At 63.7% G+C, this 54414-nt stretch carries 65 protein-coding genes and 1 pseudogene (2 of these 66 running past the window's edge); 20 read left to right on the top strand and 46 right to left on the bottom strand.

The window, feature by feature from the left end; all coding sequences use genetic code 11:
* Nucleotides 1-570, top strand: the 3' portion of a protein-coding gene (locus JG739_RS13865; RefSeq protein WP_202366931.1) for an NAD(P)-dependent oxidoreductase. 372 nt of this gene lie to the left of the window's left edge; the window shows 570 of its 942 coding nt (coding positions 373-942); its start codon lies beyond the left edge, outside the window; the stop codon is at nucleotides 568-570.
* A gap of 168 nt (nucleotides 571-738) precedes the next feature.
* On the opposite strand, the gene JG739_RS13860 is transcribed toward JG739_RS13865, so the two are convergent.
* Both JG739_RS13860 and JG739_RS13855 read right to left on the bottom strand, forming a co-directional pair.
* On the bottom strand, nucleotides 739-1566 hold the full coding sequence (locus tag JG739_RS13860) for a FadR/GntR family transcriptional regulator (protein WP_202366930.1): 828 nt from the start codon (nucleotides 1564-1566) through the stop codon (nucleotides 739-741).
* A gap of 133 nt (nucleotides 1567-1699) precedes the next feature.
* On the bottom strand, nucleotides 1700-2689 hold the full coding sequence (locus JG739_RS13855; protein ID WP_202366929.1) for a sugar-binding protein: 990 nt from the start codon (nucleotides 2687-2689) through the stop codon (nucleotides 1700-1702).
* Nucleotides 2690-3114: 425 nt separating this feature from the next.
* Here JG739_RS13855 and JG739_RS13850 point away from each other — a divergent pair, with 425 nt between their 5' ends.
* The 11 genes from JG739_RS13850 to JG739_RS13800 all read left to right on the top strand — a co-directional run bounded on the left by JG739_RS13850 (nucleotide 3115) and on the right by JG739_RS13800 (nucleotide 13351).
* On the top strand, nucleotides 3115-3855 hold the full coding sequence (locus JG739_RS13850; protein WP_202366928.1) for an ATP-binding cassette domain-containing protein: 741 nt from the start codon (nucleotides 3115-3117) through the stop codon (nucleotides 3853-3855).
* Between the two features lie 41 nt (nucleotides 3856-3896).
* A complete protein-coding gene (locus JG739_RS13845) occupies nucleotides 3897-4895 on the top strand; it encodes an ABC transporter permease (RefSeq protein ID WP_202366927.1) in 999 nt (332 codons plus the stop codon).
* 175 nt (nucleotides 4896-5070) lie between these two features.
* Complete coding sequence (locus tag JG739_RS13840; RefSeq protein ID WP_202366926.1) at nucleotides 5071-5898, top strand: AraC family transcriptional regulator; 828 nt, start codon at nucleotides 5071-5073, stop codon at nucleotides 5896-5898.
* Nucleotides 5899-6017: 119 nt separating this feature from the next.
* Nucleotides 6018-6461, top strand: a complete 444-nt coding sequence (locus JG739_RS13835; protein ID WP_202366925.1) for an SRPBCC family protein — start codon at nucleotides 6018-6020, stop codon at nucleotides 6459-6461.
* A 15-nt stretch (nucleotides 6462-6476) separates the two neighbouring features.
* Nucleotides 6477-7271 (top strand): FAD binding domain-containing protein, encoded by a 795-nt coding sequence (locus JG739_RS13830; RefSeq protein WP_202366924.1) that lies wholly within the window; start codon nucleotides 6477-6479, stop codon nucleotides 7269-7271.
* A 36-nt stretch (nucleotides 7272-7307) separates the two neighbouring features.
* On the top strand, nucleotides 7308-7790 hold the full coding sequence (locus JG739_RS13825) for a (2Fe-2S)-binding protein (protein ID WP_202366923.1): 483 nt from the start codon (nucleotides 7308-7310) through the stop codon (nucleotides 7788-7790).
* 13 nt (nucleotides 7791-7803) lie between these two features.
* Nucleotides 7804-9171 (top strand): xanthine dehydrogenase family protein molybdopterin-binding subunit, encoded by a 1368-nt coding sequence (locus JG739_RS36035; RefSeq protein WP_202366922.1) that lies wholly within the window; start codon nucleotides 7804-7806, stop codon nucleotides 9169-9171.
* A 1-nt stretch (nucleotide 9172) separates the two neighbouring features.
* Nucleotides 9173-10177 carry a xanthine dehydrogenase family protein molybdopterin-binding subunit gene (locus JG739_RS36030; RefSeq protein ID WP_202366921.1) on the top strand — a complete coding sequence of 335 codons (1005 nt, stop codon included), beginning with the start codon at nucleotides 9173-9175 and terminating at the stop codon, nucleotides 10175-10177.
* 9 nt (nucleotides 10178-10186) lie between these two features.
* Nucleotides 10187-11083 (top strand): AAA family ATPase, encoded by an 897-nt coding sequence (locus tag JG739_RS13810; protein ID WP_202366920.1) that lies wholly within the window; start codon nucleotides 10187-10189, stop codon nucleotides 11081-11083.
* A 244-nt stretch (nucleotides 11084-11327) separates the two neighbouring features.
* Nucleotides 11328-12464, top strand: a complete 1137-nt coding sequence (locus JG739_RS13805) for a vWA domain-containing protein (protein ID WP_202366919.1) — start codon at nucleotides 11328-11330, stop codon at nucleotides 12462-12464.
* Nucleotides 12464-13351: an amidohydrolase family protein gene (locus tag JG739_RS13800; protein ID WP_202367459.1), complete on the top strand. Its 888-nt coding sequence runs from the start codon at nucleotides 12464-12466 to the stop codon at nucleotides 13349-13351. Before JG739_RS13805 ends, JG739_RS13800 begins: the two co-directional genes overlap by 1 nt.
* Nucleotides 13352-13354: 3 nt before the next feature.
* Here JG739_RS13800 and JG739_RS13795 read toward each other — a convergent pair whose 3' ends face one another.
* Together JG739_RS13795 and JG739_RS13790 are read right to left on the bottom strand one after the other, a co-directional pair.
* Nucleotides 13355-13780, bottom strand: a complete 426-nt coding sequence (locus JG739_RS13795) for a type II toxin-antitoxin system VapC family toxin (RefSeq protein WP_202366918.1) — start codon at nucleotides 13778-13780, stop codon at nucleotides 13355-13357.
* Nucleotides 13780-14040, bottom strand: a complete 261-nt coding sequence (locus JG739_RS13790; protein ID WP_202366917.1) for a FitA-like ribbon-helix-helix domain-containing protein — start codon at nucleotides 14038-14040, stop codon at nucleotides 13780-13782. The genes JG739_RS13795 and JG739_RS13790 overlap by 1 nt, the downstream gene beginning before the upstream one ends.
* Before the next feature lie 140 nt (nucleotides 14041-14180).
* Between JG739_RS13790 and JG739_RS13785 the strand changes: the two genes are divergently transcribed.
* On the top strand, nucleotides 14181-14429 hold the full coding sequence (locus JG739_RS13785; protein ID WP_202366916.1) for a hypothetical protein: 249 nt from the start codon (nucleotides 14181-14183) through the stop codon (nucleotides 14427-14429).
* On the opposite strand, the gene JG739_RS13780 is transcribed toward JG739_RS13785, so the two are convergent.
* The 14 genes from JG739_RS13780 to JG739_RS13715 all read right to left on the bottom strand — a co-directional run bounded on the left by JG739_RS13780 (nucleotide 14404) and on the right by JG739_RS13715 (nucleotide 28617).
* Nucleotides 14404-15204 (bottom strand): 3-methyl-2-oxobutanoate hydroxymethyltransferase, encoded by an 801-nt coding sequence (locus tag JG739_RS13780; protein ID WP_202366915.1) that lies wholly within the window; start codon nucleotides 15202-15204, stop codon nucleotides 14404-14406. The two genes, JG739_RS13785 and JG739_RS13780, sit on opposite strands and share 26 nt — an antisense overlap.
* A 113-nt stretch (nucleotides 15205-15317) precedes the next feature.
* Entirely contained in the window at nucleotides 15318-15629 is a 312-nt protein-coding gene (locus tag JG739_RS13775; protein WP_128180732.1) for a MocE family 2Fe-2S type ferredoxin, read from the bottom strand.
* A gap of 43 nt (nucleotides 15630-15672) precedes the next feature.
* Nucleotides 15673-16761 (bottom strand): fatty acid desaturase family protein, encoded by a 1089-nt coding sequence (locus JG739_RS13770; RefSeq protein WP_202366914.1) that lies wholly within the window; start codon nucleotides 16759-16761, stop codon nucleotides 15673-15675.
* Between the two features lie 91 nt (nucleotides 16762-16852).
* A complete protein-coding gene (locus tag JG739_RS13765) occupies nucleotides 16853-18034 on the bottom strand; it encodes an aldose 1-epimerase family protein (RefSeq protein WP_202366913.1) in 1182 nt (393 codons plus the stop codon).
* Nucleotides 18035-18050: 16 nt separating this feature from the next.
* Nucleotides 18051-18833 carry an ATP-binding cassette domain-containing protein gene (locus JG739_RS13760; protein ID WP_202367458.1) on the bottom strand — a complete coding sequence of 261 codons (783 nt, stop codon included), beginning with the start codon at nucleotides 18831-18833 and terminating at the stop codon, nucleotides 18051-18053.
* Nucleotides 18830-19849 carry an ABC transporter permease gene (locus JG739_RS13755; RefSeq protein ID WP_202366912.1) on the bottom strand — a complete coding sequence of 340 codons (1020 nt, stop codon included), beginning with the start codon at nucleotides 19847-19849 and terminating at the stop codon, nucleotides 18830-18832. Before JG739_RS13755 ends, JG739_RS13760 begins: the two co-directional genes overlap by 4 nt.
* A gap of 46 nt (nucleotides 19850-19895) precedes the next feature.
* Nucleotides 19896-20837 carry a sugar ABC transporter substrate-binding protein gene (locus tag JG739_RS13750; RefSeq protein WP_202366911.1) on the bottom strand — a complete coding sequence of 314 codons (942 nt, stop codon included), beginning with the start codon at nucleotides 20835-20837 and terminating at the stop codon, nucleotides 19896-19898.
* Nucleotides 20838-20872: 35 nt separating this feature from the next.
* Nucleotides 20873-21787 carry a sugar phosphate isomerase/epimerase family protein gene (locus JG739_RS13745; protein ID WP_202366910.1) on the bottom strand — a complete coding sequence of 305 codons (915 nt, stop codon included), beginning with the start codon at nucleotides 21785-21787 and terminating at the stop codon, nucleotides 20873-20875.
* 26 nt (nucleotides 21788-21813) lie between these two features.
* Nucleotides 21814-22926, bottom strand: coding sequence for a Gfo/Idh/MocA family protein (locus JG739_RS13740; protein ID WP_202366909.1), 1113 nt, complete (start codon nucleotides 22924-22926; stop codon nucleotides 21814-21816).
* A 35-nt stretch (nucleotides 22927-22961) separates the two neighbouring features.
* Nucleotides 22962-24023, bottom strand: coding sequence for an ABC transporter ATP-binding protein (locus JG739_RS13735; RefSeq protein WP_202366908.1), 1062 nt, complete (start codon nucleotides 24021-24023; stop codon nucleotides 22962-22964).
* A 4-nt stretch (nucleotides 24024-24027) separates the two neighbouring features.
* A complete protein-coding gene (locus JG739_RS13730) occupies nucleotides 24028-25113 on the bottom strand; it encodes an ABC transporter ATP-binding protein (RefSeq protein ID WP_202366907.1) in 1086 nt (361 codons plus the stop codon).
* The gene (locus JG739_RS13725) at nucleotides 25110-26069 is read right to left on the bottom strand and encodes a carbohydrate ABC transporter permease (RefSeq protein WP_202366906.1); all 960 of its coding nucleotides are present in this window, start codon (nucleotides 26067-26069) and stop codon (nucleotides 25110-25112) included. Before JG739_RS13725 ends, JG739_RS13730 begins: the two co-directional genes overlap by 4 nt.
* Nucleotides 26066-26926 carry a carbohydrate ABC transporter permease gene (locus JG739_RS13720; protein ID WP_202366905.1) on the bottom strand — a complete coding sequence of 287 codons (861 nt, stop codon included), beginning with the start codon at nucleotides 26924-26926 and terminating at the stop codon, nucleotides 26066-26068. Before JG739_RS13720 ends, JG739_RS13725 begins: the two co-directional genes overlap by 4 nt.
* A 77-nt stretch (nucleotides 26927-27003) precedes the next feature.
* Nucleotides 27004-28617: an extracellular solute-binding protein gene (locus tag JG739_RS13715; RefSeq protein WP_202366904.1), complete on the bottom strand. Its 1614-nt coding sequence runs from the start codon at nucleotides 28615-28617 to the stop codon at nucleotides 27004-27006.
* 425 nt (nucleotides 28618-29042) lie between these two features.
* Between JG739_RS13715 and JG739_RS13710 the strand changes: the two genes are divergently transcribed.
* Entirely contained in the window at nucleotides 29043-30074 is a 1032-nt protein-coding gene (locus JG739_RS13710) for a LacI family DNA-binding transcriptional regulator (RefSeq protein ID WP_202366903.1), read from the top strand.
* A gap of 103 nt (nucleotides 30075-30177) precedes the next feature.
* Here the strand turns inward: JG739_RS13710 and JG739_RS13705 are convergent, their stop codons facing one another.
* The 13 genes from JG739_RS13705 to JG739_RS13645 form a co-directional block, all read right to left on the bottom strand.
* Nucleotides 30178-30591 carry an aconitase X swivel domain-containing protein gene (locus JG739_RS13705; RefSeq protein WP_446720563.1) on the bottom strand — a complete coding sequence of 138 codons (414 nt, stop codon included), beginning with the start codon at nucleotides 30589-30591 and terminating at the stop codon, nucleotides 30178-30180.
* A 20-nt stretch (nucleotides 30592-30611) separates the two neighbouring features.
* Nucleotides 30612-31856 (bottom strand): aconitase X, encoded by a 1245-nt coding sequence (locus tag JG739_RS13700; protein ID WP_202366901.1) that lies wholly within the window; start codon nucleotides 31854-31856, stop codon nucleotides 30612-30614.
* Nucleotides 31857-31936: 80 nt separating this feature from the next.
* A complete protein-coding gene (locus JG739_RS13695; RefSeq protein ID WP_202366900.1) occupies nucleotides 31937-33004 on the bottom strand; it encodes an ABC transporter ATP-binding protein in 1068 nt (355 codons plus the stop codon).
* Nucleotides 33004-33792, bottom strand: coding sequence for an ABC transporter permease (locus JG739_RS13690; RefSeq protein WP_202366899.1), 789 nt, complete (start codon nucleotides 33790-33792; stop codon nucleotides 33004-33006). The genes JG739_RS13695 and JG739_RS13690 overlap by 1 nt, the downstream gene beginning before the upstream one ends.
* Entirely contained in the window at nucleotides 33792-34661 is an 870-nt protein-coding gene (locus tag JG739_RS13685; protein WP_202366898.1) for an ABC transporter permease, read from the bottom strand. Before JG739_RS13685 ends, JG739_RS13690 begins: the two co-directional genes overlap by 1 nt.
* A 25-nt stretch (nucleotides 34662-34686) precedes the next feature.
* The gene (locus JG739_RS13680) at nucleotides 34687-35742 is read right to left on the bottom strand and encodes an ABC transporter substrate-binding protein (RefSeq protein ID WP_202366897.1); all 1056 of its coding nucleotides are present in this window, start codon (nucleotides 35740-35742) and stop codon (nucleotides 34687-34689) included.
* Nucleotides 35743-35797: 55 nt separating this feature from the next.
* Nucleotides 35798-36766 (bottom strand): PfkB family carbohydrate kinase, encoded by a 969-nt coding sequence (locus tag JG739_RS13675; protein WP_202366896.1) that lies wholly within the window; start codon nucleotides 36764-36766, stop codon nucleotides 35798-35800.
* Entirely contained in the window at nucleotides 36763-37809 is a 1047-nt protein-coding gene (locus JG739_RS13670; protein WP_244749892.1) for an ADP-ribosylglycohydrolase family protein, read from the bottom strand. The genes JG739_RS13675 and JG739_RS13670 overlap by 4 nt, the downstream gene beginning before the upstream one ends.
* A 2-nt stretch (nucleotides 37810-37811) precedes the next feature.
* Nucleotides 37812-38531, bottom strand: coding sequence for a GntR family transcriptional regulator (locus JG739_RS13665; protein WP_202366895.1), 720 nt, complete (start codon nucleotides 38529-38531; stop codon nucleotides 37812-37814).
* Between the two features lie 55 nt (nucleotides 38532-38586).
* Entirely contained in the window at nucleotides 38587-38730 is a 144-nt protein-coding gene (locus tag JG739_RS13660; protein ID WP_202366894.1) for a hypothetical protein, read from the bottom strand.
* A 243-nt stretch (nucleotides 38731-38973) separates the two neighbouring features.
* Nucleotides 38974-39207 (bottom strand): DUF2934 domain-containing protein, encoded by a 234-nt coding sequence (locus JG739_RS13655; RefSeq protein ID WP_202366893.1) that lies wholly within the window; start codon nucleotides 39205-39207, stop codon nucleotides 38974-38976.
* Between the two features lie 37 nt (nucleotides 39208-39244).
* Nucleotides 39245-39514 carry a hypothetical protein gene (locus JG739_RS13650; RefSeq protein ID WP_244749891.1) on the bottom strand — a complete coding sequence of 90 codons (270 nt, stop codon included), beginning with the start codon at nucleotides 39512-39514 and terminating at the stop codon, nucleotides 39245-39247.
* Nucleotides 39515-39619: 105 nt separating this feature from the next.
* On the bottom strand, nucleotides 39620-39919 hold the full coding sequence (locus tag JG739_RS13645) for a DUF1236 domain-containing protein (protein WP_128175038.1): 300 nt from the start codon (nucleotides 39917-39919) through the stop codon (nucleotides 39620-39622).
* A gap of 344 nt (nucleotides 39920-40263) precedes the next feature.
* Here JG739_RS13645 and JG739_RS13640 point away from each other — a divergent pair, with 344 nt between their 5' ends.
* Nucleotides 40264-40407 (top strand): hypothetical protein, encoded by a 144-nt coding sequence (locus JG739_RS13640; RefSeq protein ID WP_202366892.1) that lies wholly within the window; start codon nucleotides 40264-40266, stop codon nucleotides 40405-40407.
* A gap of 469 nt (nucleotides 40408-40876) precedes the next feature.
* Here the strand turns inward: JG739_RS13640 and JG739_RS13635 are convergent, their stop codons facing one another.
* The 6 genes and pseudogenes from JG739_RS13635 to JG739_RS13610 all read right to left on the bottom strand — a co-directional run.
* Nucleotides 40877-41170 (bottom strand): hypothetical protein, encoded by a 294-nt coding sequence (locus tag JG739_RS13635; RefSeq protein WP_202366891.1) that lies wholly within the window; start codon nucleotides 41168-41170, stop codon nucleotides 40877-40879.
* Between the two features lie 211 nt (nucleotides 41171-41381).
* Nucleotides 41382-41723 carry a hypothetical protein gene (locus tag JG739_RS13630; RefSeq protein WP_202367456.1) on the bottom strand — a complete coding sequence of 114 codons (342 nt, stop codon included), beginning with the start codon at nucleotides 41721-41723 and terminating at the stop codon, nucleotides 41382-41384.
* Nucleotides 41702-41938: a hypothetical protein gene (locus JG739_RS13625; protein ID WP_202366890.1), complete on the bottom strand. Its 237-nt coding sequence runs from the start codon at nucleotides 41936-41938 to the stop codon at nucleotides 41702-41704. Before JG739_RS13625 ends, JG739_RS13630 begins: the two co-directional genes overlap by 22 nt.
* Entirely contained in the window at nucleotides 41923-42183 is a 261-nt protein-coding gene (locus JG739_RS13620) for a hypothetical protein (protein WP_202366889.1), read from the bottom strand. Before JG739_RS13620 ends, JG739_RS13625 begins: the two co-directional genes overlap by 16 nt.
* A 1-nt stretch (nucleotide 42184) precedes the next feature.
* Nucleotides 42185-42403: a hypothetical protein gene (locus tag JG739_RS13615; protein WP_202366888.1), complete on the bottom strand. Its 219-nt coding sequence runs from the start codon at nucleotides 42401-42403 to the stop codon at nucleotides 42185-42187.
* A gap of 361 nt (nucleotides 42404-42764) precedes the next feature.
* Nucleotides 42765-43040 (bottom strand): annotated as a pseudogene (locus JG739_RS13610) (N-acetylmuramidase domain-containing protein); the annotation flags it as partial.
* Nucleotides 43041-43138: 98 nt separating this feature from the next.
* On the opposite strand from JG739_RS13610, the gene JG739_RS13605 reads away from it, so the two are divergent.
* The 5 genes from JG739_RS13605 (at nucleotide 43139) to JG739_RS13585 (ending at nucleotide 45367) form a co-directional block, all read left to right on the top strand.
* Nucleotides 43139-43318 carry a hypothetical protein gene (locus tag JG739_RS13605; protein WP_202366887.1) on the top strand — a complete coding sequence of 60 codons (180 nt, stop codon included), beginning with the start codon at nucleotides 43139-43141 and terminating at the stop codon, nucleotides 43316-43318.
* Between the two features lie 115 nt (nucleotides 43319-43433).
* The gene (locus JG739_RS13600; RefSeq protein ID WP_202366886.1) at nucleotides 43434-43613 is read left to right on the top strand and encodes a hypothetical protein; all 180 of its coding nucleotides are present in this window, start codon (nucleotides 43434-43436) and stop codon (nucleotides 43611-43613) included.
* Between the two features lie 216 nt (nucleotides 43614-43829).
* Nucleotides 43830-44024, top strand: coding sequence for a hypothetical protein (locus JG739_RS13595; RefSeq protein WP_202366885.1), 195 nt, complete (start codon nucleotides 43830-43832; stop codon nucleotides 44022-44024).
* A 144-nt stretch (nucleotides 44025-44168) separates the two neighbouring features.
* Complete coding sequence (locus JG739_RS13590; RefSeq protein ID WP_023798595.1) at nucleotides 44169-44339, top strand: hypothetical protein; 171 nt, start codon at nucleotides 44169-44171, stop codon at nucleotides 44337-44339.
* A gap of 479 nt (nucleotides 44340-44818) precedes the next feature.
* Entirely contained in the window at nucleotides 44819-45367 is a 549-nt protein-coding gene (locus tag JG739_RS13585) for an acyltransferase (RefSeq protein WP_202366884.1), read from the top strand.
* Here the strand turns inward: JG739_RS13585 and JG739_RS35340 are convergent.
* The 9 genes from JG739_RS35340 to JG739_RS13545 form a co-directional block, all read right to left on the bottom strand.
* Nucleotides 45360-45737, bottom strand: coding sequence for a class I SAM-dependent methyltransferase (locus JG739_RS35340; RefSeq protein ID WP_244749890.1), 378 nt, complete (start codon nucleotides 45735-45737; stop codon nucleotides 45360-45362). The two genes, JG739_RS13585 and JG739_RS35340, sit on opposite strands and share 8 nt — an antisense overlap.
* Before the next feature lie 62 nt (nucleotides 45738-45799).
* The gene (locus JG739_RS35335) at nucleotides 45800-46072 is read right to left on the bottom strand and encodes an rRNA adenine N-6-methyltransferase family protein (protein ID WP_244749889.1); all 273 of its coding nucleotides are present in this window, start codon (nucleotides 46070-46072) and stop codon (nucleotides 45800-45802) included.
* Nucleotides 46073-46144: 72 nt separating this feature from the next.
* Nucleotides 46145-46327 (bottom strand): hypothetical protein, encoded by a 183-nt coding sequence (locus JG739_RS13575; protein ID WP_202366883.1) that lies wholly within the window; start codon nucleotides 46325-46327, stop codon nucleotides 46145-46147.
* 4 nt (nucleotides 46328-46331) lie between these two features.
* On the bottom strand, nucleotides 46332-48254 hold the full coding sequence (locus tag JG739_RS13570) for an SGNH/GDSL hydrolase family protein (RefSeq protein WP_202366882.1): 1923 nt from the start codon (nucleotides 48252-48254) through the stop codon (nucleotides 46332-46334).
* Nucleotides 48255-50053: 1799 nt separating this feature from the next.
* Complete coding sequence (locus tag JG739_RS13565) at nucleotides 50054-50443, bottom strand: hypothetical protein (RefSeq protein WP_244749888.1); 390 nt, start codon at nucleotides 50441-50443, stop codon at nucleotides 50054-50056.
* A gap of 294 nt (nucleotides 50444-50737) precedes the next feature.
* Entirely contained in the window at nucleotides 50738-51508 is a 771-nt protein-coding gene (locus JG739_RS13560; protein WP_202366881.1) for a hypothetical protein, read from the bottom strand.
* Nucleotides 51508-51999, bottom strand: a complete 492-nt coding sequence (locus JG739_RS13555; RefSeq protein WP_202366880.1) for a hypothetical protein — start codon at nucleotides 51997-51999, stop codon at nucleotides 51508-51510. Before JG739_RS13555 ends, JG739_RS13560 begins: the two co-directional genes overlap by 1 nt.
* 2 nt (nucleotides 52000-52001) lie before the next feature.
* A complete protein-coding gene (locus JG739_RS13550) occupies nucleotides 52002-52661 on the bottom strand; it encodes a hypothetical protein (RefSeq protein ID WP_202366879.1) in 660 nt (219 codons plus the stop codon).
* Nucleotides 52662-52948: 287 nt separating this feature from the next.
* Nucleotides 52949-54414 carry the 3' portion of a hypothetical protein gene (locus tag JG739_RS13545; protein WP_202366878.1) on the bottom strand. The gene runs 976 nt beyond the window's last position, so only the last 1466 of its 2442 coding nucleotides appear in the window; its start codon lies beyond the right edge, outside the window; it ends in the stop codon at nucleotides 52949-52951.

Raw genomic sequence — 54414 nt, 5'->3', positions numbered from 1 at the left:
GTCGATGCCCCGCTCAGCCGCACGCCGAAGGAGGCTTGGGAAGGCACGCTCGACGCCATGGTCGGTGCATCCGACGCGGTCTTTGCCCGGCTGAAGCCGGTGCTCGACACCTGGGCCGGACGCATCGTCCATATCGGCGACACCGGCGACGGCCACCGCATGAAGCTGCTCAATAATTTCATCTCGCTGGGCTATGCGGCGATCTATTCCGAGGCGCTGGCGCTGGCCGAAAAGGTCGGCATCTCGCCGTCGCGCTTCGACAGCGTCATCCGCAACGGCCGCATGGATTGCGGCTTCTACCAGACTTTTATGCGCTGGACGCTGGAGGGCGACCGCGACGCGCACAAATTCACCATCGCCAACGCCTTCAAGGACCTCACCTATCTCGAATCGATGGCCGGCGCCGCCGGCATCGCCAACCCGCTCGGCAACGCCACCAAGAACGCCTTCGCCGGCGCATTCGCCGCCGGGCCCGCTGATCAGTATGTGCCGATGCTGGCGACGCATATCGGCAAGGTCAACGGCGTCGATTTGACGCCGACGAAAGAGGGGGAGAAGCAGACGATTTGAGGCTCGGCCGTCCCTTCTCCCCTTGTGGGAGAAGGTGGCCGCGAAGCGGCCGGATGAGGGGTGTTCCAGGGAACGCCAACGCCTCATTTCTTCCAACACCCCTCAACCGTATTGGCGCTACGCGCCAATCCACCTTCTCCCACAAGGGGAGAAGGAAAGGTGCATAAATCACCGCCGCGACCGCCCGATAACCTCATCGGTGTTGGCGAGCAGCCTGTGCACGGCATTCCTTGCAGCCGCCGGCCGCTGCAGCCGAATGTTCTTCTCGATCGCCTCATGCAGCGCCTGTGCCCGAGGCTGGTCGCTGGTTTCGCGCGTGACGAAAACGAAGAGATGATCGAGCGCCGATTCGATCAGCACGCCGAGCGGCACCAGCAGGTCGTTGCCCGAGGCGCGCAGGATTGCCAGGTGAAAACGCGTATCGGCGCGGGTGCGCTCCGGCAGCGTCGCCGCCTCGCCCATCTCCCGGCAGGCCTGGCTGATCTCGGCCATCTGCTCGTCGCTGCGCCGGATCGCCGCAAAGGCGCTGGCTTCCGGCTCGATGATGTGACGGAATTCCTGGACGGTGCGCAGGAACATTTCGCGATCGGGCGCCGTCGCATACCAGGCCAGCACGTCGCGGTCGAGCAGGTTCCAGCGCTCTTTCGGCTCGACCCAGCTGCCGATCTTGGGGCGTGAGGCCAGCAGGCTCTTGGCCATCAGCATTTTTATCGCTTCGCGCACTGCCGAGCGGCTGACGTCGAAGGTTTCAGACCATTTGGCTTCGTTGGGCAGGATGGTTCCCGGCGGATAGTCGCCGCGCACGATCCTGAGGCCGATCTCGTTGGCCAGCGACGCATGCACGCTTGATCCGGGGATCAGCGCCGCGTCGGCACGGCGGGCGCCGACCGGGCGGCCGACCGGCGCCTTGACCTTGGCCCGTGCCTTGACCTTGGCCTGTGCCTTGACCGTGGCCTTGACCGGGGTAAGTCGATTTTTCGATCTGGCGTCCGACATCCATGTCCCCGGCACAGGCTGAACTCAAGGCGCGGCAAAGCAGGAGCGGTTCGCCCCACCACGGTCACCTCGTAAATTTTCGTGAACCGGCGTGACGGGGCGCCCGTCGAGCGGACGCCCCGAAAATGCGAACCTACTTCTGGATGCAGGTGTCGGCCGTGTCCTTGGTGCACTCGTCGAGACCGGTGAAGACCGGATCGGCGACCGGCTTGCCTTCGATCAGGTCGATCATCACCGAAGGCGCCTTGTAGCCCATCTCGAACGGCCGCTGGCCGACCAGCGCGGTCACCAGGCCCTCTTTGGCAATGGCCACTTCCTCACCGATCGTATCGGCGGCGCCGATGACGAACTCGTTCTTGGCGATCTTGTCGGCCATCGGCTTGAACAGGTCGCGATAGGGCTGCGGTGCGCCAAACAGCGGCCAGCCGCCCATGATGCCGAAGGCGTCGAGATCGGGATTGGCAGCGAGGATATCGGTCATCGCCTGCACGCCCTTGGCGCCGTCGTCATTGGTGAACACCGGGCAGCCGGCGACCTCTGTCCAGCCGCCCTCGCCCTTGAGCGCCGGGAGATCCTTCTGGCCCGTAAGCGCGTCGCGCATGCCCTGGGCGCGGCGCAGGATGTTGTCGGCCGCGGGATTGCCCTGGATGGTGCAGATCTTGCCACCTTCGGGCTTGGCCTTCTTGATGTACTCGCCGATCTTGTAGCCCATCAGGTAGTTGTCGGTGCCGAGATAGGTCTTGCGCAGCGCCGCATCTTCCTTGCTGAGGTCGGCGTCGAGCGTCATGATCGGGATCGACGGATTGGCGCTTTTGATCGTCTGCGCGATCAGCGGTGCGTTGGACGGCGAAATCGCCATCGCCACCGTGTCCGGCTTGCTCAGCATGTCCTGGACGATCTGGGCTTCGCCGGCTTCGTCCGAGGTCGATGCCGGACCGGTGTAGAAGCACTCATACTCCGAGTCGGCGTTTTCCTTGTTCCATTTCTGGCAACCCTGGTTGATGGCCTCGAAGAACGGATTGTCGAGCCCCTTGACCACGATGACGAGCTGTTTCTTGGCCATGGCCGGCCCGGCGCCCAACGCCAGCATGGCGACGGCAGCGAGCAATAGTGATTTCCTCATTTCAGTCCTCCTTGAAACAGACGGACACGGCGTGCCCGCCACACAGACCAACCCGGATGCGCGATGACAGAGGTTCGTTTCGCGAGCGCTCGTGTCGTCAAGCCGGGCCGATAAGAATTTCCAGATGCGGTTGCAGACCAGCGCGATAGGGACGCTGCCAGATCCTCGACCGATAAACCTCCGTCTGCTCAGCCCCGGCGAACCGGGTCAGGAGATCGGCATAATCTCCTCCGACGCCTAGCTAATATCGGCTTGCGACGGACGTCAATTGCTATTTGTCCTACAAAACGGATTTTTCGAAAGAAGCCGCTGTTGACGGCAAGGGGGCATATGCGTAAATGGGCGAAAGCGCGGTTCCCGGGAGGAGCTGGGAAGAGCTAGGCCGCGGCAGGACCGCAGGCCGAAAGCACGGAGGAAGCAGTCTGGTGTCGGTTCTCGCACTCGCCAACATCTCAAAACATTTCGGCGCCATCCAGGCCGTCAACGACGTTTCGCTGTCGATCGAGGCCGGACAGGTGGTCGGGCTGATGGGGGACAACGGCGCCGGCAAGTCGACGCTGGTCAAGATGATCGCCGGAAATTTCCGCCCGAGCCATGGCACGATGCAGATGGACGGCAAGGAGCTGATCCTGCACAAGCCGGTGGAGGCGCGCCAGCACGGCATCGAGATCGTCCATCAGGATCTGGCGCTGTGCAACAATCTGACGGCCGCCGCCAATGTCTATCTCGGCCGCGAGCTGCGCCGCGGCGTCGGGCCGTTTCGCATCCTCGACTACGCCGCGATGTACAAGCGCGCCGGCCAGATCTTTGCCGTGCTGAAATCCGAGACCCGCCCGCGCGATCTGGTCAAGCAGATGTCGGGCGGCCAGCGCCAGGCGGTGGCGATCGCCCGCACCATGCTTTCGCAGGCCAAGATCGTGCTGATGGACGAGCCCACGGCGGCGATCTCGGTCCGGCAGGTCGCCGAGGTGCTGAACCTGATCCGCCATTTGCGCGACCAGGGCATTGCCGTCGTGCTGATCAGCCACCGCATGCCCGACGTCTTCGACGTTGCCGACCGCGTCATCGTCATGCGGCGCGGCCGCAAGGTCGCCGACAAGACGATCGCGTCGAGTTCGCCCGAGGAAGTCACCGGGCTCATCACCGGCGCCATCGAACAGGTTTGATGCCAGCCGGGTTTCACCACGCAAGCAGATAAAGGTCGACGATGGCAGTAACTCTTGACCAGACGATCGCGCAGAAACAGCACACTTTGCTGACCAGGGTGTTTGCCAGCCAGACCTTCTGGGTGGTGATCGCGGTCATCCTCGCCTGCCTGTTCCTGTCCGTCGCCACCGATTCCTTCGCCACGACGAAGAACCTCTACAACATCACCCGCAACATCACCTTCGTCGCCATCGTTGCACTCGGCATGACCTTCGTCATCATCACCGGCGGCATCGACCTGTCGGTCGGCTCGGTGCTTTGCCTGTGTTCGATGGTGCTCGCCGTGACCATGCATGCCGGCTATGGCATCGAGGTCGGCATTGCCGCTGCGATCGCGACGGCGCTGATCATCGGCGCCTTCAACGGCATCCTGATCGCCTATCTTGGCTTTCCGCCCTTCGTGGTGACGCTCGGCATGCTGTCGATCGCGCGCAGCCTCGCCATGGTCGCCTCCAACAACACCGTCGTCTTCCAGTTCGGGCCCGACCACGACAAGCTTCTGGCGCTGGGCGGCGGCGCCTTTGTGTTCGGCATCGCCAATCCGGTGCTCTACATGATCGTGCTGGCGCTGATCACCGGCTTCGTCCTGCGCTGGACGAAATTCGGCCGGCACATCTTCGCCATCGGCGGCAACGAGCATGCGGCGACGCTGACCGGCGTTCCGGTGCGCCAGATCAAGGTCGCCGTCTACATGATCTCGGCGCTGGCGGCGGGCCTTGCCGGCATCATCCAGACCGGGTGGCTGGGCGCCGTCACCACCAATCTCGGCAACGGCATGGAGCTTCAGGTCATCGCCGCCACCGTCATCGGCGGCGCCAACCTGGCCGGCGGCATGGGCACGGCGTTTGGCGCCGTCGTCGGCGCGGCGCTGATCGAAGTGATCCGCAACAGCCTCGGCCTGCTCGGCATCAACGCCTTCTGGCAGGGGACGTTCATCGGCGGCGCCATTCTGATGGCGGTGCTGTTCGACCGGCTGCGCAATTTCCGGCGCAACGAGTAGGCCGCAGGTCACGCGCGCTATTCGTTGCCGTTGCTATCGCTCAGTCTGAAAATCGGCCGGCACGGTTCATGACGGGCGCCAAGCGTATGCTCGCGCCTTGACGCAGGCCCGGACTGAGCCGCACTATCCCGATTGCAGGCGAAGGGAGGCCAGTCGCCTGCGGGAGGATATACCCATGACGGAAGCGATCAGGCTCTACTGGGGCCGGTTCGGACATGTTTCTGTCCTGAACGTCGCCAGCGACTTCGTCACCCATGCCCATGTCGAGGCGCATATCATCATCTGGCTGGAATGCACGGCCGGCGAGATGACCATCGGCCGCGAGACGGTGCGGCTCGGGCCTGGCACCGCCGCCGGCATCAATTCCTTCCAGCCGCACAGCCACGCTTTGTCCCGCGACGGCCGGCCCGGCCTGTTCCTCGCCTTCTACATCGATCCGGACTGGGCGCGCCGGCGCCGCGACCTGCCGTCGACCGCGCCGCTGTTTTCAGCACCGGCCATCGCGCTGGAGCCGTGGCTGCACAGGGCGGCAGCCAATCTTCTCGACCATCTCAGCGACAATGAGAGCATCGACGACATCGCCAATTACGAGATCGAGCGCTTCATCGACAGCGTGCTCGACGCCGCCGACGCCTCCGCACCGAAAATGGCGTGCGCCCGCGTCCACAGCGTGCAGGATTTCCGTGTCCGCAAAGCGATCCAGCTGATGAAGGCCAATGTCTGCGAACGCATCTGCTTCGACGAGGTGGCGCGCAGCGTCGGCCTGTCGCGGCCGCATTTCTTCGCGTTGTTCAAGGAGCAGACCAATTTGACGCCCAATGTCTACTGGAACACGCTGCGCATGGAGGAAGCGGTGCGGCAGTTGCAGTGGTCGCAGGAACCGCTGATCTCGGTCGCCTGCAATCTCGGCTTCACCACGCAGGGCAATTTCTCGCGCTTCTTCCGCGACCATGCCGGCGTTCCGCCGACACTCTATCGCGAGGCGGCGCGAGCCATTTCCTGAGCCATTTTCAGGCTGCCGTTTTTTCAGACTTATTGATAGGCGTTCAAGACGCATTGATAAGCGCTGCCGAACTCGCCGCCCTACCCTCGCGACACAGCTATCTGCAAGGGAACGATCATATGGCGAAAGTCACTGTCTCCAGCGTCATCGACGCACCGGTCGAAAAGGTCTGGGCGCGGATACGCGACTTCAACGGGCTGCCGAGCTGGCACCCGCGCATGGTCGAGAGCCATATCGAGAACGGCAAGGACGCCGGCGCGATCGGCTGCGTGCGCAACTTTCAGCTCGCCAGCGGCGCCCGCATCCGCGAGAAGCTGCTCGACTTCTCCGACGACAATTTCCTCGTCAGCTACTCCATCCTGGAGACGCCGCAACCGCTGACCAACCACCAGGCGACGCTGCAGCTGCGCCGGGTTACCGATGGCGACCGCACCTATGCCGAATGGACCGCAAGCTTCGACGCAGCCGCGGAAGAAGCTGACAAATTGGCCGAAGGCATGGGCGCCAACGTCTTCCAGGGCGGCTTTAACGCTTTGAAAAGTCATTTCGCTGGCCAAAGCTGAGCAAAGGAGCGTGCCATGGCGCTTGCATTGCAGAATTTCTCGACGGTCAAGGACGCCAATGCGGCGCTGAAAGCCGCCGGCACCCGCTATCTCGGCGGCGGCACGCTGGTCGTGCGCGCCGCCAATGAAGGCGACGTTTCGGTCTCCAGCCTGATAAGGTCGACCGAGCCAGCGCTGTCGGCCATCACTGTTTCCGGCAGCGAGGTCCGCATCGGCGCTTCGGTGACCATGGCGGCGATCGCTCGTCACCCGGATCTGACTTCCCTCAGCCACGCAGCGCGCGCCGTCGGTGGGCCGGCGATCCGCAACATGGCGACCGTCGGCGGCAATCTCTTCGCGCCGGCGCCCTATGGCGATTTTACCGTGGCGCTGCTGGCGTTGGAAGCAGTTGTCGGCACCGATGACGGCGAGGTGCCGATCGAAGCCTTCCTGGCAAAACGCGAAAGCAATCACGCCATCGTCACTTCGGTCGACTTCAGCTTGCCAGTCGACGGCGGCTTTCGCTTCCTGAAAGTGTCGCGGGTCAAGCCGAAAGGCGTCTCTGTGCTGAGCATCGCCGCCGTGCTGGAACAGGCGCCGGACGGAACCGTGTCATCGGCGCACATCGCGCTTGGCTGCATGGCCGACCGGCCGATGCGCGCAAAGGCGGCGGAGAAGGCGCTGCTCGGCCGGAAACTCACCAGCGATGGCATCGCGCCAGCGCTGGCTGTTGCGAGCGACGGCACCTCGCCGATTACCGATCCGATCGCCAGTGCCTGGTATCGCAACGAAGTCCTGCCGGTCCATCTCGGCCGGCTTTTGCTCGCCTGAAAGCCAGCTTGGCTGCGGCGCAAGGAGTAAAAAAAAATGGCAAAGGTCCCGGTTCAGTTCACGCTCAACGGCGCGGAGAAGGCCGAATTCATCGACAGCGGCACGACGTTGCTTCATGCACTGCGCGACAAGATCGGGGACACCTCGCCGAAAGGCGGCTGCCATCAGGGCACATGCGGCGCCTGCTCGGTCATCATCGACGGCGAGCTGCGGCTGTCCTGCCTGACGCTCGCCGAGACCTGCAACGGCGCCGCCATCACCACTACGTCGGGGCTTTCGCAAGGCGGCGTACTGCATCCTTTGCAGCGCGCCTTCCTCGACGCTTTCGCCACCCAATGCGGCTTCTGCACGCCGGGCATGATCATTGCCGCCAAGGTGCTGCTCGATCACACGCCGGACCCCAGCCGCGACGAGGTGGTCGAGGCGCTGTCGGGCAATATCTGCCGCTGCACCGGCTACGAGCCCATCATCCAGGCGGTGCTGACCGCCGCGCGGTCCAATTCGCAGAACGCGGCTTGAGGGGAGTAAAAAGATGGAACTCCGCAAGAGCTATTTCGCCGACCAGCGCAAGGACGATCTGCACGAGATCGGCCAGCCGCGGCCGCGCTCGGATTCGCCCGGTCATGTCACCGGCAAGACCGCCTATTTCGCCGACCGCAATTTTCCAGGCATGCTGCATCTGAAGATGGTGCGCAGCCCGCATCATCACGCCCGCATCCGCAGCATCGACACTTCAGAGGCGCAGATGCATCCGGGCGTGGTGAAAGTCCTGACCGCCAAGGACGTGCCGCACAATGTCTACACCATCCTGATCCTGATCCAGATCGGCCCGGAAGACGAGACGGTGCTGGCCGACGGCAAGGTGCGCTGGAAAGGCGAAGCCGTGGTGGCGGTGCTGGCCGAGACCGAGCGTGCCGCCCAGGAAGCAGCGGCCAAGGTCAAGGTCGACTACGAGGTGCTGCCGGCCGTCTTCGACATGGAAGAAGCGCTTAAGCCCGGTGCGCCCGTTGTCAACGAATATCACGGCCGGAATTATTACCTCTATGACAGCGGCGAATGCCGCAAGGTGCGCTTCGGCGATGTCGAGGCCGGCTTCGCCGGCGCCGATCACGTGCTCGAACAGACCTATCAATCGTCGCCGATCGAGCACGCGCCGACCGAGACGACCGGCTGCATCGTCGCGCCGGAGGGCAACGACCGCTTCACCTGCTACACCAACACGCAAGCGATGTTCTTCACGCTCGACAACGCCTCGATCATCCTGCAGATGCCCGGCAACAGACTGCATTTCGTCGGCGGCACCGTCGGCGGCGGCTTTGGCGGCAAGGTCGACGTCATCGTCGAGCCGATCGCCATCCTCGGCGCCAAGCTGACCGGGCGGCCGGTCTCCTTCATCTACAGCCGCGAGGAGGAGATGCAGATTTCCTCGCCGCGCGCCGCCGAAAAGGTCGTCATCAAGGACGGCGTCATGAAGGATGGCCGCATCGTCGCCAGAAAAGTCACCGGCTACACCGATGCCGGCGCCTATTCGCGCCATTCGCCCTATGGCGCGCAGAAGGGCGCCGCTCACTATCCCGGCCCCTACACCATCCCGAACGTCTGGATCGACACCTACTGCGTCTACACCAACCGCACCCCCTCCTCCGCCATGCGCGGCTTCGGCGTCACCATCGGCGATTTCGCGCTTGAGGTGCAGATGGACAAGCTCGCCCGGCTGATCGGCATGGACCCGCTCGAATTCCGCTTCATCAACGCCTACCGCGACGGCGACATGAAGGCGCACCGCCAGCCGACCGAGGGCGCGGCCCTGATCGAGTGCATGCAGGAAGCCTCGCGCGCCGCCAACTGGCCGGTGGCGGAAAAATTCATGGCGATGTCGTCCTACGCGAAGGGAGCTTGAAATGGCGATCAGGCGCGGGCGCGGCGTCGCCGCGATCAACTATCCGACCGGCATGAATCTCGGCGGCGACCCAACCCAGGCGCTGGTCCATTCGACGCCGACCGGCAATTTCATGGTGACGCTGTCGAGCGTCGATCTCGGCCAGGGGATGAAGCAGATCATGGCGCAGATCTGTGCCGAGACGATCGGCGTTCCGACCGACCGCGTCGTCGTCGACACCGCCGACACCGACACCGGCCCGCACTGCATGGGCACCTTCGCCTCGCGCGGCACGCACCGCGCCGGCAACGCCGTCATCCAGGCGGCCAGGGAAGCCCGGCAGGTGATGCTGGAAGTTGCCGCCGAGGAACTTGAAGTGAACGCTTCGGATCTCGAGACCGACGGCCAGGGCAACATCCTGGTCAAGGGCGCGCCGCAAAGATCGATCTCGATCTTCGATGTCGCGCTGTCGGCTCACTTCAAGCGCGGCCGCTCGATTTCCGGCCGCGGCATGTTTTTGATCCCGCGCTCCTATCCCGAGAAAGAAACCGGCGCGATGAAGCCGTCGACCTGCTACGCGCATGCCTGCACGGTGGCCGAAGTCGAGGTCGACGACGAGACTGGCGAGGTCACCGTGCTGACGGTCAAGAACGTCTTCGAGATCGGCCGCGCGCTGAACCCGAAGATGATCGAGCAGCAGCTCGTCGGCGGCTCGTGGATGGGCATCAGCCACGCGCTCTACGAGACGACCGAGCCCTATTATCCCAATCGCGATCACGGCGGCACCGACTTCAACCAGTATCTGATGCCGGGACCGGGCGATCTTGCGCAAACCGAGATCATCGTGCTGGAGAGGCCCTCGGCCGACGGACCCTTTGGCGCCAAGGGGCCGGGCGAAATGTGCGCCAACCCGCAAATCCCGGCGGTCGCGAACGCGGTCTTCGACGCCGTCGGCGTGCGCATCGACACGCTGCCGATCACGCCGGAACGCATCCTGCGGGCGCTGAAGGCGCAAGCCTCGAACTGAGTGTTGGAAATGCCCAAAAAAAGCGCCCGGACTAGAAGTGTCGACACTGTCGCCATTTCGCCGGAGGCGGTGGCATCGCGCCTCGCCGCCTCGCGCTATCTGGCCGATGAAAGCCTGGCCACCGCCATTTTCCTGGCGATCCGGCTGGGCAAGCCGCTGCTGCTCGAAGGCGCGCCGGGCGTCGGCAAGACCGAGGCGGCCAAGGCGATAGCCGAACTGCTCGGGCGCGATCTGGTGCGGCTGCAATGCTACGAAGGCATCGACGCCGCGCATGCGCTTTACGAATGGAACTATCAGCGCCAGTTGCTCGCCATCCGTCATGCCGGCGAGCATGAGGTCGACATCTATGACGACCGTTTTTTGATCGCACGGCCGCTGCTGCAGGTGCTGAAGGCGCCGCAAAAGCGCGTGCTGCTGGTCGACGAGATCGACCGCTCCGACCATGAGTTCGAAGCGCTGCTGCTGGAATTTCTTTCCGAGTTCCAGATCAGCATTCCCGAGCGCGGCACCATCCGCGCGACGGCCCAGCCGATCGTCATCCTGACCTCAAACCGCACCCGCGAACTGGCGGAGGCGTTGCGGCGGCGCTGCGTCTACCACTGGATCACCTATCCCGACGCCGAGCGCGAGGCCGCCATCATCATGCTGCGCGCCGGCGACGTCGCCAACGCCACGGCGCGCGCCGTGGCTGCTGCCGTGCGCGACATTCGCGCCCGTCCGCTGGCCAAGCCGCCGGGCATCGCCGAAGCGGTCGAATGGGCGAACGCCGCGACCATCCTCGAAAAGGGCGGCAGCCCGTGGCCGGAAGCCTTCCGCCGCGCCATCGGCGTACTGATCAAGGACGAGGAGGACCTGTCCTACATCGCCCCCGAGCTTGGCCGGATCGTCGAGGAGGCACTGGCGTGACGGGTGACGTCAAAAATCCCTTTTCCCCGTTCACGGGGAGGCGGCTGAATGTGGATCGATCTCACCGCTTGCGGGACAGCACCCCCCTCTGTCATGCCGGACATCTCCCCCTCAAGGGGGGAGATTGGCAGTTTCGGCGCTTCGCTCAGTTCTGCGATGTTGGAGATTTGCGAAATCCGGGATGTCAGCCGATCTCCCCCCTTGAGGGGGAGATGTCCGGCAGGACAGAGGGGGGTGCGAAGGAATGATGTGGGGAGAAAGCTTACCCCGCGCCGCAGCACCCTTGCTCGGCTTTGGCCGGCTGCTGCGCCGCTACGGCTTTGCAGTCGCGCCAGAACAAGTCTCAGGCTTCATGCAGGCGGTGACGTTGCTCGGGCCCCGCTCGATGGCCGACATCCACGAAGCGGCGCTTGCCACGCTGGCGCCGCCGCCCGACCGCCGCGACGAATTCGAGGCGCATTTCCAGAGCTATTTCTACGGCAACACCGCGGCCGTCATCGAAGGCGAGGCCGATGAGGAAACCCGCATCAAGGACGACGGCGGCGCCAGCGACGAAGAGAACGAGGTGGCGCGCCAGGAGGAAGGCGGCGCGCTATCGTCCGGCGCCGAACAGTTGCGCGCCCGCGACTTCCAGCGCGACGGCGACGGGCTTGCCGCCTTCCGCCGCAAGCTCGCTACCGCCCTGCCCGCCCGCCGCTCCTTCCGTACCGTGCGCACGCACGCGCGCGGCAAGCTCGATCTGCGCCGCTCGCTGCGCGAAATCGTCAGTGCCGACGGCGATATACCGTCGCCGCTGCTGCGCCGCCGGCAGACCGTGCCGCGCAAGCTTTTGTTGCTGATCGACGTGTCCGGCTCGATGAAGCTCTACACATCGGATTATCTCAAGCTGGCGCACGCGGCGGTGCAAGGCGCGGACCGGGCTGAAATTTTCACCTTCGGCACGCGGCTGACCCGCATCACCACCGCGCTGCGCATTCGCGACCGCGACCAGGCGCTCGCCCGCGTCGCAGCATTGGTCGACGACTGGGATGGCGGCACCCGCATGGGACCGACGCTGCTCGCCTTCCTGTCGGTGCCGCGCTTTTCCTCACTTGCGCGCGGGGCGGCGGTCGTCATCCTGTCCGATGCGCTGGAGCGCGGCGACCATGCCGAGCTTGAAATGGCGATGCGCCGGCTGAGCGCCCGCGCCTTCCGGCTGTCGCTGGCGACGCCGCTGGCCGGCGATCCGCGTTTCCGGCCAGCGACGGCAGCGCTTCGCGCCATCCTGCCGCTGCTCGACGATCTGGCCGACGGCTCGTCGATAGCCGGTCTCAGCGATTTCATCCTGTCGCTCGCCCGCCCCGCTGCGGCGGCGGCAGCAATCTGGAAAAGGGTTTCATGATGAAAAAGGCGATCGACGCGCATTTCCACATCTGGCGCCAAGAGGACCAGCCCTGGCTGCGCGGGCCGATGGTGCCGCGCATTTTTGGTCCCTACGAGCCGATCCGCCGCGACTACCCGATCGAGGAATTCCTCGCCGACCAGCAGGGCTCGGGCGTCGAGAAGGCGGTCTATGTCCAAACCAACTGGGCCAAGGAGGATTTCGAGACCGAAGTCGCCTTCCTGCAGACGACGGCTAACGAAACCGGCTGGCCGCATGCGATCGTCGGCTATGCCGACATGACGGTGGACGATATCAGTCCGCAGATCGACCGGCTGATCAAATACCCCCTGCTGCGCGGCGTGCGCATGCAATTGCATTGGCACGAAACGCCGGCCTTCCGCTTCGCCGCGTCCGCCGATCAGGTTGTCGACCCGAAGGTGCGGGCCAATGTGACGCGGCTGAAGGACTTTGGCCTGTCCTTCGACCTTCAGCTTTTCCCGGCCCAGATGAAGGACGGGCTAACGCTTGTCGGCGAAAATCCTGAAACCAATTTCATCCTCACCCATGCCGGCATGCTGACCGACATGTCGGAGGAATCCACACAAGCCTGGAAGGCCGGCCTGCGCACGCTTTCAGCAGCGCCAAACCTCTACGCCAAGCTGTCCGGCCTCGGCACCTTCGTCCATCGCAACGACCCGACGCTGATCGCCTACATCGTCGACAACGCGATCGACATCCTCGGCAGCGACCGTCTGATGTTCGGCTCGAACTTCCCGATCGAGAAACTGTGGACCAGCCACGCAGAGCTGATCAAGGCGCACCGGGAGGCGGTGGCGAAGCATGGTGCGGCCGCGGAGGCGGATATCTTCTGGAACACGGCGGAGCGGGTGTATCGGCCAGTGTGACCTTTAGTTGGATTCGTCCCACGGATTTATGACCGCCACGCCTGCTGCCTCGAAAGGAGACGTGTCGCGCGTGGCGACTGAATAACCGTGGGAGGCCGCTGTGGCGGCGATATACCCGTCAGCTCTATCAATGGCCCTGCCCATCCCCCGCGCATGTGCCATAAGGTTTGCATAGGTCTCCGAGGTCTCCATGTCGAACGGCAGGACACGCCCGGCGAACACCGGCAACACTTCCTGCTCAAGCCGCGCGCGAATCCTGTCTCGACGCTTACCGGCAGGCAGCACTGCAATGCCAAGGCGCAGCTCGGCTACAGTGATCGCCGCCAGATAAAGCGTCTCGACGGACTGCGCGTCGATCCAATCGATGACGCGGCCATTGTTCGTATCCCGCATTGCCTCCGAAATGACGTTCGTATCTAGGAGGATCATCAGTCGAACCTGATCGGCTCGGCTGGCGTCTTGTCGCGCTCAAGTGTGGCCTCGAATGAAGCCCATTCCTCGTCGGTCAGTCTCGCCTCGCGACCGATTTCGGCCAGAAGAGAACCCAGCTTGATCCGCCCTTCTGGTCTTGTCGCATTTTCCAAGATGTCACGGATTTCGGCCTCGGTACTGCGCCCGTGTTGGGCGGCGCGCATCTTGAGAGCACGATGCGTCTCAACGGGCAGATTCCGTATCGTGATCGCCGGCATTGATGATATCACTCCTTATAAATCGTCATCAATGATATCATCCAAGGCAATATGCAGTCAACGAGTTAGCCCACCTTGCCAACCTGCCCTTTCTGTACCCTACTTCGCGTAGGGTCCTGTGGGGCATTTCCTTTCGTCTGATGGCGGTCGCACAGGCCGTCGACCTGCGCGACGGGCTGACGCTGGCGCCGGGCACAGCGGGAATGCACGCGGCCGTGCGTGCCCTCGTCGCGCCGCTCAGGGAAGACGGGACGCTGGGAATCGACGCCGAGGCGCTTTACGCTGGCGCTGGCGACGGGAACATGGCGGCCATAGTGCCGTCGCATATGTTGGCTGACGATATTGTCGAGCAGCCGGCGCGTCTCATCCGGCGTCGATGTTCTCCATGAACCGACCGAGCTGATCCGGGTCCATATGCACGACATGCTTGTCTTCGGGATAAGCCATGCTGTTGACGTCGGCGACATATTCGGAAAAAGCGGCGATGCGTTCCGCCTGCAGGCGGTCAAATTCGGCGGCGAAATTGCGATAGACCTTGGAATGGCGCGGCATGTGGCTGCGGTTCTGGCCAAGGACGTCGTCGGCGAACAGATATTGCGCGTCGCAGCCGGTGCCGGCTCCCATCGACAGCATGATCAGCGAGGTGCGTTCCGAAATCGCCTTGGCCACCTCGACCGGCACCACTTCGATCTCGGCGCCGATCGCGCCGGCCGCTTCGTATTGCTTGACGGCCTCGAAAATCTGCATGGCGCTGTCGGCGGTCTTGCCGACAGCCTTGAAGCCGCCGGTCCAGGTGGCGCGCGACGGGATCAGGCCGACATGGCCGATCACCGGGATATTGTCATCGGCCAGCCGTTTGACGGTGGCAAAGCCGGCGCTGCAATAAACCGCATCGGCGCTCGCCTTGTAGAGCCGGAACGCCCAGCGGACGAAATCGTCGGCTGTGCCGATCTCGTAGAAATTGTCGCCCGGCATGGTGAACAGGCTGGGTGCGGCATCGCGGTATTGCGGATTGAGTACCAATTCCGGCGGCACCGAGACGATGTCGACACCGGCTCGTTCAGCAGCCTCGGCCTCTTCCATCGTCAGCACCCGCAGCATGGTCAATTGCCGCTTGCCCTTCATGGCGCGCAGGTCTGCCACCGTCGGTCTTTTCCGGCTCATCGATTTTGGTCCCCTTTTTGCACTACGGAAGGCTGGTCAGGATTTTGCATGATCTTTTCCGAACCGAAGGTCAGCGCAGCAAAAAACCGGTTCCCACTTTTCGGGATCATGCTTTAGATCTGGATCATCACCTTGCCAGCTTCGACCTTCACCGGATAGGTCTGCAGATTGACGCAGACCGGCGCGCCCTTGGCCTGGCCGGTCTTATAGTTGAAGCGGCCATTGTGCTTCGGGCATTCGATGATGTCGTCCATGACAAGCCCATCGGCCAGATGCGCCTTTTCATGTGTGCAAAAGCCGTCTGTGGCAAAGAATTCATCGTCCGGCGAACGGTAGATCGCGAAGCTGCGGCCGCCATGATCGAAGCGGATGACATCCTCTTCGTCGACATCGTCCACGGCGCACGCCTCGACCCAATCGGCCATCTCTATTTTCTCCCGAAATTCCTTCGTTGCGTGCTGCGCAATGCTATTCAGCTGCTGCCGACATGTTCACGTCGTGGAACTCGCCACGGTAGGGCCGTGCCGTCGGCGGCAGCTCGCGCTTGAGGAAATAGTCCTCGTATTTGAGCTGCCTGAGCAGGACCGGCCAGACCTCGCGATAGGCATGCCACATCGACGGGTTCGGCGCCGGCAGATCGTGCTTGATCAATTCATGCAGCCTGGGCAGCGCGTGATAGGGCACCATCGGGAACATGTGATGCTCGACGTGGTAGTTCATGTTCCAGTAGATGAAGCGGCTGATCGGATTCATGTACACGGTCCTGGTGTTGAGCCGGTGATCGACGACATTGTCGGCCAGGCCGATGTGCTGCAGCAGGCCGGTCAGCACCATGTGCCAGGTGCCGTAGAGGCGCGGCCCGCCGATCAGCACCAGCGGTATCCACGACTGCATGAAAACCGCGAGCGCGATTGTGGCGATGTAGATGGCGATATGCCAGCGCGCGGCAATGACGACCTTGTGCTGTTCCATCTCGGGCACGTAGCTTTTCTCGTCCGGCGTGAGCTTGCCGACCGCCTGGCGTACCAGTGCCGGAAGCGAATAGCGAAAGTCGAGGATGCCGGTGAAGACGAGCGCGGTGCGCAGCAGGTCCGGCGGGCGCATCACGGCGATCTCGGCGTCGCGCCCGACAATGATTGTATCGGTGTGGTGCCTGGCATGGCTCCAGCGCCAGGTCACCGGGTTGCGCATCAGCATGAAGCTGGCGATCTGGTAGACGACATCGTTCATCCAGCGCGTGCGAAAAGCCGTGCCGTGGCCGCATTCGTGCCAGCGTGAATCGCTGGCGGAGGCATAGAGCACGCCATAGACGAAGAAGAACGGCACGCACCACCAGGTGCCCCAGAAATAGACGCCGCCGGCGGCGGAGACCAGGATGGCGGCGATCCAGATGATCGTGTCGCGGATCGCCGGGCCGTCGGAACGTTGCATCAACTCCTTGATGACCTTGCGCGGGACATCGGTGTGATACCATTCGGCGGAAGCCAGTCCCGTCTCGATCGCCCTGCGTGTGCTTTCGCCAACCAGGCTGTAATCGCGCTTCACCTTGCCAGCCATTGTGACCTCCAATTTCCGAACGGCCGCGAGCCCTCTCCACTCCGGCCGGGGCCAGCCAACCAACTGGTGTTTCGCCTCGCCTTCGCCATTGTCACGACCTGCCTCCCAGAACAGGAAAATGACCCGATGGCCGCGGATAATCCTCCCGCGGCTGCCTGGCAATCGCTGCGATCCGGCTCTCGGCGCCGGCGATCTCGCCGGCGCCGTCGAGAACCCGAAACACCGCTTCGTACGAACGGCTTTCGCCGTGCTCCAGCCAGATCATCTCGCCGCGTTCGCGCGCTGCCAGATTGCCCAGCACATGATGTGTCGACGGCTCGATGCCGAGCGCATAGTGCCCGGCCTGGAAATTCTGCCACTCATAGGCGCAAGGCAACTGGTGCTTGCGGGTGACGACTTCGAGACCGAGGCCGAGACGGTCGTTGACCACCGCCACCGGCACATCGCCTCTGGCGTCGGCGCCGAGTTCGTGCTGCCAGACCTGTTCCGCAAAGCCCAGTTGCGGTGCCGGCGCCGTGCGGTAGCCGACCTTCTGCGCCTCATAGCGCTCGCCGGCATGGCCCGCCCAGACGACGTCGCGGATCGGCGCCAGGTAGCGCGAGCCCTCGTCGAGCACCGGATGGCTGACATTGATGTGATAAAAGTACATATGCGGTGTGCGGCTGAAGCCGTGATTGACGACGCGGTCCGACAGCCGGATCGCGTTGCCGCCGACATCGGCCTCGATCCGCCGCTGCAGATGCAGATCCTCGCCGAACACCGTCGACTGCTGGACGGTTCCTTCGGCCCACAGCACGCAGCGGTCGCCGTCCCAGGTTTCGCCATAGCCGGTCAGGCGCGCCGGGATGGTGCTGACTCGGCCATGCAGCGAATGGCGCACCGACTTCTTCGGTGGATAATTATAGCTGTCGGCGGGCACCTCGTTCATGAACAATATATGGTCGAGGCCGCAGGTCAGCAGCAGGCCGGAAAACGACCGCGCCCAGGCCAGCCCCTCCTCGCCTTCATATTCATGCAGCCCGGGATGGCGAAAGCCGCTCGGCGAATGCCAGCCGATCGCCTGGCCCTTAAAATCGCAATCGGCGATGTCGAGCGCCCGGTCGACCAGCGCGGTGAAGCGCAGGCCGGAGCCGGTGCGGAATTCGAGCATGCGGATGCCGCGCTCGACACCATCGCCAAGCGTCATCAGCCGCACGCCGGCGAATTGCGACAGCATGCCGGAACGTTCCGAGACCTGCCGGCGCGAAAGCGTCTTGCCGTAAAGCTCTACCATCTGACGGGCAGTTCCTTCACTTCGCTCTCGTCTCCCTGAGCAGGGCCGACATGTCGGCGCCGGTGATGATGCTTTCCACGGTCAGCAGGTCGGTATCGGCGACCGTCTGCTCGGCGACGATCTCCCCGCGGCGCATGACGATGATGCGGTCGGCGACCTGAAAGACATGATGGATGTTGTGGGTGATCAAAAGCACCGAATGGCCGGCGGCGCGCACTTCCTTGACGAAGCGCAACACGCCGTGTGTTTCCTCGACGCCGAGATTGTTGGTCGGCTCATCGAGGATGATGACCTTGGCGGCAAACTGCATGGCCCGCGAAATGGCGATCGACTGGCGCTCGCCGCCCGACAGCGTGCTGACCAGCGCATCAGCGTCGAGTTTTTTCGAGATGCCGACGCGCTTCAAAAGCGCCGAGGCGGCGTCGCGCAATTTTGCGAGATCGAGCGGCGCGAACACGCCAAGCCATTTCAGATTGACCGGCTCGCGGCCGAGGAAAAGGTTGCGCGCGATGCTCAGGTCCGGCGCCAGCGACGTGTCCTGATGAATGGTCTCGATACCGAGATCCATCGCATCGCGCGTCGAGCGGATCGAGACTTTCTGGCCGCGCACATAGATGTCGCCGCGGTCGACCGGAAAGACGCCGGAGATCGCCTTGATCAGCGTCGACTTGCCGGCGCCGTTGTCGCCGAGCAAGGCAACGACTTCGCCCTCGTTGAGCGTGAAGGAGGCGCTCTTCAGCGCGCGCACGCTGCCGAAGGACTTTTGCAGATTGTGCAGCCGAAGCACTTCCATGGTCAGCTCCTGGCGGCGTTCTTCTGCAGCAAAGCGTGCAGGATGAGCATGGCAAGGATGATGACGCCGACGAAGATGTTGTAGGCGAGGCCGGGCACGCCGATCAGCACGATGCCGTTGCGGATGCTACGCAGCATCAGCGCTCCGACGATGGTGCCCAGGATGGTGCCGCGGCCGCCGGTGAGCGCGGTGCCGCCGACCACCACCATGGCGATCACTTCGAGTTCGTAGCCGGTGCCGGCAACCGGCGAGGCGGCAGAGATGCGGAAGGCGCTGATCATGCCGGCCAGACCCGCCAGCACCGAGGTCAGGATGAACAGCCAGATCTTGACCGAATCGGCCGGCACCCCGCGCGCCACCGCAGCGTTGCGGTTCGAACCGATGGCGCTGATCCAGTTGCCGAGCTTGGCGTAGTGCAGCACGTAGATCGCCAGCAGCGACAGGCCGATGAACCACCACAGCGAGGTATAGAAACGGAACGTTCCGATATTGAAGCTGCCGGCCAGCAGCGTCACGAAAAAGCCCGGTTGGTCCCAGGATTTCAGCGGAAAGCCTTGCGTAATGTAGAGCGCCGCCCCTCGCACCACGAGCAACATCGACAGCGTCACCAGGAAGGAGGAGATGCCGATCTTGGTGACGATCAGCCCGTTGACCGCACCGATCGCTATGCAGAGCAGTAGGCCGGCAAGCAGCGCGATGCCGATATCGAACCCGCCGTTCTGCACCAGAAGCATGACCACGACCGGTGCAAGTCCGAACACGGCACCGACCGAAAGGTCGAACTCGCCCGCCGTGAGAAGCAGCGTCATGCCGAGCGCGATGATACCGAGTTCGGGCAGGAACGCCATCATGTTGGAGATGTTGAGCGGCGACAGGAAGTTCGCATCGGCGATCGCGAACACCGCCAGCAGGGCAATCAGGATGACGAGCGAAGAGAATTGCGGCGAGCGGATCAGGCTCGACCTTCGTCTCACAACAGGCATTTCCTCTTCTGCGGCGATAGTCATGACTGCTTGGACCATATCTCGGGGTGACGCCCGCCGCCTGCGCAGCGGGCGTCAGTTTCAATCACTTGTCGTAGAGTTTCAGGATCGGCTCGACGCTCGAGGCGTCGTAGAGGCTGAAAGTGTGGATATCGTAGCCGATCGGTTCGCCCGCGGCGGCGAGACCGAGCAGCGCCACCGGCATGAAGCCCTGCGCCGAGGGAAACTGCCAGGCAGCGGCATTGACGAAGCCGGCCTTGACGGACTCGGCAGTTTCCCTGGAGTTGCCCCAGCCGACGACCGGGATCTTGCCGGCCGGCACGCCGGCGCCGTCGAACACCCGCTTGATGCTGGCCGCAACGGAATCGCCGAGCGCAATGATTGCCGGCGGATTGTTGGCAACCATGTAGTCGGTCATCTTGGCGATGATGCCGGCCGGATCGGTGCCGCAATCGACCACGTCATACTTGATGCCGAGCGGATCGAAGACGCTGGCAATGCCTTCGGTCTCGAGTTGCTGATAGCTGGCCCCCGGCACTTCGACCGGCAGGAACACCTTGTCGCCCTGCTTCACCATCTTGTTGTCGACGAGATATTTCGCCCAGATGACACCGGCTTCCCTGAGGTCGGCGCCGACATAGGCCTGCCGGCCGGTCGCCGGATCGTCGGTGTTGAAGAAGACGATCGGGATGCCGGCGGCTTTTGCCGCCTTGACCTCCTCGGTCCACAGGCCGGGCTGCGCCGAGGTGGTGGCGATGCCGTCCGGCCTGGCGGCAAGTGCCGAGTTGAAGGCCTCCTTCTGCGCCGCCATGTCGCCGCCGCTGAAGGAGATCTTGCAGGTCACCTTGAGCTGGTCGCAGGCCTTGGTCGCGCCGGCATTCCAATCGATCCAGAAGGCGTCCGACGGACCGCCATGCGACAGCAGGTAGAACGTCTTGTGAGCTTCCTGCGCCAGCGCCGGTGCAGCCAGTGCAACACCGGCGAACACGGTCGCCGCAGCCGCGATTTTCGGTATGAATCTCAACATTCTCTTCCTCCCTTTTTCGTGGCCGAACCGTGCCGTCACAGTCCGTTGGCGCGGAATTTCTCGTCGAGGAATTTTTTGGCACGAGGCACGTCATCCTCCGAAAGGTGCTCGATGATGACCGGGATGTTCGGGTGCTTTTCGGACAACCGCTTGAGATAGAGGTCGTAGTTGAGCGAACCGAGGCCGGGCGCCGGCAGCTCGATCTCGCCGACACCACGGAAGGTGTGGCTCTCCAGCGCGTCCTCGTCGCCGATATCGGCGTGCTTCTCCGACTTGTCGCCGCCCGAACGCTTGACGTCCTTGGCGTGGGCTATTTTGATCTTGTCGGTCAGCGTGTCGAACACCTGGTTCAGGATCTGGTCCATCCTGTCGATGTTATGGGTCTCGAAATAGTTGGTCGGATCCATCAACAGGCCGAGGCCGGGATGGTCGACCTGCGCGAACATCTTCACCGTCTCCTCGACCGAGCCGACGACATTGTTGACATAGGTTTCGAGCAGGAACACCGCGCCGTGGTCGTAGGCGGTCTGGGCAAGGTCTGAAATGACCTTGCGGCATTCCTCAAAACCTTCCTCGGTCTTGTTCTTGGGATGATGCACCCAGTCGGATTCGGTGTTGTAGGTGCCGGTTTCCGAGATCACGTAAGGCGTGCCGAAATGGCGGGCATTGCGGATGATCTCCTTGAGATAGCCTACGCGCTTCTCGCGCTCGCCCATGTCGGGATGGATGATGTTGGTGTAGCCCGACACGCAGCACACAGGCAGGTTGTGGTCGCGGAATGTGTCGCGAACCGTCCTGGCCTTTTCCTTGGTGATCTGCCCGGCCGACAGGTCGATATCCCTGAAATGCAGGTCGAGCTGCACCGTGTTGAAATCGAGCGCGCGGATCTTCTGCGCGGTTTCCTTGAGGCCGTACGGGAAATAGCCCGTGAAGATACCTGCCTGCATCATGATGTGAAGTCCTCCCTGTAAGCGATTCAGATGACTGAGTTTGTCGAGATTTCGGAAAGCTTGACTGTGCGGCCCTCGTCTATCGAGCGGTATCCGGCTTCGATCAGCGCCATGGTCTTGACGTTGTCGGCGACGGAAAGTGCCGGCGGCTCACCCGTCTTCACCGCGTGCTGGAGCTGCTCCATCACGCCGATGAAGGCGTGCGGGAACCACATTGTCTCCCAGCTGGGTGTCACCCATTCGCCGCCGGTCGTCTCTGTCGAGGCATAGGTCAGCGTCGAGGCAGAGCCTGTCGGCCAGCCGATCGTGCCCTTGGCGACGCCCTTTGTGCCGTCGACGCGCCAGTTGATGTGCTGGTCGTCCTTGTAGCCGTCTTGGCGTGGACCGGACCAGACGTCCTCCAGCGATACGGCGAGCACGCCGGACGGAAATCGCAGCGTCGAAACGGTGATGCCGTCCGAATGGTCAAAGCGCGTGCGCGGATCCTTGCGGGTCAGCGTGGTGATCTCGTCGGGATCGCCGAACAGGAAGCGCAGCACGTCGAGATGGTGGACGCTCATATTGGCAAGCGTCAGCCGGTCATAGTCCTCGAGGAAGCTCTGCCAGTGCGGGATCGCATGCATGTCGATCTGCGCGAAGACGATGTCGCCGAGCGCGCCGCTGTCCATGATCTGCTTCAGCACGCGCATCGATTGGTCGTAGCGCATGTTCTGGTTCACCGAGAGGATCTTGCCGGCCCTGGCCGCCTCGTCGCGCAGTTTGACCGCTTCATCGAGCGACAGCGCCAGCGGCTTTTGCGCCAGGATCGCCTTGATATGCTCCTGCTTCAGCGCATGGCGGATCAGTGCCGGCTGCTGGTCCGGCGGAAACGCAAGGTCGATGATCTCGACGTTTTTGTCCTCGATCAATTGTTCCGGCATGTCGTGGACGGTCGGGATCTCCCAGCGCCTGGCGACCTTCTCGGCGCTGGCCTTGGTCCTGGAGGCGATTGCCACCACGGGAAAACCAGCTTCCTTGTAGGCGGCAAGGTGACATTCCGCCATGATCATGCCGGCGCCAACGCAGCCGATCCTGTATTCCCTGGTCCGGACTTTAACGTCCGGCTCGAAGCCGTTGCCCGCTAACACTCCGCTCGTCATCTGATCCTCCCGAACCTCTTTGCGTGCGGCCGCCGTCATCTTGCCAGCGCTCCCCCGCTTTGCCCGAAATAATGCACCCTGCCCGGCTCGCAGGATATCGCCACCATCGCATCCGGCCTGATGTCCGGCTGGCCACGCAGCAGCGCCCGCAGACGCGCCTGCCCGGCGGCGAGTGTCACGACGGTGTAGCCGCCAAGCGGCTCGACCTCGAACACTCGCGCCGGGTGGCCCGCGCCCCCCTCCGACCAGGCCTTGACCTTGATGTCTTCCGGCCTGAGTCCAATCTCGACGGCATCGGCCGGCGCGGCCTTGTCCGCGATGCGGATCGTGCCTTCCGCCGCCTCCATGCCTTCCGCGCGGCGCACTGACTTCAATATGTTCATCATCGGCGAACCGAGCAGCCGCGCCACATAGGTGCTGGCCGGCCGGTCATAGATCTCGGCCGGCGCGCCGATCTGCCTGATCCTGCCGTTCTCAAGAATGGCGATGCGGTCAGCGACCGACATCGCCTCTTCCTGGTCATGCGTAACATAAATCAGCGTCTTGCCGAGCTCGCGCTGGATGCGCTTCAGCTCGACGCGCGTCTCCTCGCGCAGCCTGGCGTCGAGCGCCGAGATCGGATCGTCCATCAGATAAGCATTGGGGTCGCGTACCAGCGCCCGGGCGATCGCCACGCGCTGCCGCTCGCCGCCCGAAAGCTGCGCCGGCGGCTTGTGCAGAATGTGGCCGATATGCAGCTTGGCCGCGACGTCTGCGACACGATTTTCGATATCGGCCTCGGCGACCCGGCGTTCGACCAGGGGAAAGCGGACATTGTCGCGCGCGCTCATATGCGGAAACAGCGCCAGGTTCTGGAACACCATGGCGACATTGCGCTCGGCTGGCGACACCGTATTGACCGGCCTGCCGCCGATCAGGATTTCGCCGGCGTCCGGCGTCTCCAGCCCGAGCACCAGACGAAGCACCGTCGACTTGCCCGACAGCGGCGGGCCAAAGAAGCAGAAGAACTCATTGTCGTTGACAGTGAACGAGGCGTCGTCGACGGCGAGCGTGCCGCCATAGCGTTTCGTCACGTTGCGGAAGACGATATAGGCCATGGTCTCAGCCCGCCTTCATGGCAAGGCCGGTGGCGGCGTCGAACACGCGCACGGACGCCTGGGCCGGCGCGACAACCGCTGCCTGCCCGATCGCCAGCCCGACATCATTGTCGAACACCGCTTTTACCGCGCTCTCGCCCTGGCCGAGATGGACGATGGTGCGCGCGCCGATGCGCTCGACGAACGTTACCGGCATCGACAGGCCGCGGTCTGAGAGAATCACCTGCTCAGGCCGAAAGCCGTAGAGCACATCTTCCCACGCGGCCCTCACCGCCGGGGCGAGATTGTCCGGCAGCGGCGGCGTGACACCGAGCGGGCCGAGGTCGACGACCAGGCCCCGGTCGCTTTCTGCCGGCCTGCCCCTCAGCAGGTTCATGCCCGGTGCACCGATGAAGCGGGCGACGAAAACGTTGGCCGGATTGTTGTAGACCTCCAATGGCGTGCCGACCTGCTGCAGCACGCCGTGGTCCATCACCGCGATGCGATCGGCCATGGTCATCGCTTCGAGCTGGTCGTGGGTGACGTAGACCATGGTCTGCCGGAACTGCCGCTGCAGCTGTTTCAATTCGGTCCGCATCACCGCCCGGAAGGCGGCGTCGACATTGGACAGCGGCTCGTCGAGCAAGAAAATCGCCGGCTCCATGATCGCCGAACGGCCGATCGCCACGCGCTGCAATATGTTGACCGACAGCCTGTCGGCCTTGCGGTCGAGCAGCGGAGCCAGCTGCAGCATCTCGGCAATCGCGCCGACGCGGCGGTCGATCTCGGCCTTTGGCGCGCCGCGCATTTTTGGGCCGTAGGCAAGGTTCTGTCGCACGCTCATATGGGTGAAGATCGCATAGTTCTGGAAGACGAAGCCGACGCCGCGCCGTCCCATCGGCACGCCGGCCATGTCGCGCTCGCCGAACAGGATCTTGCCGCTGGTCGGCTCTTCCATGCCGGCGATCATGTTCATCGTCGTCGACTTGCCGCAGCCCGACGGCCCAAGCAGCGCCATGAACTCGCCGTCGGCGATGGCAAGATCCATCGTCTTCAAGGCGGTGAAGTCGCCGAACTTCTTGACCAGGTTCTGCAGATGGATGGCGCTCATGCCGGCACCTCCCGCGCCCGGGCCATGCGCTTCATGGCAAACACCGCAGCGATGGACAGCACGATCAGGATGGCCAGCGCGATCGCCGCGACATAGCCCCAGATCAGGTCTTGGGTGGTAAGCTTGTAAATGTAGACCGAGATGGTCTCGGTAGCGACGCCGGGACCGCCGCCGGTCATGATGTAGAGCGTGTCGAAGATCTTGAAGTTCTCGATGACCCTGATTGCCAGTGCGATGATGATGATCGTCTTCATCTTCGGCAGCACGATGGTGACGAAGCGCTGCCAGGGATTGGCGCCAAGCAGCGTCGCCGCTTTGATCTGGTCCCCGGGCACGCCGACCAGGCCGGCAAGCAGGATGAGGAACATCAGCGGCGTCCATTGCCAGATGTCGGCGAGCATGACGGCGACGAGCGCCAGCGTCGGGTCCGACAGCCAGGCGATGGTGACGGGAAAGCCTGATAGCGCCGACAGGATGTCGTTGACCGGTCCGCCCGACTGGAACAGCATGAAGAACATGTAGCCGGCTACCGCCGGCACTACCATCATCGGCATCAGCAGGATCGAATAGAAGATCCGCTTGCCCGGGAACTCGTCGGCAAACAGCGTGGCGAGTGCCAAGCCGAGCAGGAATTCCGCCGGCACACAGACGATCATGACGGTGGCCGTTCTCTTGAGCGCGCTCCAGAAGCGCGCGTCGGCGGCAAGGTCGGTGTAGTTGGCGAAATTGTTCCACAGCGACCAGGCGCTCCACCAACCGAGGCCGGACAGCGGCGACCAGTCGGTCAGGCTGATATAGAGCTGCATCAACAGCGGAAACACCGCGATGAACAGCACCAGGATCTGCGCCGGCAGTGTCAGCCGGAAACCGAGCTTTACCCCTTCCTCCCGAAGGGTCGGCTTTGCCTGGACGGTTTTCATCACGTCCTCCGGAATCGTGGCAGTGACCGCGCTCATTGCTTGAGCGCCCCGAAGGTCAGCCCGCGCACCAGATGGCGCTGGATGGCGATACCCATGATCACGGGCGGCACCGCCGCGATCAGGCCGAGTGCCGCCTTGGCGCCGTAGAGCTGGCCGGTCATCGAAGACGACAGCGACGCCATGTATACCGGCACCGTCACCCATTCGCGTGTCGTGAGAAGCAGCGCGATCAGATAGTCCGACCAGTTGAGGATGAAGACGAACAGCGCGGCACTGGCCAGCGGCGCGCGCATCATCGGCAGCGTGATGCGGGTGAAGACGCGCAGCCGCGAGCAGCCCTCGACCAGCGCCGCCTCCTCGATCTCGCGCGGCATGTCGTCGAAGAAGGTCTTCATCAGCCAGAACGCGAAGGGTAGCGTGACGATGCCGTAGATCAGCGACAGTCCCCACCAGCTGTCGGTGAAGTTGAGAAAGGCCCACATGATCATCACCGGCGTCATCACCGCCATCGGCGGAAACAGGCGGAGCTGGATCAGCGCCAGCGGCAGGTTCTGGCCCGAGCCGAAGCGCGACAGCCCGTAGGCCGCCGCGGTACCCGCCGACATGGCGATCGCCGTGCCGAAGCTGGCCGACAACAGCGACGACAAGATCGGTTTGAGGGCGGTGCGATCGAGCGCGACGATCAGGTTGTTGGTCGATTCACCGAAGACCAAGCGGAAATTGCTGAGCGTCGGATCCTTCGGCCACCAGGTCAGGTCAGTGCCGGTCGCCGACCATTCGCCGATCGGCTTGAAGGCCATCGACACCGTCCACAGGATCGGCACCAGGATCACCGCGATGGCCGCAAGGATCGCGGTATAGCGGAATATTTCGAAGGGAACGGAACGCTTCATCTTGCAGCTTTGCTGGTACCGTCGTTTGCGGAGGCGAAGCGCAAACTCCTCGCCCCATTCGGATCCCGGGAGGAGGATCAGCTGACCGGATCGAGAACGGTGGGCCAGGCCTCCTTGTTGGCCTTGATGGCTTCGAGAAGCTTCTCCTCGCCGGTGCGGCGGGCGATCCTCTTCCATTCCGCCTCGGTGTCGGCCATCGCCTGCTCGGCGGTCTTGGCCTTGGTCAGCGCAGCGACGAGGTTCTCGTCCAGCGCGTTGTGGAAGGCGGTGGCGCCGGGATAGTTGATGGTGGGCACGGTGCGGGCGACCGTCTCGCGCACCACATCCATGTGGTAGGCGTGATAGGTCTGGCGGACCAGCGGGTCGGAGAAATCCGACAGCCGGAACGGATCGAAATAGCCGCCCGGATTGGCGGTCATCCAGGCATAGATGCGGCTCGATCCCAGCCACTGCAGGAACAGGTAGCAGGCCTCCGGATTCTTGGCCTGCGACGAAACCGACGCCGACAGATTGAGCCACAGCACCGAGCGGCTGATCAGCTTGCCGTCGATCTCGCGGCCGGGCGGCAGCATCGAACCGATCTTGCCGGTGACAGCTGAATCCTTGTTGCCGGCATTGTCGAGGAATTTCGGCAGGTTGGAGAAGGCGCAGGTCATCGCGGCGCCGCCCTTGGCAAAATTGCCATACTGCTCCGGCCAGCCCCACGAGATCGCATCCGGCGAATGATGGGCCAGCGAGGCGATGTACTCGTTAACAGCAGCAATGCCTTGCTCGGAATTGATCAGCGGCTTGCCGGTATCGTCGAACAGGAACTGATTGGGCGAAGCCATTGAAACATAACGCTGATACCAGTTGGTGTAGCCCCAGCCCTGGTTGCGCAGATCGGTCGAGCCGAACAGGCCCTTGTCGGGGCGCTGGAAAAAGGCGGCGATCTCGTCATGCTGCTTCCAGGTCTTTGGCGGCGCCAGCTCGTAGCCATGCTTGTCGGAGAAGGCTTTCTTCTCAGCCGCGTCGCCGAACAGGTCGGTGCGGTAGACCCAGGTCTGGAAGTCGCCGTCCAGCGACACGCCATAGGTCGAGCCGCGATACTGGTTGAGCAGCGAAACGCCCTTGGCGCCGTCGACATAGCCGCGCTCGGGGTCGTCCCATTCCGGCTTGTACTGCGCGACGAAGTCGTCGAGCTTCAGGATGCCGCCGGTTTCGGCGAGGTCGCCGAGACGGTTCCATTCCACCGCGTAGATGTCATAGGCCCCACCCCTGGTGGAGATGTCCTGCATCGTCTTGGTGAATTCCTGGCCGTTCGGCACGCCGACGATCTCGAGCGGAATGCCGGTTTCCTTCTCCCACAGATCCTTGATCGAGGGCGCGCCGGCGGGAAATGGCTGCGTCAGCTGGCCGATCGAGCCGTCGGACAGGCCAAGCACGATCTTGGCCGGCGCCTTGCCTACCCCCTTCATCGCCTTGGCCGCCTCGACGGCGCGGCCTTCCGGCGTGTCGGGGCCATACTGATAGCGCTCCGAGCCGTCGAAGCCGGTCGGCCCGCCGATCATGCCCGGCGCCAGCGCATCGGCCGCATAGGCGCGGCTGGGGCGGATGAATTTCGGCGCGATACCTGCGGCGGCAACAAGCACCGCCGCCTTTCCACCGGACGCCAGCAGACGACGCCGCGACATGCGGATCATATCAGACATTGGAACTCCTCCCTCGGGCCTCGGTCCTCCACGGCCCTCATGATGGATATTGACGTCACGGGGCGAAGCCTGTCAACATGATAAATAATCAAAACGCATCATAACATCGCAAAAAGAGGAAAAATGCAGTCGACCGAGATCATCACACTGCACTCGCTGCCTGAATTTGAGGGGCCTGAATTTGAGGCGCCCGAATTTGAAGCGCTTGAATTTGAGGCGCATGAATTTGGGGGCATCGTGTGAAGCACCGACCATTTTCGGCGCGGCTCGACGATTTGGTGTAGCGCCGGCTTGCGCATCGGCTCAGGCCGGATACATCATTTCCCATCAGAATCGCGGACGGCACGAAGCCGTCGTCCGGCATTCGAACCGTTGAACGCGCGATTTTGAAGCGCTGTAGCGCGCAAGCAGTGAGGTGATCGACTGTGCGGTCCACCCTGACAGACATAGCCCGGGAAGCCGGCGTTTCAGCCGCGACGGTCGATCGTGTGCTCAACAACCGCGCCGGGGTCAGGGCGCGCACCCGCGAAGTCGTGCTGGAGACGGCGCAGCGGCTTGGCTACATCGCTGAAAATTCGAACAGCCCGACCACGCGCAATGCACCGCGCGGCGATGTGATACGGCTCGACTTCGCCCTGCCCGCCGGCACCAATTCCTTCATCAAGATGCTGCACAGGCACATCGAGGCGCAGGCGCAATCGCGGCCAGACCTCGATGTGCGCGTCGCCACGATCGAAGGCTTCAATCCCGACCGGCTTGCCCGCCTGCTGCAGGAATTGCGCGGCCAGACGCAAGGCGTCGGCGTCATCGCGCTCGACCATCCGACGGTCCGCGAGGCGATCCGCTCGCTGTCAGCCAGTGGCGTCAAGGTCGTCACCATCGCGTCCGACATCCTGCATGTGCCGAGGGTCGCTTATATCGGCATCGACAACCGCGCCGCCGGCCGGCTCGCCGGCTATCTGCTCAACCGCTTCATGGGCGCTGAGCGTCCGGGCAAGGTCGCGTTGTTCGCCGGCTCGCTCTCCTATCGGGGCCATGAGGAACGCGAGATGGGGTTCCGCCACATATTGACGGAAGAATCGCCCAATCTGCAGATCGTCGAGATGCGCGAGATGCTCGACGACCGGGAAAAGGCCTATTCGGAGGCCGCCGCCCTGCTGGACCGGCACCCGGACCTGGCCGCGATCTACAATGTCGGCGCCGGCAACACCGGCATCGCCCGCGCGCTCAAGGAGCGAGGGCGGGCGCTGTCGACCGTGTTTCTCGGCCATGAGGTGACGGAAGGCACCAAGGAGCTTTTGCTCGACGGCACGCTCGACGCGGTGATCGACCAGAACCCGCGCGTCGAGGCCCGCGAAGCGCTCAACACCTTGACCCACGCGATCAAGGGCTTGCCCTACGAACTGCACCAGCCGCGACTGCAGGTGATCTTCAGGGAAAGCATCCCGGAAATCTGAACGGAAGCTCAGGGATATCGGAGGCCACGCCATCAAGTGCGGCCTGCGGCGCCGCGGCGATCAGGGTAACCTTGAGTTGGATGCCGCACGGACTGATGGCCGGCTAAATCCCGCTGACGATCGCCCCACCATCCTCGCCAACACCAATTGCGATCCGGTCGCCAGAAACAATGCCCGATATATCGCAGACGACCAGCGGCATGCTGATGTCGTAGAGGAACTCGGCGACGATGGCGCCGACGGCCAGGATCGGATCGGGCCGCTGCAGGATGATGCCGGCCGGCGCCGTACCCCGACGGATCGCCTCCGCCAGCACTGAGGACGAGGACGACGAGCCGCGCCCGGATGCCATCACCAGGATCCTGCCAGCGACATTTTGGCCAAGACCGGGATGCGAATGATCGATGATTTCGCCTGTTTCAACGTCGATCCCGCCCCAGAAGCTGAGCGCGTGCGAAAACACCAGCGCCGAGCCTAGCGCTTCGCCGGCAAGCTGGAACGTGCCAACTCTCTTCAACACCGACTTTTCCAGCCCTTTCATGGCCCCCTCACGACGTGCCCGGCCGCTGCCGAACGGATGCAATCCTTTATGTCGCCGAACGCGACGGACACGCCGATATTGCCGGGGGCGTAATGCGCCCATTTGCCGGAGTTGGTCATCACCACGCCGTCGAGACGCTCGATGATGGAGGTGACATAGGTGCAGGTATCCGCAACCGGAATTAGACCGAACGCCTCCATGCCGGCCAATGCGCCCTCATCCTGCAATCTCTTCAAAGTGGCGCGCCCGGTGTTGACGTAGATCGGGATGCCCCTGCGCGGCGCCACCTCGCGCAGCATCGGCAAAAGGCGCATCCATTCCTCGTGCGAAAAATGCGGCGTGCCGAGCGATACGGCCGCAAGCGGCGCACCTTCGGGGACGCTCGACAGTTTTGCCAGCGCCTGGTCGATGTCGGCGCGACAGATCCGGATCGTCACCTCCGGCGCCATGCCGCGAAATGCCTCGTCGAACGTCCTTGCTTCCGGCGTGATGCCGACCGCATGAAACAGCGCCACCGCGCCCGTCGTTGCCGCCGCCGCGCCAAGCGCCTTCAGCTGATCCTCATCGCGCGGCTGCGGCAGGCCCGATATGACAGGAATGCGGTCGCCGCTCCTTTGCCCGACAATAAGCCCGATGCCGACGAACAGGGCATCGGCAGACTCGAAAGAACCGGTCAGCTCGAACAGGATCTGGCCGCGCCGATCATTGGTCAAATGCAGTCCCCAGGCCGGCGCGCGCCCGGTCATCGCGCAGCACAGATCGATGAAATCGCCATAGCGGTTGGTCCGCGCTCCGATCACCGAATTGGCAAAGACGATGGCGTTGGACTCGCCCCAGGCGATCTGCTCGCCAAAGCCCGGCCGGAACCGCGTCTGATAGGGCGCGCAGGTGAAGGTCGCCTGGCAGCCGAGCTCCAGATGCGCCTTCATCAGCCGCCGCGCCGACACTGCTTCCGCAGCCGGCATCTTCACCAGCCCGGGATGGATGAGATCGAACGAGCCAACATTGAGTGTCGTCGGCACCCGAACGCGGCCGCCGCCCTCGACCAGCCTTTCGACGAAATCGAGGCTGGCCTGGCCGTGATACAGGCAGCCGTCGATATGCGCGCCGGCAATGTCCAACAGCTCGCGCGCGCCAACTGCGTTGGAAAAGGCGACCAGTATTTTCATCGCGGCGGCCACGGCCCGGCCGTGCTCGCCGTCGAGCATCGACTGGTCTTCGGCCGTCAATTCCAGCGTCATCGGCAAGCTCCGGGGCATTTATGCCCGATCAAGCTCTCCCTGATTGCGGACTGCCTGACAAGACTGAAGGATTCGATCTGCTAGCCCGCGGCGATCAGCACCGTGCTGTCCGGCGACCAGCGCAGCACCACTTTTTGCCCCTCCGCCAACCTTTCAATGCCGGTGTTCTGCACAATGACTTTGATGGTCTGGCCGTCGCGATCGACAAAATAGGTGCTGCTGTTGCCGGCAAAGATACGTTTGGCGACCCGCCCGCGCAGGGTGTTGGGCTGGGCCTGGTCCGCACCGTCGCCATCGGCAGCAATGCGGATGCGCTCGGGCCGCACCGCGCAGCTGGCCTTGGCGCCGGCGGCAAGCGTCGCGCCTGCCCCGGCTGCGATCGCGGTGCCGTCGGGCAAGCGGATGCCGGTGCCGGTGGTCTCGCCGCGAAAGATGTTGGCGTCGCCGAGGAAGGTGGCGGCGAACTCGCTCTTCGGGCTGTCGTAGATCTCCTCCGGCGGTCCTTCCTGCACCAGCCTGCCGTCACGCAGGATGCCGATGCGGTCGCTCATCGTCAGCGCTTCTTCCTGGTCGTGGGTGACGAAGATGGTGGTGATGCCGATCTCGCGCTGGATGCGCTTCAGCTCGATCTGCATGTCGACGCGCAGCGCCTTGTCGAGCGCGCCCAGCGGCTCGTCGAGCAGAAGCACGCGCGGCCTGGTGACGATGGCGCGGGCAAGCGCTACCCGCTGGCGCTGGCCGCCGGACAGCTGGTGCGGGCGGCGGCCGCCGAGCTTGCCGAGCTGCACCAGGTCGAGCGCACGCTGCACCTCGCTGGCGATCGTTGGCTTGGCCTCGCCACGCACCGACAGGCCGAACGCGACATTGTCACCCACGCTCATATTGGGAAACAGCGCATAGTTCTGGAACACCATGCCGATGCGCCGCTTCTCGACCGGCACCCGCTCGACGCTCTCGCCGCCGATCGCGATCCGGCCGGAGTCGGGAAAATCGAAGCCGGCGATCTGGCGCAAGAGCGTGGTCTTGCCGCTGCCCGACGGCCCGAGCAGCGCATAAAAACCGCCGTCGGCGAAATCGATCGAGACGTCGTCCAGCGCCTTGTGCGCGCCAAAACTGCGCGACAAATTCGCCACCTGCACGCCGGCCATTATTTCTCTCCGCCGAATTTGAAGAACCGTGCCGTGAGCAGCATCAGCGTCATCGAGACGACGATGATGATCGTCGAGACGGCATTGATCTCCGGCGAAAAACCCTTGCGGATCGCGGCGTAGATCTCGACCGGCAACGTCGTCTGGCCCGGCGTCGACAGGAAGTAGGAGACCACGAACTGGTCGAACGACACGGCAAAGGCGAACAGCCCGCCGGCAATGACGCCCGGCATGATCCAGGGCAGCGTCACCCGCGAAGTCACCTGCCACTGGTTGGCGCCGAGCGAACGCGCCGCCTCTTCCAGCTCCGGCGCAAAAGTCTGCAGCCGGGCCGAGACGACGACGATGACATAGGGCAGCGCCAGCGCGACATGGCCGAGCAGGATCGCGAACAGCCCACGCCCGATGCCGACGGCGAAGAAGAAGATCAGCATCGCCGTGCCGGTGATCAGCCACGGAATGGCGATCGGTGGAAACAGCAGCGCCTGCAAAACTTTCTTGCCACGAAATTCATGGCGATAGAGCGCCAGCGATGCCGCCGAGCCGAGCACCGTGGAGATGATGGTGCTGATGATGGCGATCTCGATGCTGTTCCAGGTGGCCGAGATCAGTTGATCGTTCTGCCAGAGCAAGGCGTACCACTCGGTCGTCCATTCGAACGGCAATTGGTAGAAGGGCGAGACGTTGAACGACATCAGCGCCATGATGACAATGGGCAGGTAGAGGAAGGCGAGCAGCAGCCAGATGTAGAGGCGCCCGCACCATTCCAGGATACGCGTCGTCGCCATCACGCAGCCCTCCGCAACACCGGCGACGCCAGCGCCAGGATGACTAGCACGACGGCCAGCAGGATGAACGACAGCGCGGCACCAAGCGGCCAGTTGAACACGGCGACGAACTGGTCCTCGATGATCGTGCCGTAAAAAGTGCCGGTGCGGCCACCGAGGATACGCGGTTCCATGAACGAGCCGACAACGGGAACGAAGATCAGCGCCGCCCCGGCGACCAGCCCCGGCATCGACAGCGGAATGATCACCCGTTTCAGCATCTGCAGCCGCGAGGCGCCGAGCGAGCGTCCTGCCTCGATCAGCGAATCGTCGATCGCCTGCAGCGTGAGATAACAGGTCAGCACCATGTAGGGCACGTAGGAATGGACCAGGCCGATGATGACAGCCGGATAGGAATACATCAGGTCGATGTTGATCCTGAACGGCAGCACGGCGTTGAGGGCGGTGTCGAGAATGCCGCCCTCGCGCAGCACCATCGCCCAGGAGAAGATGCGCACCAGGCCGTTCGACCAGAACGGCAGGATGACGAGCAGGAAGATCGCCTCGCGGCTGCGCCCCCGAAACACCTTGGCCAGCACGTAGGCCGCGGGATAGCCGATGACGACACACCACAGCGTCACCTCGAGCCCGAGCCGGAGCGAGGCCAGCAGCAGCGTCCCGTAAAGGCCCTGCGAGAGGAAGGCCGTGTAGTTGTCCAGCGTGAACGACCACGCCTTCCCCGACAGCGGCAAGTCGGTCATGAACGAGAAAAAAACCATGGCCGACAGCGGCAGGAAAATCGCCACCGTCAGCCAGAGATAAGCCGGCAGCAGCAGGGGCAAAGCCGATCGCAATCCGCTCCTCGAACCTCTCGCGGCCTGTCCTGCCATATGCTCCTCCCCGAAAAAGCTTGCGCTACTTGACGTTGACCTTGAGCTGCTGCCACAGCGCCAGATAGGCCTCGCGCTGCGCGTCGCTGATCGGCGCCTGGAACTGGATGCGCTTGGCGACGTCAGGGTCGCCCATCACCTTGCGGTTGAAGGCATCTTCGGGAAGCGCTGCGACCGCCTTGGCGTTGGCCGAGACCGGCGCGCCGACCTTGGTGACCCATTCGACATAGAATTTCGGGTCGATCATGTAGTTGATGAAGGCTTCGGCCCCAGTGACGTTCTTGGCGCCGACCGGAATGGAGAAAGCGTCGAGCCAGGCGACGGCGCCTTCCCCGGGGATGACCAGCGACACCGGCAGCTTGAAATGCGTCTTGGCGCGGTCGGCCGAGCCGCTCCAATAAGTGCCGATGTCGATCTGGTTGGAGGCGACCATCTGGTTCCAGTCGTTTTCCGAGCTCCAGAACGTCCTGATCTGCGGCATCAGCGAGGTCAGCTTCGCCTTGACCGCTTCCATATCCTTGATGTCGTTGATGTTCTGGCCGGTGGCGATGGCGCCGAACTGGACCGCTTCGACAGCGTCGTCGCGAATGGTGACGCGGCCCTTATGCGCATCGTTCCACATCTCGGCGATGCTGGTCGGCGGCGTCTCGAAGGATTTCTCGTTGATGGCGAGCGCGGTCAAGCCCCACACCCATGGCACGCCATAGACCTTGCCGTCATGATTGAGCATCGGCGAACCCGCCTTGTCCGGGCTGATGTCGGCATAGTTGGGGATCTTCGAGACATCGACCGGCTGGATCAGTTTTTCCGCCATCGCCTGGTCGTTGAAGGCGGCGTTGATCATGACGACGTCGTAGAGGCCGGGATTGGTCCTCAGCTTGGTCAGCATTTCCTGTTCGGAATTGAAGAAGTCGTTGACCACCTTGTTGCCGGTCGCCTTCTCGAAGGCGGCGATGGCCCAGGGCTCGTCGGCGCCGTAACCCTTCCAGTTGAGCACATGCACTTCGGCGGCAGTGGCGGCCAGTGCGGAAGCGAAGACGGCGGTTGCCGTCACAAATGCAGTCAGTTTGGGCATGCGCATGTTGGTTCCTCTCATTGTTCGCCCGGTTGGCGGGCTTGTTGCGTCATTTAGGCTGTCATAAATGGGCCTTTTGCTTCCGGCCGTGCACGGATTGATCGTCATGGCTGAGGAATGTCTGGATCTCCTGGTCGGTCGGCGCCGACGATCCGCCATGGCGGGTGACCGAGAGCGCCGCCGCCGCATTGGCGTAACTTGCCGCTTCGAAGGGCGGCACGCCCCGCGACAGCGCGCTGACGAAGGCGCCGATATGGGTGTCGCCGGCGCCGTTGGTATCGACGGCGGCGACCTTGAAACCGGGCACGGCCTGCGCGCCGCCGTCAGCCAGCCGCACGAAGCAGCCTTTTGCCCCGGCGCGGATGATGACCCCGTCGGCGCTCGGGCAGTGGCTGTCCAGCAGCCGGGCGGCAACGGCCTCGACATCGCCGCGGCCGGCGATCTCGGCCGCTTCCGCTGTGTTGCAGCTCAACCAGTTCGTGCGCGCCAGCACCCGGTCGAGAATGGCGCGCGGAATGTCCGAAATGACCGGCGTCGGATCGAAGACCAGGAAAATCTCCGCCGGCAACGCCTCGATCCAGTCGGCCAGCGCGTCGCGGCTGCCGACATAGCTCAGCGTATAGCCGGAGGCGAACACCCAGTCCCCCGGCGCAACTCGGACGGGCGCCATCATGCCGAAGCTGAGAACACTCTCGGCGCCAGGCCATGACACGAAGGTGCGCTCGGCGTCGCCGCTGATCATGGCGACGCAATTGCCGCTGTCCATCAGCGGCGATGCCGGGGTCAGCGTTTCGATGCCTTCGGCGGCGAAGGCGGCGCGCAGGAAGTCGCCATTGGGTCCGCTGCCGAGCTGGCCGCCGAAGACGACCTTCATGCCGGTGCGGCTGGCCGCGACCATCATGTTGAAACCGCCGCCGGCGACCTGGGCATAGCTCGATGCGGTCTTTTCGGTGCCGGGCGCCGGCAAGGCGTCGATGCGATAGACATGGTCGACCACCGCGCTGCCGATATGGACGAGGCGCCCGCTCATGCCGCCTCCTTGCCCGAGCCGCCTTTCGCCATCCGCACGGCGACCAGGTCGGCGGCCAGCGCCCTCACCTGCTCAATGTCGAGGCCGTTGAGCCGGGCGATTTTTTGCTGCGGCAATCGGCGAAAGCCGGCGCAGGCGCCTGCCATGCCGGCGGCAATGGCGCCGATCGTGTCGGTGTCGCCGCCGAGATTGGCGCTGATGACGGCCGCCTGCCAGGCATCGCCGCCGGCGATTTCCAGCACCGCGAAGGCCGCCGGGACCGATTCCTGGCTGGCGACGCCGGTGCCGACCAGCTCGACGATCAGCCGGATGCCGTCGGCGACAGGCCTGCCGCGGACGAGACCCCTCGCCCAGTCGATCCGCGCGGCAATGTCGCCGCCGGTGACCCAGTGCCCGAGCGCCGCCCCTTGCCTTGCCGCCTCGACCGCGCGGTCTGATGCGGCAAGCCAGTCGCCGCCGGCCACACCGCAGCTGACGGCGGCAGCGACGGCTGCGGCCGAGGCAATGGCGATCGAGGTGTTGTGCGTGGCGCGACAGGTTTCGGCGACTTTGGCGACCAGTGCGTCAAGCGGCTCCTGCGGCATCATGATGCCGACCGGCGCGATGCGCATGGCGGCGCCATTGGTGTCGCCGCTCCGCCCCGCTTCCTCGGCCGGCACGCCGCCATTGATGGCGTCGATGGCCCGCTTGGTCGAAGGTCCGAGCAGATCGTAGCTGCCGCGCGCCTTGACCTCGCGCTCCCAGTCGAGCAGCGCGCTGACCCAGCGCGCGTGGTCGAACCGATCGCCTGAAACGACCAGGATGCGGCCGAGCAGCAGCGCCTGTTCGGTGTCGTCGGTAACGGTGCCGGCGGCCAGGCCCTTCGACACCGGATGGTCGGCGGCGGGCGCGACGAAATCCTCGACACGGCCGTAAAGCTCGGCGATGCGGGCCGGCGACAAAAGCTGCGTCGGCATGCCGAGCGCATCGCCCAGCGCACCGCCGACAAGCGCACCCATCGCCCGGTCGATCGCCTCGCCTGTCTCCATTCTCTGCGCGTTCATGCTCAGAACTCCAGATGAAGCGCGAAATGCGCCGGATTGAGCAGGCTGGTGACATATTCGATGGCGCGGCCGTCGGCGGCGCGCGTCAGGCGCCGCGTGCGCAGGAACGGCGCGCCGGGCGCGCAGTCGAGAATGGCGGCGTCCTCGGCGCTCAGCATCTCGATATCGGCCCACTCCTCGCCGTGATCGGGGACCAGCCCCGCCGCCCGCAGCGTCTGGTGCAGCGAGCCCTCGCGCAGGCCGCGCAGCGGCACGTCCTCCAGTTCGGGCGACAGCGGCAGGCGGCTGCGCTCGATCGAGATAGCGTGGCCGTCATCGGCGTTTGAGCGCACCCGGTCGACGGCGATGAAGAACGGGCTGTCGACGCCGAGCCTGGCGGCGAGCTCGGCATCCTGCATGATCTCGAGCCTGAGCGTGCGCGTCTCGGCATTGGCGCCGGCATTGGCCAGCGCCTGCGACCAGCCGACGGCGTCGTCGACCGGCATGCCGTCGAAGGTGACGAACGAGCCGATGCCGACCTTGGTGGTGATCAGGCCGCGGCTCGAAAGTTCCTCGAGACCCTTGCGGATGGTGTTGCGGCTGACGGAGAAGCGCTGGACAAGCTCGTTCTCGCTCTGCAGGCGGTCGCCGAAGCCGAGCACGCCGGAGCGGATCTCGTGCTCGAGGACGGTGGCGATCCGCTCGGGCTTGCCGGTTCCGGGAGACGACGTACGACGCGCCATGGAATACCTGTTCAGTAAACCTGTATAGTCCTGTTCAATAGCGCGATAGCGCAAGTCATGTCAACGGCTCGCGGGCCGGCACGCCTGATGCAACGCCTCCCGGCACGGTTTCACCGACAGTCAACGACAGACACTGCGGCCAGTAGCCGAGATCGATTTCGGGAGTACACGCTTCGGCCGCGACATAGTTCGCGGCCATTCCAGCTTGGGTTCCTCGCCCCCACGAAGTGGGGGAGAGGTGGCTCGGCGAAGCCGAGACGGAGAGGGGGACTGCGCCCTACGAAAGCCCCCTCTCCGGCCGCTTCGCGGCCACCTCTCCCCCGCCCTTGGCGGGGGCGAGGAACCCAAGTCTTGAGAGGTCGAGCGACAGCGCCCCCTCCAGTCTGCGCCGCGTCGCTTCTTGCTCGCCCTGGGGACGAATGCGTAAATGGCGGGCGGCGAACTAGCGCGTTGAAGCCTTGCCCGACCGGGCAGCCTTTGGCTTTGGCTCCTTGGGCTTGGTTTCCTTGGCGGCCGCCGGCTTCCTGGTCGGCTTGGCTTTCGGCCGGCTTTCCTCACCGTCGATCTCGGCGGCGGCCTGGTCCCAGTGCTGCTGATGCGCGCCGTCGGGCCGGCCGGCCTGTTCCCAGATCGCGTGAGCCCGCCGGCGAATGCGTTCCTGCCTGTTATCAGTCACTGTTGCCTCCTCGGCTCAAATCGGTGAACGACAACTTCTAGCTGAATTTTCGACCGGCGTCTTGGGGGCTTCGGCCCGGGTCGGGTCGTCCCGGCTCAGGTCGGCCCAAATCGGACAGAACCGCGACCCCGAGGAGTGCCGCCTTTTTGGTGATCAGCCCCGCCAGATCCGCGTCAGAGCGCTCCGTTCCGGTTTGCTCACGCACGGCTGCAATTAACGTCTTCATCGACAACAGGGCAGTGCCCCGTTCGGCAAGCAGCTTGTCGACAGATGCGGCCACATTGCGTGACTCGACATGCGGCAACATGGAAATGGCTCCTTTCCGTCCCGCCACGAAGACGACCAACAGCCGGCTGCCTGCCGGCGAGCCGCCGCTCCCTGCGCGTCTTCCCGAGAGAGCGGCGGGTGAAGGTCAGTCGATGACCTGCACGATCCTGCGGGTGCCGGGATCGACCAGCACGGTGCGATCGTCGACAACCACGTATCTGTATTCGACGTCGGGAACCTCGTGCAGTTCGACCGTATCGGGCAAAGTCGAACCGACGTTGAGTTCCACGCCCAGCAGGCTGATCGACGCCAGCGGGTGCCTCTCCACATATTCGCGGACGACCGTCTGCTGCTCGGGCGTGATAATCACCTGGTCTGCGGTGGCTACGCCGACACCGGCCAGCAGAGCCAACCCAGCGGCGGCAGGAACAAGGTGGATTTTCATCGTCTTCTCCTGTCTGGTTTAGGGCTCTGCCTTCCTCAGTCGGGACGACTCAGCCCAACATCGCCAACGCCCGAATTGCCAACGCTCGACGCGACCTTCTTGTTCCTTGAGCGGCGGCCAATCGATCGCCGCGTTGGCTGGCGGTGGCCCGCGTTCCTGGCGACAGGACCGCGGGCCGATCGGTTTGCCCGATCAGCAGCGATACCGGAGGGGGGTGATATCGACTGCTTCGAAATGAACATTTAGCGAGAACTAATGTTCCGCCCCACAGCGAAAAAGCCTGCCGGCGACCTCAGGCGCGCCATGTTGGGGAATCGTTAATCAGCGCCTGCTACTGTAGCGCAATGACCAAGAACCTCGGAATCGCCGAAAGCAGCGCGCCAAAGCAGCCGGCAAGGAGCTTTCTGAGCCGGCTGGCGCCGGCCTTGTTTCCCCTGGTGGTCGTCGCGCTCGGCTATCTCATCGGCCGGCAGTTCTTCGGTTTTTAGAGCGATCTCCCCCTTGAGGGGGGAGATCAGCAGCTTGGGCCTCGGCACTCATCCCGCAACGCTGGTGATTGGTGAAGGCGCCGATGACGGCCAATTGCGATGGTGGAGGTTGGCGCATTACGTCAGACGACCCCCTCTGGCCTGCCCTCTTTGCCAAAACTTGGCATCTCCCCCTCAAGGGGGGAGATCAGCAGCTTGGGCCTCGGCACCCATCCAGCAACGCGGGTGATTGGCGAAGGCACCGATGACGGCCAATCTCCCCCCTTGAGGGGGAGATGCCCGGCAGGGCAGAGGGGAGTCGGTTCGACTGGGCGCGGCCTTCTCTCTTGCGACAGTGGAGGTTGGCGCATTACGTCAGACGACCCCCTCTGGCCTGCCCTCTTTGCCAAAACTTGGCATCTCCCCCTCAAGGGGGGAGATCAGCAGCTTCGGCCTGGCACTCATCCCGCATGACCAAGTCGTCAGCCCCCTAATCCGGGAAAAAGAACACCGGCTCCTCGCATCGGTGGATCCGGCATTGACCGTCAAGCGTCCTGACATAGGCGGCGACAGGCACTTCGGGCCAGTCGCATTCGTTGCCGTAACGGCGGACATAGCGGTCATAGGTGTTGCGGCCGGTGGTCAGCACCACCGCGCGCCGGCTCTGGATCAGAAACTGCGTCTGTTCGCATGTCATGGCGCGCGTATCCGGCCGGGCGTGAGCCATGCTTGTGGTGACGATCAGGATCGCTGCGGCCATTGGGACGATTGGGCGGACTGGCATGCTGCATCCTCGCAAAGGTCGTGCCTAACGCGCAGCTTCGCCCGTGGTTCCGCACCTTCACCTTTCCCGGCATCTCCCGCAAGAGGTGTTACTGCGGCGCACAATGCATGTCGCGCAAAAGTGTGCAGCGGTTTTGCGATAACGACATGCATAAAGAACAACCTGAAGCGCGTCGGCCGGTCGAACGCGACGCGCTTTAGGACGACCGCGATCACTCCTCCTTCTCCGGCTTGAACCGCCTGACCACCACCTCGAAGACGATGTCCGAGATCCACATCGCCGAGACGCCGATGAGGAACGCCGCGGCCAGCGTCGTGGTGTCGTGATCAGCCGGAATCGCCAGGCCTGTGACGCGGAAATAATGCACCACTGGCAATGTCAGGTAGGCCGCCGCCAGCGCGCCGCAGATCGGCGACGTCAGCATTTCACGCAGCTTGTAGCGGTGGCGCGACAAGGCGCGCAAAATCCCGCCGGAAAGGCCGGCGACCACCACCGGCGCCTTGATGCCAAGCGCATCGAGAACTTCTTGTATCATGGCTTCCACCCGCACCATCTGGCGCCCTTGCCGTTGTAGGCATTGATCTCGTCGAGCTCCGGCCGCATCATGGCGGCAACGACGGCGGCGGACGCACGGCGCGGCTGGTTGTGGTCGCACCAGGCCTGGCGCGCCGGCGAAACCGGCGTCGTGCATCCGGCGAGCAACAGGCTCCCAAACAGCAGGCTCCCAAACAGCAGGCTCTTGAGCAGCAGCATCAGCGCTTTGCCCATCGCATCGCCTCCCGCCGTGCGGCTTCGTCCGGCAGGTCGCGCGCCGCGCGCTCGGCATCGGTCGCCTCGCGGTCCATTTCGAGGCGTTCCTCGACGGCGGCAAGTTTTTCCGCCGCTCGCCTGGCCGCATCCCTGTTGGCCCGACCGCCGGCGACAAACAGGCCGATGCCGCCGACGAGCGCGGCAAAAATCGCCATGATCGTCGTGTTGCCGGCGAGCCCGCCCAGCATGGAAAGCACCGACATCTCAATTGCCCTCCACGGCAGGCTGGTTTCTGACGAGGCCGGCGACGCCGTCGCGCACGACATTGATCAGGATCTTGAGCAGGGCCAGCACGCCGGTGATCCTCAGCGCCAGGGCGGCGTCGATGCCGAACAGCGTCCAGTCGAAGCCGACCAGGCCGGTGAGCAGCAGGATCAGCACATTGATCAGATTGTGCGCGGCGTTGGTATTGAACCAGTTCATGGCTTTGCCTTTCGAAACAAGGAGAGGATTGCCGCAACCAACGGAGCCAGCACTGCGGCCCATAATCCGGAAAACGGTCCGGACAGCGGTCCGCGCCGCACTCCGGCTTTGCCCGGCTCTGCCTTCGCGGGACCGTTCGGTTGCGGCGGCTGCGGGATCGGAACCGGCGCCGGAGGGGCCGGCGTGTCCCTGATCTCGATCGGGACGGGCGCCGGAGGCTGCGCTGGGGTTGCGGCCGGCGCGTCCCTGATCTCGATCGGAACCGGCGCCGGAGGCTGCGCTGGGGCTGCGGCCGGCGTGTCCCGAGCCCCCATGATGCCGATCTGAGCGCCGCCGTCTCGTCGATGGCGCAGGCAGCCTTCAGGCGCGGATAGCTGTCGCGGGGATAAGGCTTTTCGCCCCATTTGGCATAGGCAAGGCCGGCCGCTACCGCCTTTGCCCGAGCTGCGCCCGCCAGATTGCGATAAAAGACATGCGGCTCGAACAGGATGACCGGCCGGCCCTGCGCGTCGAAGCCATGCCCGCTGGTTTCGACATCGAGAAAGGCATGGATCTCGTCTTCGCCGACGCCGATGCTGGCACCGAGTTTTGGCAGATCGAGATCGTCCAGGCGCCTGGCGGCGCCCTTGAACGTCATATCCATGGTGTTGTCCTTTCCCAGGTTGATGTTTGCAGGCGCCAGCTTGATGTCTGCAGGCAATTGTGTGAAATGACCCCAAAATGGGGATTTTGCCGATGTCGCAAGACGAAGGAACGGCGCGCTGGACGGTGAAGGCCGAGCTCTGCGCGGTCGGCCGCGACAAGCCGCTGCTGGTGGCGCTGGCGGCGATCCTGTGCCTCTATTGCGGGCTGGTCGCCGGGCCGATCGTCTATGCGTTGCTGGCCTTCCAGGGCATGGCGGATTTCTTCAAGTGACGACGGTTGAGAACAGCTCGACCCGTATTGCCATCGGGAATGGAAATCGCTTAGCCGGAATAAACTGCCCCCATGAACCGTTTCTAACCCGTGGGAACAGGCTGCGGGAGGGCGCGTGACCATCAGGATCAGGCTTCCGGGCGGGACATTGAAAATCAAGAAAAAGCACGAGTTGCGCCGCCGCGAACAGAAGCGCGAGGTGCCGGTCTGGCGGCTCGGAGGCTACTTCATCGTCTGGTGGCCGAGCAGCATTTCGGATCGTCCGTCCGGACGCCCGCCAGGCGTGAGTGGGTGAATTGTGAATTGTGAATTGTGAATTGTGAAGAAGGTGTCCTCACTCTCCTCACTACTCACTACTCACTACTCACTACTACCATTCACCATTCACCCGCCCAGACTGTTCTGGAACCGGCCCCGGAAAACAGCCGCAGAAATAATCAACGATCAGCCTTGACTCTTCCGCCACGGAAGCTCTTTAAGTCGCTGCATTGCACAACGGGGGTTGGGGGCAATGGCAGTGCGTATCAGGTTGCCGGGCGGCACCTTGAAATTGAAGGTGTATCGGGAGTTGCGCGAGCGCGAGCGCGCCCGCCGCATCCCGGTTCTGAAGCTGGGCTCGATGTATTTCAGCTGGTGGTCGAATCGCCAGCGACGGTTGAACGACCAGCCGGGCGACGATCCCAACCGATCTCAGGCAACGCCTTAACGGCCCGAAAAATCTCGAGCGGCTGCGCTCGAACCCTTCCGGTCAACAAACTCGCCCATCGGCGGTTGACTCCCCGGCTGGGGAAGTTCTCTAATTGCGGCTTCGCACATCACCATTGCATTGCACACAGCGGGAGTTGAACCGATGGCCGTGCGCATCAAACTGCCGGGCGGCACCCTGAAGGTAAAAGTCTATCGCGAATTGCGGGGCCGCGAACGCGAGCGCCGCGTGCCGGTGATGAAGGTGGGTTCGCTGTATTTTGTCTGGTGGTCGAACAGCCAGCCGCACAACAAGCCGCAAGACAGCCGTCATTAGCCGTTGCGCCATTCGTAGCGGCTCGGGGTTACGGCATGTCTTTGAACGGGCAGGCCAGCCAATCGACACCGAATTATCGACCCACCAATCGCTCGATACAAGTCATCTGCGAATTGGCGAAATGCTACCTGCATTGGCTCGTTGCCAGAGGCCGGGCCGAGCTGAACGAATTAGAGCGTGAACACCTCACGATCACGCTTGCAAAGCGGAGGTGCTTGCCGCAAATGGTGGCTGCCCAACGGATCTGCCCCTGACAATGCGAAGTAACCTGCCGGTGGCACAAACCCTCAAGCGCTTTTCGGTCCAAGCAATCGATGGCCGACACATCGCTGCGCCAATAATGGAAACCGACGACGAGCACGATGCGCGGGCAGCATTGGAGCTTTGTACGCAAATGCCACAACGGCACTTTATGCTCTGCGACGGATTGCGGGTTATCGCCGAGAGGCAGCAACAGACACAATACGGAAGACACTGACATGACTTTTGTGCCGCCCTTCCTGCAACGCCTAGCGGGCGTCAATGTCGGCGCCGGCACGAAGATGGCCATTCGGAGCGTCCGCACTGCCCGCCGTGGCCATCACTCGATCGGCGAGGACGGGATCATCAACTGCTACTTCTCGTTTGATCGACCAGAAGCGCGGATCACGATCGGACGGCGCTGCTACATCGGCAAGAGCCACCTAGTCACTGCAGAACAAATCACTATTGGCGATGATGTCGTTATCTCATGGGGTACGACGATCGTTGACCACAACTCGCACTCGCTAGATTGGAAGCAGCGAACAAGCGATGTCGCCGAGTGGCATCAGGGCAGGAAGAACTGGTCGGGTGTCGGCATCGCGCCGGTCACAATCGATGAGAATGTCTGGATCGGCTTTGGCGTGACAATCCTGAAAGGTGTCACGATAGGCAAGGGCGCGGTCGTCGGCGCAGCGTCTGTCGTCACGAAGGACGTGGAACCCTTCACGGTTGTTGCCGGCGTTCCGGCTAAAAAGGTCCGTGACCTTTCAGAATCAACTACTTAGTGCTGCAGAGCGCTCCGGCCATATACGTCATGTTCCGCACCGCCGTCTTGGGCGCGACCTTGAGAAATTCGGTCCGCAACTTGTATTTCACCCATCCTTTGGACCGCCCGGCCAAGTGCTGTTCATAAGCGAGATCGTGAGCAAACGTCATCAGCCTATCGACCTTGAGCCCGGAAGTATTGAGCAGATTTTCGAACGTCAGCGGCGTGTAGAAATTGATATGCCCAAACGGCCCGGACATCCGAATGGCGCGATTGAGATTTCTCGTATGCTCCAGCGGAACCTCGATGTAGAGCTTCTTGCAGACCCTCGCCGCCTCCATCAAAAACATCCGCTCGTGCTCGACGTGCTCGACGACGTGGATGGCCAACCCCAGATCGAACGACTTGTCGGGGTGCGGAATGTGGTAGCCATCAAAAACATCTAGGCTCTTCAGACTAGGGATTTTCCGTGCCTTGATGGCCTCAATACCGAGGTCGAAATCTCGACGGCCCCCAGTGTCTTCGCCAGATTTCGCTCGTTGAGCTTGTCCAGCACAGCCCCTTCACCGGCCCCGATATCAAGGACCTTTTCGAAGGTCTCCCCCGGGAGGATCGCTTCTATATGGGCGACTGATTGCTGCGAAGCAATTTCGCGTTTCGCGGCTACTTTGCCATCTGCGTAGTAGTCATCATAGATCGCTATAATGCTGCCGGCGTCCGCCATAGAGAAATCCTCCTAAGGATCGCCCCCGCCAACCCAACCGTGCCATAGCGCACGAACCGCGTCCAGTGCGGACTAGGCCCCTCCCAGCCACACTTCGACGAGTCCTTCGGCATCGTCCTTAGGCACTGTGATTTCTCGACTATAAGTCGGGTCATCGGGCATCGTGATTAGGATTTTCTTGCCGACGGTCACCCATTCCTCACCCTCTTCGAGCGTCGAGATCACTTTACCCTTGCGCTGAATTGCGAATGGCATGGCCTTATCCCCTTTCCGCGACGTATTCGATGAAGCGCAACGCATTGCCGTCGTGGCCGGCATCGTTGAAGTGCAGACCCTCTTGGTAGGCCCCCGAGTTGATATAATCGAACCCGTCGATTGGCACCGATAGCACATTGCGCGACCGGTAGGTTTGGCGGATCGCGCCAAGTGCCGCATCGTAGGTTCGGCCGCCCGTATAGTTGCCATCCCAAGACGAGGACGGGCGCGTTGGCGGCATCACGAAGATGCGAGGTGCTAAGGCCGCCTCCAGCGTGTCGATTATCGACGTGATGTTGGTCGAAATCGTCGCAGGCGGCGTGCCAAAACTGTCGTTGATGCCCAGGGCGAGGACCGGAACGATCTTGCCGCCAGCATAGCCGCATTGAGCGATGGCCGAGGCAAGGCGTGCCGCATTGAAGGAGGCGAACGTATAGCTGCCATGCGAGGCGCGCAGCGTGCGCAGGCGCGGACGTGAGCCGGCCGCCTTGATGCCGAGACGTATAAGCCCGGTGATCTCCACGGGTCCGCCTACGGCCGTGAGGGTATAGTTGCCGCTCGCTGCCTGCCCTGTCAGAGACGGGCCGGAATATTTATCGAGCGCCAGAGCGCCGGCAGCGTTCACAGTCTTGTAGGCCGCGCCGCCATTGAAGGCGAAGGCGAGCGAGCCTTGACCGGCGTCCTGGGTGTAATGGACATCGACCTGCTCATAGGCGCCGGTGAACGCCAGCGATGCGCCATCCGCAAGGATGATGCTTTCGCCGAGCGGCCCGCGCGTTCCCGTCGAGACGGTTCCGCTGGTGGTGACGCCATAGAAAGCCGGCAAGTAGGTAGAGCTTGGCCGCAATGCCGTCATGCCCGGCTCATCATCGGCGACGCCGAGATTAGCAAACTGCGTCACCCGATTGAACCAGTGCGCCGGGCCGTTGCTGGCCAGCGCCCAATGACCAATGCTGTCGGCGATCAGGCAGAGCACATCGTTGTTGGCGATATGCTCTGCCATCTTGGCGCGGAAGCCGTCATAGAGATTGAACAGCGACGGGCGAGCCGGAACGAAGAACCTTCGGCCGCCGACGAACAGCTTTCCAGGCCCCCAAAAACCGTCACCCGACTTAGGCATAGCCGTCAATGCGAAGCTGCCGGGCGGCACATACGGGTTTGGATGAGCGGCGGCCGAGGCGAAGATTGCAGTTGCATCAACGACACCATTCGGGTCGGCATCGGCCAGCAGGTTCATGCCAGTGTTCTGCGCACCGCCATTCTTGGCCACCTCCACGTCCGCGACAAGGCCAGTCTTGATCGTGAACGCGACCTCATAGCGGTGCTGGGTCGATGACGCCACAGTCGCACCGTTCGACAGCGCAGCGGCCTTTATCCATGCGGGAATGCCTTCCGGATTGACGCTGTTCTGAAACTTGTAAGCGCCACCGCTGATCGCCGGATATTGCCCGGCTGCTATCGGGATGCTGAGGGGAATTTCGCTCACACCATTGGCTAGTGTGATTTGATGCGTGCGGATCACGTTGACGGTTAGGTCTCCATTGTACTGGATGACATGGATACTGGCCGCGCCGGCGCCGCTAGCCCCGACATCAACTCCGGTAATGTAGCCATCGGCCGCCGCAGGCGTTTGCATGACGACGCTGTAGTTGGCGGGGGTGTTCGTGCCGGTGTTGACCAGGTCCGGCCGGCCGATATCGATGCTGGAACCCAGCGTTTCGACAATAGCGTCGACAGAGCCATCAGCTCGGCGAGCCTTGGCCGTGATTTCACAGAACCGCCTGCCACTGTACGCCATTCGTCGTGGTGATGGTCTTCGCCGTGTGGCTGGTTGGGATAGTCGCCGTATGCCAGCGAGCTTCGCCATTGGGGATCGTGGCCGCCGTAAAGTAAAGCGAGCCGCCGGATACCGGTTGAAGGCCAACAACGCATCCCGCGGGCTTGTAGACGCTCAGCCCTGAAATAGTGGATACACCTGCCGGTGCGCTAACCAGCTGTGTCGGAACGCCGGCGTCAGAGAGAGAGCCGTCGCCCTCCACTTTCGAAACCACGACACGCAGCGTACCAGGAGCAGTCATCGCCACAGGCAGCGCCGACACATATTCATCTACTGCGGCGAGAGAGCCCGGCCAGTAATAGACGTTCGCGCTCGCAGCTGCGCCGGCGCCAGTCAGCGCAGTTGGCCCGACCGTCCGCGAGCCGATCAGGGCGGAGACTTCCGCTGCCGACGCCCTAACCCCGGTGTCCGCCGCCACCGGCCCGGCCGTCACGTTGTGCAGCCCAAGCACACCGGTCGAAACCTCGGTCCAAAAAAACTCGCCGACATCAGCATTCCTGCCGAGCACGACCGCCGCACTTGCACCGGCCAATCCCGCCGATGCGGCGAAGCTGAAGCTCGAAGCCACCGTGTAGGAGCCCGGCGCGGTGATCAGGACTTGCGTCAGCGCGCCGCCGGCGACGACGAAGCGGCCGGCGGCGCCCGAGCCGGCGCCGCCGGTGAAGGCCAGATCGAAGGTGCCGTTGGCGCCGCCGGCGCCCGCCGTGATCGCACCACTGCCGACGACGCCAAGGCCGATCGCCGCCGCAATGGTCGGAAAGATGCCTTTGCCAAAAAGCGACGCATCACGCGCGGCCTGGGCGCCGGCCAGGTTGGCCGCGGTGGAAGCGACATCGGCGGCGGTCTGTCCGGCATTGGCAGCGGAGGTGGACGCGCTGGCGGCGGCCTGGCCGGCACTGGCCGCGCTGGCATCCTTCAGCGCCTGGGTTGCCTCGCGCAGCGCTTCCACCGCATCGACCACCGCCGCAATGTCGGGCGGCACGAACGGCGCAATGCTGATGGCATCGCTGCCGACCACCGGCTCGTCGGCGCTGAATTCGAACACCCGGCCGGCATTGACCGACCCGATCTGGACGTGAACCGTCGTTCCCTTCTGCAAGGTGCGGGCGCTGCGGGCGTCGGCGGCGCGGAACCATTCGCCTTCGCTCACCGTGTAGATGCCGTTCTGCGTCGGGTCGGCCTGGTCCTTGACCAGCACGCGGTCGCCGACCGCGCATGGCACGCCGTCGATCGCCTGCAGGCCATGAAGCAGGATGTTGGCCGTAGTCGCCAGGCGCACGGGTTCGCGTTCGCCGGTCAACAGTCGAACGGCGGCAGTTGCAGGTCGGGCCATCAGGCTTGCTCCATGAAAAAAGCCCCGCAAAAGCGAGGCTTGAAAAGGGCTCTATGATTTCAGCGGGCGCGGGACGTGTCGTCTATGGCACATCTGTGGTTTGGGCCGGCCTGGACTAAGCCCTGCGGACGGTCGCTGCCGGCCGGCCCCGCAGCCGCCAATCCTAACGTCTGCCACTAGCCATAAGCCACGACGCCTTCGTCATCCCAATGCGGAGCAAGGAGCGAAGCGACGCGGCGCAGACCCTGGATCCATTTCGTGACATCGGAGCGTCACTACGGTGCAGAACCTTTTAATGGCGGAGCGAGGCGCCCCCCTCTGTCCTGCCCTCTTTGCCAAAACTTGGCATCTCCCCCACTTGGGGGGAGATCGGCCATCATCACTGATTTCGCCAACCACAAACCTTGCAAAAAGGACGCTGTCGGCGAAGCTGCCAATCTCCCCCTTGTGGGGGAGATGTCCGGCAGGACAGAGGGGGGCGCGAAGGATCGCTACGGAGCGCCTTTATCCTGAACCGCCGCAGCTCGGCTGATGTCACGATCGAAAAAGCTGCGACCTATGGCAATCCGCCGACGCGCCTGCCGACGCGCCTGCTTGTCCAGCCGGCGATCGTCAGCCCCAACGCCATGCCGGCGCAGTCGGCAACCCAGTCGAATCCGTCCAGATCGCGCCCTATCAGTTGCGAGCCCTGAAGCACCTCGATCGCCGCGCCGGTAAGGGCGAGGACAAGAATGATCCTTGCCTTGTGTTCCGGCCAGCCGAGGCTGCCGAGCGCCGCCAGCACGGCGAAGGCGATGGCATGCTGCAGCTTGTCGTCGTGAAGCGTGACGGCGGTGCCGAGATCCGGCAAGAACCGCGCCGGCAGAAGCGTGAGCAGGAGAACACCGGCCAACGTGACCGGGAACACGATCCTTGCCAGCATCGGATAGGACTCTAAGCGCAACAAGGCAGGGTCAGTCCTTCATCTGAAGGGCCAAGGGTGGCCGGTGGATTTTGACGTTGCCGATCCAATGATCGCATCAGCGCTTGGGAATTTCAAATCCAGAACCACAAGCCTGTGTTGCAAAAAAGGCCGCCGTCGCTTTTGTCGCTCTGGAGACGACCACAGTGCTGCGTGCATTGCCAGCGGCGATTTCAGCAACTCTGGGGTTTTCCCGTGAAAAAGCCCCGCAGGACCGTCGGTGGGCTGACAGCCGATGCAACAGGCCGGTAAAAAGGACATCCAGCCGCGGCGCGGACATCAGTCTTGCGCCATGCCGGCCTGCGAAGCGAGCGCAGCCCTGTCCTCGGACGTAAGGTCGGCGAGGCGGGCGTCAGCCGGCGCAGCACCCAGAATTTCGGCGGCGCGCTTCGGGTCGTTGGCGATCATCGCCTGGGCGAGCGCCTTTGCCGTGTTACTGCGCCAGCCGGTCTCGGCCAGCTGCCGGGCCACCGGGTTGCCCATCTTGGCGATGAAGTCGAAGCCGCTCTGCCTGATCGCCTCGAACGCTGCGGTGTCGTCCGGATCGCTCTGCGCGATGGCATTGAGCTCCGCAGCCTGCGCCTTCGACCATTCGGCCTGCTCATAGGCCTGGCGGCGGGCATATTGCTGTGCGGCCATGCGCGCCGACCCGGCCAATCTCAACGCCTCTTTCTGCCTGATGAAGCTGGCGCGTTCGCTTTCCGGCATTTTTGGCACGGTGCTGTCGAAGATCTTGTCGAACAGGCCCGGCTTGACGACACCGTTGCGCGCCTGGCCATACATGGCGTCGTGCAGGCCACGGCCGTCGGCCGGCGCATTCTGGATCGCTTCTTTCTCGGCCTCGGCAATCTGCCGGTTCAGCTCGCGGCCGATGACCTCGGCGTCGAAGGCATCCTGCTGCTGCTTCTGCTGCCGGAACCGCTCGGCGACGGCCGAGAGCTCGTCGCCAAAACCTTGTATCGCGGCGCCGACCGGCGAGCTGTTGGGATAGGAAACCACGCTGCCGGTATCGAGCCGTCGCTGGGCGAGCTGGAGGGGGATGGTCGCCATCAGTAAAGCCCTCCGCCCGGCGCTGCCGGAAAGGCGCTGTTGCCGAACGTCACCGCTCTGCTCGGGTCGTAGAGGCCGGAAAGGCCGGACACGAGATTGCCGCCTGCCCTGAAGATCGAGGCAGCCGCCGACTGCCTGCCGGAAAAGCGCGAGATCGCGGCCTGCGTGGTCAAATTGTTCTGGCGCAGCTGCGAGCCGTACTGGATCGCCTTGATGTCGAGCTGGCCCTGCCTTGCATTGGCGGCGAGCACCTCGGTCGGCGAGCCTGACAGGGCGACGCCCGAGGCGCCGGCCCGGGCGCGCGCCTGCGACAGCAACAGATCCTGCTTGTGGCGCTCCTGGCCCTGCTCGAAGGCGGCGCTTAGCGCGTCGGCCCGCGCCTGCTGCTCATAGGCTCTGGCCTGGTAGTCGGCCATCTGCCGCGACTGCTGGCCCTCGGCCAGCGCGCCGCCGACCGAGAGAGCCGTGCCGATAAGGGCAAGTGTGCACATGGTCAGCCGCGGCCCCGGCCACGCAGCGAAAATCTGGCCGCGATGCCTCCGACCGGCGCGCCGAGCGCCGGTCGCGGGTCGAGCGCGCCGCCGGGGCTGAGCAGCGACAGAAGCATCTTGTCGGCCTGGATCGCTGCCGCGCTGAGACGAGCCGGGGCTGTCGCGCGCCGCCCGGTCACGGCGGCGCGCCGGATGGCGGTCGGGTTGATTTTCAGGTTGGCGACGCCGGCGGCGTCGAGCTGGCTGTTGGCGGTGGCGACGGCGCGGCGCAAGGCATCGGCGTCGAACAATTGCTGGCGCAGCTGCTCGATCAGCCATTGCGCCATGCGCCAGCGCTCGTCGAGGGCAGCGGCGTTTGCCCTGATCTCGTCGGCAAGTGCTGCGATGTCGACGCAGGCTTCACCTTGCGCCGCGGCGCGGCGCGCGTTCGCCGCCTCACGGGTTTTCTCCAGCAGCGCAACGACGGCGTTGGCCTCGGAGAGCGCAGCGCGCGTCGCCGCCAGGTCGCCACGGCCGAACATCGCCCGCCCCTTGGCCTTTTCGAGTTCCAGTTTGCGGGCGGCAGCATTTTTGAGGTCGCTATCGAGTAAGGCGATGACGGCAGCAAAATCGGCAGCCGTCCGCGCCCTGCCGAGCGCTTCGGCATGAGGGGATGGGGTCATTGAAGGGTCCCTTTTTTGGAGGTGAGGAGCGGTCCGCGCAGCTGCCGATCTCCCCCACAAGGGGGGAGATCGGCAGTTCGGGCGCGGCCCCTATTCCTGCGACGCTGGTGATTGGCGAAAGCCGGGGTGAAATCCGATCTCCCCCCAAGTGGGGGAGATGTCCGGCAGGACAGAGGGGGGCGCTGTCCCGCCGACATTGATATCGGCAACACAGGCACAAAGGTTCGAGAGGCTTGATTAACAACCGCCTCGGAGCGCGATGCGGGAGGACCGAAATACGGCAGTTCCTACGCCTCACTATCGAACACCGGCGTGAATGCCCGGATCGTGCATGGCGTCGGGTTGGTGTGGTGGATTCTTACCCGCCCCTGCCCTTCCCAACTATCGTCGATCGGCACCTCGACATTGCCGGTGAACAGATTGGCCCTGCCATTGGGCGTCACGACCGAGGGAATGCGGACCGGTTCCCAGCGGCCACGCTGCATCGAAGCGATCTCCAGCCCGGTCGTGTCCGTCTCAAACAGCGAGAGAATGACCTTGGCGACTTTCTTGCGACGCCCGACGATCGAGCCGTCCCTGCCGCCGACATCGAGCTCCAGCGTGTCGGCGCCCGCCTCGTAGGGTAGGCCGACAGACCATTTGGCCGCCATTGCCCCGCCGGGCAAGGAAACCGCTCCAGCGGCCACGACAAGGTCATGATAGACCACGCCATCCGCCAGAGCATCGACCGTCTCGCCGTTGAGATGATCGAGCCCTGTGACCGTCCCCACGGCCACGCCGCTGTAGGTCAGGCCGCAATCGACCTCGAACGCGTCGGCAACCTCGCCATATTCAAAGGGCACAGACTTGATTTCGATGGTGCGCTTGGTCGTTCCATCGATCGTGCGTTTGACGACCAGCCAGAGATCGTCATTGCCGTCCTGCCCCGGCGTCACCACCGCGCTTTCAACGACGCCCCAGTCAGAACCGGAAAAGGTGCCGGCGATGCGATGCCGGTGCATGCCGCGGACTTCCTGCGAGGGCTGGTGCGTGTAGCCGCCAAGTTCGCCATTATCGAGCGGGAACCACAGCAACGGGTCGGGATCGGTCTGGAACGCCAGTTCGACAACACCCTTTTTCGGAATATGCTCGGAAACCTGCCCGACGTCGTCGGAGGTGAATTTGCCGGACGCGCTCTGGGTCAGTTCGGCGATCGATTTGCGCGACCGGGTGACGAACAGGAATGATTGCCCGGCGTCGACCGGGCGCAGCGGCGCGCAGCCAAAGGTGCGCGAGCGGCGGTTCTTGAACGATGACGGCGTCAGCGCCTCGTCGATGGCCGAGCCGGACAGCGCCCGGATGCCGCCCAGTGTGCCAATGATCAGCGCCCCGTCGGATTCGGCAATCCAGGTGATATCGTTGGCCTGGCCGCCGCCGGCCTGGACGAACTCCAGCGCGGCGTCATCTTCCTCGCCGGTGGCGAAATTGTCGAAGTCGCCGGTTGCCGAGGCGTAGACCGAGAATTTTCGGCTGAAGGCCAGGCGCTCTTCGTACAGCGAACCGCTTTCGACGTATTTTCCGGGAACGAAGGTGCCGAGGCGCCAGCGGGCGATCGGGCTGAGATTGGGCAGCGCATGCCCATACAGCCTGACTTTGACCACGGTCGCGCTGCTGCGGCTGGTGATGCGCGCCCAGCGCCAGACAGCATCCGAGCCGAGCAAGCGAATGGTCCGGCCGACATCTGATGCCTGGAAGCCGGTGCCGCCATTGATGT

It is taken from the genome of Mesorhizobium sp. L-2-11 (assembly GCF_016756595.1).
Taxonomy (GTDB): Bacteria; Pseudomonadota; Alphaproteobacteria; order Rhizobiales; family Rhizobiaceae; genus Mesorhizobium.
This window is presented reverse-complemented; position numbering and strand designations above follow the sequence as displayed.

Bases quoted from the DNA above. Each gene is read 5' to 3' on its own strand.
- JG739_RS13720 (WP_202366905.1), bottom strand. From the start codon at position 26,926: ATGAAGCGTTCCGTTCCCTTCGAAATATTCCGCTATACCGCGATCCTT.
- JG739_RS13845 (WP_202366927.1), top strand. From the start codon at position 3,897: ATGGCAGTAACTCTTGACCAGACGATCGCGCAGAAACAGCACACTTTG.
- JG739_RS13605 (WP_202366887.1), top strand. From the start codon at position 43,139: ATGTCGCAAGACGAAGGAACGGCGCGCTGGACGGTGAAGGCCGAGCTC.
- JG739_RS13725 (WP_202366906.1), bottom strand. From the start codon at position 26,069: ATGAGCGCGGTCACTGCCACGATTCCGGAGGACGTGATGAAAACCGTC.
- JG739_RS13765 (WP_202366913.1), bottom strand. From the start codon at position 18,034: ATGGTAGAGCTTTACGGCAAGACGCTTTCGCGCCGGCAGGTCTCGGAA.
- JG739_RS13665 (WP_202366895.1), bottom strand. From the start codon at position 38,531: ATGGCGCGTCGTACGTCGTCTCCCGGAACCGGCAAGCCCGAGCGGATC.
- JG739_RS13810 (WP_202366920.1), top strand. From the start codon at position 10,187: ATGCCCAAAAAAAGCGCCCGGACTAGAAGTGTCGACACTGTCGCCATT.
- JG739_RS13840 (WP_202366926.1), top strand. From the start codon at position 5,071: ATGACGGAAGCGATCAGGCTCTACTGGGGCCGGTTCGGACATGTTTCT.
- JG739_RS13645 (WP_128175038.1), bottom strand. From the start codon at position 39,919: ATGAAAATCCACCTTGTTCCTGCCGCCGCTGGGTTGGCTCTGCTGGCC.
- JG739_RS13775 (WP_128180732.1), bottom strand. From the start codon at position 15,629: ATGGCCGATTGGGTCGAGGCGTGCGCCGTGGACGATGTCGACGAAGAG.
- JG739_RS13650 (WP_244749891.1), bottom strand. From the start codon at position 39,514: ATGTTGCCGCATGTCGAGTCACGCAATGTGGCCGCATCTGTCGACAAG.
- JG739_RS13615 (WP_202366888.1), bottom strand. From the start codon at position 42,403: ATGAACTGGTTCAATACCAACGCCGCGCACAATCTGATCAATGTGCTG.
- JG739_RS13690 (WP_202366899.1), bottom strand. From the start codon at position 33,792: ATGGCGACGACGCGTATCCTGGAATGGTGCGGGCGCCTCTACATCTGG.
- JG739_RS13785 (WP_202366916.1), top strand. From the start codon at position 14,181: ATGGCGGTCGCACAGGCCGTCGACCTGCGCGACGGGCTGACGCTGGCG.
- JG739_RS13715 (WP_202366904.1), bottom strand. From the start codon at position 28,617: ATGTCTGATATGATCCGCATGTCGCGGCGTCGTCTGCTGGCGTCCGGT.
- JG739_RS13855 (WP_202366929.1), bottom strand. From the start codon at position 2,689: ATGAGGAAATCACTATTGCTCGCTGCCGTCGCCATGCTGGCGTTGGGC.
- JG739_RS13550 (WP_202366879.1), bottom strand. From the start codon at position 52,661: ATGACCCCATCCCCTCATGCCGAAGCGCTCGGCAGGGCGCGGACGGCT.
- JG739_RS36030 (WP_202366921.1), top strand. From the start codon at position 9,173: ATGGCGATCAGGCGCGGGCGCGGCGTCGCCGCGATCAACTATCCGACC.
- JG739_RS13555 (WP_202366880.1), bottom strand. From the start codon at position 51,999: ATGTGCACACTTGCCCTTATCGGCACGGCTCTCTCGGTCGGCGGCGCG.
- JG739_RS13620 (WP_202366889.1), bottom strand. From the start codon at position 42,183: ATGTCGGTGCTTTCCATGCTGGGCGGGCTCGCCGGCAACACGACGATC.
- JG739_RS13825 (WP_202366923.1), top strand. From the start codon at position 7,308: ATGGCAAAGGTCCCGGTTCAGTTCACGCTCAACGGCGCGGAGAAGGCC.
- JG739_RS13585 (WP_202366884.1), top strand. From the start codon at position 44,819: ATGACTTTTGTGCCGCCCTTCCTGCAACGCCTAGCGGGCGTCAATGTC.
- JG739_RS13680 (WP_202366897.1), bottom strand. From the start codon at position 35,742: ATGCGCATGCCCAAACTGACTGCATTTGTGACGGCAACCGCCGTCTTC.
- JG739_RS13630 (WP_202367456.1), bottom strand. From the start codon at position 41,723: ATGGTGCGGGTGGAAGCCATGATACAAGAAGTTCTCGATGCGCTTGGC.
- JG739_RS13770 (WP_202366914.1), bottom strand. From the start codon at position 16,761: ATGGCTGGCAAGGTGAAGCGCGATTACAGCCTGGTTGGCGAAAGCACA.
- JG739_RS13860 (WP_202366930.1), bottom strand. From the start codon at position 1,566: ATGTCGGACGCCAGATCGAAAAATCGACTTACCCCGGTCAAGGCCACG.
- JG739_RS13660 (WP_202366894.1), bottom strand. From the start codon at position 38,730: ATGGCCGCGAACTATGTCGCGGCCGAAGCGTGTACTCCCGAAATCGAT.
- JG739_RS13695 (WP_202366900.1), bottom strand. From the start codon at position 33,004: ATGGCCGGCGTGCAGGTGGCGAATTTGTCGCGCAGTTTTGGCGCGCAC.
- JG739_RS13675 (WP_202366896.1), bottom strand. From the start codon at position 36,766: ATGAGCGGGCGCCTCGTCCATATCGGCAGCGCGGTGGTCGACCATGTC.
- JG739_RS13835 (WP_202366925.1), top strand. From the start codon at position 6,018: ATGGCGAAAGTCACTGTCTCCAGCGTCATCGACGCACCGGTCGAAAAG.
- JG739_RS13790 (WP_202366917.1), bottom strand. From the start codon at position 14,040: ATGCCGGCGATCACGATACGGAATCTGCCCGTTGAGACGCATCGTGCT.
- JG739_RS13745 (WP_202366910.1), bottom strand. From the start codon at position 21,787: ATGATGCAGGCAGGTATCTTCACGGGCTATTTCCCGTACGGCCTCAAG.
- JG739_RS13640 (WP_202366892.1), top strand. From the start codon at position 40,264: ATGACCAAGAACCTCGGAATCGCCGAAAGCAGCGCGCCAAAGCAGCCG.
- JG739_RS13685 (WP_202366898.1), bottom strand. From the start codon at position 34,661: ATGGCAGGACAGGCCGCGAGAGGTTCGAGGAGCGGATTGCGATCGGCT.
- JG739_RS13590 (WP_023798595.1), top strand. From the start codon at position 44,169: ATGGCCGTGCGCATCAAACTGCCGGGCGGCACCCTGAAGGTAAAAGTC.
- JG739_RS13595 (WP_202366885.1), top strand. From the start codon at position 43,830: ATGGCAGTGCGTATCAGGTTGCCGGGCGGCACCTTGAAATTGAAGGTG.
- JG739_RS13670 (WP_244749892.1), bottom strand. From the start codon at position 37,809: ATGAACGCGCAGAGAATGGAGACAGGCGAGGCGATCGACCGGGCGATG.
- JG739_RS13795 (WP_202366918.1), bottom strand. From the start codon at position 13,780: ATGATCCTCCTAGATACGAACGTCATTTCGGAGGCAATGCGGGATACG.
- JG739_RS13750 (WP_202366911.1), bottom strand. From the start codon at position 20,837: ATGTTGAGATTCATACCGAAAATCGCGGCTGCGGCGACCGTGTTCGCC.
- JG739_RS13740 (WP_202366909.1), bottom strand. From the start codon at position 22,926: ATGACGAGCGGAGTGTTAGCGGGCAACGGCTTCGAGCCGGACGTTAAA.
- JG739_RS13625 (WP_202366890.1), bottom strand. From the start codon at position 41,938: ATGGGCAAAGCGCTGATGCTGCTGCTCAAGAGCCTGCTGTTTGGGAGC.
- JG739_RS13800 (WP_202367459.1), top strand. From the start codon at position 12,464: ATGAAAAAGGCGATCGACGCGCATTTCCACATCTGGCGCCAAGAGGAC.
- JG739_RS13730 (WP_202366907.1), bottom strand. From the start codon at position 25,113: ATGAGCGCCATCCATCTGCAGAACCTGGTCAAGAAGTTCGGCGACTTC.
- JG739_RS13780 (WP_202366915.1), bottom strand. From the start codon at position 15,204: ATGAGCCGGAAAAGACCGACGGTGGCAGACCTGCGCGCCATGAAGGGC.
- JG739_RS13755 (WP_202366912.1), bottom strand. From the start codon at position 19,849: ATGGTCCAAGCAGTCATGACTATCGCCGCAGAAGAGGAAATGCCTGTT.
- JG739_RS13830 (WP_202366924.1), top strand. From the start codon at position 6,477: ATGGCGCTTGCATTGCAGAATTTCTCGACGGTCAAGGACGCCAATGCG.
- JG739_RS13560 (WP_202366881.1), bottom strand. From the start codon at position 51,508: ATGGCGACCATCCCCCTCCAGCTCGCCCAGCGACGGCTCGATACCGGC.
- JG739_RS13735 (WP_202366908.1), bottom strand. From the start codon at position 24,023: ATGGCCTATATCGTCTTCCGCAACGTGACGAAACGCTATGGCGGCACG.
- JG739_RS13635 (WP_202366891.1), bottom strand. From the start codon at position 41,170: ATGCCAGTCCGCCCAATCGTCCCAATGGCCGCAGCGATCCTGATCGTC.
- JG739_RS13575 (WP_202366883.1), bottom strand. From the start codon at position 46,327: ATGCCATTCGCAATTCAGCGCAAGGGTAAAGTGATCTCGACGCTCGAA.
- JG739_RS13805 (WP_202366919.1), top strand. From the start codon at position 11,328: ATGATGTGGGGAGAAAGCTTACCCCGCGCCGCAGCACCCTTGCTCGGC.
- JG739_RS36035 (WP_202366922.1), top strand. From the start codon at position 7,804: ATGGAACTCCGCAAGAGCTATTTCGCCGACCAGCGCAAGGACGATCTG.
- JG739_RS35335 (WP_244749889.1), bottom strand. From the start codon at position 46,072: ATGGCGGACGCCGGCAGCATTATAGCGATCTATGATGACTACTACGCA.
- JG739_RS13700 (WP_202366901.1), bottom strand. From the start codon at position 31,856: ATGACGCTGGAATTGACGGCCGAAGACCAGTCGATGCTCGACGGCGAG.